Origin of the sequence: Bacillus sp. AR4-2 (genome assembly GCF_008274865.1) — a bacterium.
Lineage (GTDB): Bacteria > Bacillota > Bacilli > Bacillales > Bacillaceae_G > Bacillus_A > Bacillus_A cereus.
Genome location: NZ_CP031062.1, coordinates 3783562 through 3841064 on the forward strand (window position 1 = coordinate 3783562; position 57503 = coordinate 3841064).

Genomic DNA, 57503 nt, shown 5'->3' on the forward strand with positions numbered 1-57503 from the left:
TTTGTGTGTCTAACACTTCTTCATATAATGGACATTGCGGCATTGTAAGATGGTCCATTTGCACCTTAATAAGTCTTAAAATCTTCTCTGCATCCGCTTGTAGAAGGGCTAGTGCCTTTTCCTGATGATTTGCTACTGTCTCAGACGCCAAATTGATTCCCTCCGTTTCCGTCCTACTCTCCTCTATCCTATCTATTAATATTAGCGATAGTTTTAATAAATTGCAATAGAAACATTTTTTGTGACAACAGTGTCTAATACTATTATACTGAAAAGTGGGAGTATAACACAAATGGGGGAACAACAATGAGCGAAATTTTATTTATTAACGGAAAAGTACGTTTTCCAATCACTATTGATCCAACTGTTTGGATCTTTGATGATCGAAAAGTAGATTTGACAACTTACTTTGATGAAACTAGAGAAAACACGTCTGAACTAGAAACTTATTTAAAAAACACTTCAGAACATTGGGATCGCGAAATTCGTGATGGTGCCGCTTTTCCTCCAATACAACAAAGTGTGAAGAAATATAAAAAAGAACAGCTGATTACTGGAACATTTGGTATACCATTTCATCCATTCCTTGCTAACGCTGAAATTTTAGAGGACGCTACGCAAGTTGAAATTGAAACGGTAGATCATACAATGACACTTCCATTAGAAACTGTCAAAAATGCTATACTAGGCTTTTCAAAAGAAGGAAAACCATTAAAAGAAGACGGGCCTGTTCATCTCTATTTCAATGATGGATCTAATCAACAAAATCCAATCCGTCACATCCGTAAATTTACAATTATTTAAAGAAAAGGAGTGAGCTTAAGCTCACTCCTTTTTACAATAAATCTGCTGCTAGTTGAGCTAAATTAGATCGCTCTCCTTTAACAAACTTCACATGACCACTAATACGCTGTTCTTTAAACTTCTCTACAACATACGTTAAGCCATTATTATATTCATCTAAATATGGGTGATCAATTTGCTGAGGATCTCCCATCAATACAATCTTACTCTTTTCCCCTACCCTAGTTAATATCGTTTTCACTTCATGCTTTGTTAAATTTTGTGCTTCGTCAATGATAATGAACTGATCTGGAATACTTCTCCCGCGTATATAAGTAAGGGCTTCTACTTCAATCGAACCCATTCCAGCTAGAATAGCATCTAACTCTCCTGGCTTTTTCGTATTAAATAAATACTCTAGGTTATCAAAAATTGGCTGCATCCATGGTCTTAATTTTTCTTCTTTTTCTCCTGGTAAATAACCGATATCTTTTCCGACTGGAACAATTGGTCTTGCCACAAGTAATTTTTTATATAACCCTAAGTCTTCTGTTTGCATAAGTCCCGAAGCTAACGCAAGTAACGTTTTTCCTGTGCCGGCTTTCCCCGTTAACGTTACAAGCGGAATATCTTCACGAAGCAACAATTCTAATCCCATAATTTGCTGCACGTTTCGTGGTCGTATCCCCCACACTTGTTCATTGTGAAAAATAAGTTTCTTTACCTTCTTCCCTAAGTGATCCACAATGCCAAGCGCAGAACTAGAGCCCCCTAATGCATCTTTCATTACTACAAATTGATTTGGGTAAAAAGGATGATTCGCAATTTCAGATAGAGGCAATTCACCTTTCTCATAAAAATAATCCAATTGTTCTTTTGATATATATCCTTCTAAAAAACCAGAATATATATTTTCTACTTCAATTACGCGATCACTTAAATAATCTTCAGCCTTCAAACCAATTGCATCAGCTTTTACCCTTACGAGTACATCTTTACTTACTAAAATAACAGACTTCCCATCCTCTTTTTCCTGTTCTTCTAAAGATAGATTTTTTGCTACAGCTAAAATTCGATTATCATTTGTTTTTTCTACAAAAATATCTTGTAGTTGCACAAATGAACGATGGTTCAATTCAATACGAAATGTTCCGCCGTTTTCTAGCGGGATACTTTCATGCAGCTTTCCTATTTCACGAAATTTATCTATTAACTTAGATACATAACGAGCGTTTCTTCCTACTTCATCCATATAACGTTTTTTCGAATCAACCTCTTCTAATACAACTGCTGGAATCACTACTTCATTGGTTTCAAATGAAAAAATAGATAAAGGATCCTGCAAAAGTACATTCGTATCTAACACATAAATTTTATCCAACCTGTTACCCCCTGACTCCACTTTTAAATTTGTAGAACAAGGGTTTCATCCATACAATATGGACGAACCATTGTTATAATTATATGTACCGTGTAAACGAGGTAGAATCGAAAATCATAGTCATTAAACCTTTTATTTATTCTTTATTCATTTCTATTCAATATATTACTTTTTATTATAATTATTAACGTTAAATCACAATAACCGACTACAAAAGTGAATAAACGAATTTCTTATTTAGCATCTTTATAATTCTCTTATCCCTACTAAGACTTCGTTATCCAGCTTTTTCGCTGCCCGAAGATCATATGTTTTTTCATATGTTGGTTCAATTGCAAGTTTCGCTCCATAAAACATAACATCACGCACTTCTTGCACCTTTACTTCTATTACAGTTAATTTTAGAGAAATACCTTCCATTCTATCTGTCAAAATTTCACCTGCACCACTTATAGAAAATACGGATTCATTCGCCATTATAGTCAATACCACACCTGTATTATGACGTATATTTTCCACAATACGTGAACGTTGATCTACTGCAAATCGAATACTAGTTTTACTCACTGCATACACCCAAGAAATAGCACTTACGTTAGGAACTTGTTTTTCGAAATCTGTCGTTGCTATCATAACAATACACTCTTTACGCAACGTTTGTACTAAATCCTCTGTTAAGGTAGGCTCTACTACATTCGCCATATTTTCACCTCCAAATATACTTGGTATATCCTTATCATAACTTATTTTTCGAATTGCGAAAATATTATTTTTTCCCACTATTATTCAAAAACATTATACTTCCATGATATACTTATACTGATAGAATTCGTATTGAGGTGACGAAATGAGAGTCAAATGTATGATTTGTGATAAAAAAGATATGTTAGATGATGAAAATCCTATGGCAAAAAAACTGCGTAATCGCCCTATTCATACATATATGTGCATGGAATGTTCGGAACGAATTGCAGAGCGTACAATGGAACGTCATGCAAGTGGTAATTTCCGATTATATCGTGATAAAAAAATCGAAGATGATTGGTAAAATGTAAATAAGTCCTTACTCATATAGATAAGGACTTATTTATATTTTTCTGGTTCACGATTCATCTGATCCAAAAAACAATCAATGGCTTCTAACGGAAACCTTGCAGATTTCCGTTCTCCATTTATTTCATATGTAATTAAATACATTTCCTCGTTCTTTTCGACTTCCACATTTCTTAATTTATGTTCTTCATATACCATATTTTGAAATAACAAATATGTTTCTTTTGCAGCACTATCATCTGGACGTGCTTCCGCAACTGTTTTAATTGTTAACCAATTATATAGTGCATCTTGTACTGAACGCATGAAAACTCCCCTTTCTTATCCTGCTTTTTGTTGTTTCGCTTGACGCAAACGCAGTCTATAAATTCCAAGTACAATTGCCGCTACAACAAGTCCTTCTCCAACAGGTAAAAACACAGCAAAAAAGGTTAATACTGTGCATCCAATTGCTAATGATATGTATATCACAATATTTTTTAGTACAGACAACTTTCTAGCAAACCCTAAATTATAAACGAGAGCACTTAATATAATAATCGTCCCATAAAGTAACCACATTCCTAACTCTGGATTTTCATCTACCTTACACAATTTTGCAAAAAAAGACATCCTTTCTAACACACTCTTCCCCCCTAGCAGTAAAATGCAATTTTCTTTATACACTTAATACAAGAGTAACTCGCAAAAAAAATACTGTCCACAAAAAAGAGTAAATATTCTAAAAAAATAAACAAAATAAAAAAACAACGCCCTTTATAAAGGGCGTTGTTTTTTTATTTTTACGCTTCAACAGATTTCTTTTTCTTAGCAGCTCTTTCGCGCTCACTCTTATCAAGAATCTTTTTACGTAGACGAATTGATTCTGGAGTTACTTCACAGAACTCGTCATCGTTTAAGTACTCTAATGATTCTTCTAAAGTCATTAGGCGTGGTTTCTTCATTGTTGAAGTTTGATCTTTCGTCGCAGAACGAATGTTAGTTTGTTGTTTCATTTTCACAACGTTAACTGTTAAGTCGTTCTCACGAGTGTGTTCTCCGACAATCATACCAGCATATACTTCTGTACCTGGTTCAACGAAGATTACACCACGGTCTTCAACTTGCATAATACCGTATTGTGATGCTTTTCCTGTTTCAAGTGAAACTAGAACACCTTGGCGACGTCCACCAACTTGTCCAGCGTGTACTGGTTGGTAGCAATCGAATGTATGGTTTAAAATACCGTAACCACGAGTTAATGTTAAGAATTCTGTTGTGTAACCAATTAAACCACGTGCTGGAACCATGAAAGTAAGGCGAACTTGACCGTTTCCGTTATTCACCATATCTAACATTTCACCTTTACGTGCACCCATAGATTCCATAATAGAACCAGTGTATTCTTCAGGTACATCGATTTGTACGCGCTCTACAGGCTCACATCTTACGCCATCAACTTCTTTAATGATTACTTCTGGCTTAGATACTTGTAATTCATAACCTTCACGACGCATGTTTTCAATTAAGATAGATAAATGTAGTTCCCCACGTCCAGATACGATCCACGCATCAGGAGAATCTGTATTATCTACACGTAAACTTACATCTGTTTCTAATTGTGAACGAAGACGCTCTTCAATTTTACGAGATGTAATGTATTTACCTTCACGACCTGCAAATGGGCTGTTATTTACAAGGAACGTCATTTGTAGTGTTGGCTCATCAATACGTAATAATGGTAACGCATCTTGATGTTCAACTGGACATACTGTTTCACCTACGTTAATGTCTTCCATACCAGAAACGGCTACTAAGTCCCCTGCTTTTGCTTCTTCAATTTCTTGACGTTTTAATCCCATGTAACCGAATAATTTCGTTACGCGGAATTGCTTCACGCTTCCGTCTACTTTCATTAAAGCAACTTGTTGTCCAACCTTCATTGTACCGCGGAATACGCGACCAACTCCAATACGTCCAACGTAGTCGTTGTAATCAAGAAGTGCTACTTGGAATTGAAGTGGCTCTTCGCTGTTATCAATTGGTGCTGGAATATGTTCGATAATTGTATCGAATAATGATTTCATATTCTCTTCTTGATTTGCTGGATTTGAATCTAAGCTTGCTGTTCCGTTCATTGCTGATGCAAATACAACTGGGAACTCTAATTGATCTTCGTTTGCACCAAGCTCAATGAATAAGTCGATTACTTCATCAACTACTTCATCTGGACGAGCGAAGTCACGGTCAATTTTGTTTACAACTACGATTGGAGTTAAGTTTTGCTCAAGAGCTTTCTTTAAAACAAATCGTGTTTGTGGCATACAACCTTCATATGCATCAACAACAAGTAAAACACCATCAACCATTTTCATGATACGTTCTACTTCTCCACCGAAGTCAGCGTGACCAGGTGTATCTAAAATGTTAATTCTTTTATCTTCATAGTGAATCGCTGTATTTTTCGCTAAAATTGTAATACCGCGTTCTCTTTCTAGATCATTTGAATCCATTGCGCGTTCTTCAACGTGTTCGTTCGCACGGAAAGTCCCCGCTTGACGTAATAACTGGTCAACAAGTGTTGTTTTACCATGGTCAACGTGGGCAATAATTGCTATATTACGTAAATCTTGTCGTTTTTTCAACATGTCCAACTCCTAATGTCTTTTTAATCCTTCTCTATTATAAGAGCGAAGGGGATACAATAGCAATTAAAATAAAAGCAAGAATGAAAATATAGTTGTATTCTTACTTTTGTGAAAGTAAAATGAGATTGGAGGGTGAAGAAATGGAACACATTCAATATCGCTTTTTATTAACTGCAATTATCGGTGTTATTTTCTTAATCGGTATCGGCATTATGATTGCTGAAAATAGTCCAATCGGTATTATTATTTGCATTATCGGCACATTTGTTACAGTTGGATACGGTTTTGTAACAAAAAGAAAAATGCGCAAATCACAATAACGCTAAAAAGTAAGAAGCTTATACACAGCCTCTTACTTTTTTTGTTGCTCTCATATAAACGATAACACTTCTTCATACACTCCTGGTTTTGCAACTAACACACTGCTCTTCTCTATGATAGAAAGTGGCGCTCCAGAGAATGTCGTCACCTTACCTCCAACTTCTTCTACAATTATCTGCCCTCCGCCAAAATCCCATGGTGATAATCTCGGCGTTACATATGCATCTATTCTTCCTGTTGCAACGTATACCATCTCTAACGCTGCACAGCCATATGACCTTGTGCCCCTTGCTTTCTTAACAAGTGCCATCATACTTTCCATATTAAGCAATGGATTATCTGTAAGCCATATCGCATTTAAAGCTACAATACCTTGCTCTACAGTTCCTTTTTCCAATGGAGGAATTGATATATCATTACAAAAAGCTCCAGATCCCTTGACTGCATGATATAGTTCATCATGCACTGGATCATATATAAGTCCAATCTTTCCGATACCGTTCTCATAAATCCCAATTGAAATCGCAAAATTTCTTTTTTGATGAACAAAGTTCATCGTGCCGTCAATTGGATCAATTAACCAAACAACCCCGTCAGAAGACGTTATCTCGTCTCCATAACCCTCTTCTCCTAAAATATTATGATTCGGGAATGTTTCTTTAATTTTCCCAATTAAAAACTGTTCTATCTCTCGGTCCATATTTGTAACTAAGTCAGCTGCATTTGATTTTGTTTCTATAATAAGTGCTTTTTTCATTGATGCCATTAAATGCTCTCCTGCATCCCGAATCCACCGTTTGGCGTGTGCATCGATGTCTTTCCATACTTCTTGCATGTTTAAACACTCCGATCTATACTGTTCACAGAAAAAACGAACCCTTTATAAGGTTCGCACCAACTAATTTTTTATACATATACTATTATTACGCTTCTAAACGAATCATTTCAAGTCTTAACACTTCTAACTTTTGTACACACTCTTCTTTTTTCTGGTTATCATCTTCCATCATCGCATCATATAAAGTTGCTAATTCATAATCTAGCTCCAAACGTAGCACCGGTATTCTCTTTTCAGCATCTGTTCTCTTTAACGCATTAATCACCTGTCTCATATTATTTGCCTCCTCCCAATATTCGTCTGCCCTCGGACTAGAATTAATTCAATTTTCTGATTTTTTGTTTTATACTATACTATGTTGGATAAATCATCTATGCAACAAAATTATATTTTTTTATTTAAATTTTTTTGTGCTGTTTTTTTTATGAATAGTACAAGCTATGCTAAAATAAAAGCAAAATAGGAGTTGGAGGAACAATCATGACAATACAAACATTCAAGTCAACTGATTTTGATGTCTTTACAGTTGATGGTCTCGAAGAACGAATGAGTGCAATTAAAACGAACATTCATCCTAAGCTAGAAGCTTTAGGGGAACAATTTGCAGAATACTTATCCAAACAAACTGATGAGAACTTTTTTTATCATGTTGCAAAACACGCACGCCGCAAAGTCAATCCACCAAACGATACTTGGGTTGCTTTTTCAACAAATAAACGAGGATATAAAATGCTACCGCATTTCCAAATCGGCTTATGGGGTACTCATGCCTTCATATACTTTGGTTTAATCTATGAGTGTCCACAAAAAGTTGAGACGGCTCATGCCTTCTTAGAACATTTAAATGATTTAAAAACAAATATTCCAAATGACTTCGTTTGGTCCATTGACCATACTAAACCAAGTGTGAAATTACATAAAACACTTGAAACCGAAGACTTACAAAAGATGATTGAACGATTAGCTACTGTAAAAAAAGCAGAATTATTAGTTGGTATTCATATATCACCAGAGGAGTTTTCAGCAATGACCAACGAACAATTCCTTGCTAAGATTGAATCTACGATGCAATCACTCCTTCCTTTATATGCACTTTGTAATCGATAGTAGAAAACGGACAATTTATATTGTCCGTTTTTAGTTGTTATCACATTATATCACTTCAGTTTTTATTTTTCAAAATATTTTTTACATTTTTACAAGCTTTTGTTCTTCGACTTCTTTTGCCCTTTGAATAGCACGATATATAGAGTATCCACTTACTTCTTGAAATTCTTTATCAATTTTCTTTTCTTCTGCTTTCGATGGAACAATCTCTTTAAAACGACGATATAAACCCATTAACTCTTCTCTTATAATTCCTTTTTCATAAGCTTTCTCAATCGCTTCATAAAACTTCACCATTGTAACCATTTCCTCATTTGACCAATCATAATCTAACGGATATTGATATTCCATTTCGCACCTCATTTATCATTTCTTCTTGTTTCATTATGCTATCTTAAAGAGAATATTTTATTCTTCATTATAGCCACTCTGCATTATACACTATTTATTCATTTTAATGGAATTGTCTTCCTCTATTCATTAGTTGAGGCTAACTATTAAACATACTCACCTTAAAAAGATTTTTTTCTATACATCTATAATTATTGGTGATATAATGCTTTTGTTTTATAGAAAATAAAGTGAAGCTACCATCTCAAAAACGATTTTTTGAATGGCAGAAAAACAAGCCTTATTCTAAAAAGGGCTACACTTTTTTAGAGCAGGATTATATAAAACAAATTACACTAAATATTATGAAGAAGAAGGGGTGTATAGATTGTCCCAATACGAAACACCATTGTTTACCGCTTTAGTTGAGCACAGTAAGCGAAATCCAATTCAATTCCATATTCCTGGTCATAAAAAAGGACAGGGCATGGATCCTACATTTCGCGAATTTATTGGGCATAATGCATTAGCAATTGATTTAATTAATATTGCGCCACTCGATGATTTACATCATCCAAAAGGTATGATTAAAGAAGCACAAGATTTAGCAGCAGCCGCATTCGGTGCAGATCATACTTTCTTTTCTATTCAAGGTACAAGTGGCGCTATTATGACAATGGTGATGAGCGTTTGCGGTCCTGGTGACAAAATCCTAGTACCACGAAACGTGCATAAATCAGTAATGTCAGCTATTATTTTCTCAGGTGCAAAACCGATTTTCATGCATCCTGAAATCGATCCGAAGCTCGGTATTTCTCATGGAATCACAATTCAATCTGTCAAAAAAGCACTTGAAGAGCACTCAGATGCAAAGGGCTTACTTGTTATTAACCCAACGTACTTTGGGTTTGCTGCAGACTTAGAACAGATTGTACAATTAGCACATTCTTATGACATCCCTGTACTAGTCGACGAAGCTCATGGTGTTCATATTCATTTTCACGATGAATTACCTATGTCAGCGATGCAAGCTGGTGCGGATATGGCAGCAACAAGTGTTCACAAATTAGGAGGCTCTTTAACTCAAAGTTCTATTCTTAATGTGAAAGAAGGCTTAGTGAATGTAAAGCATGTCCAATCTATTATTAGCATGCTTACAACTACATCAACTTCTTACATCTTGTTAGCATCCCTTGATGTTGCGAGAAAACGTCTTGCTACAGAAGGAACAGCACTCATAGAACAAACAATACAATTAGCTGAGCATGTTCGTGATGCTATAAATTCTATTGAGCATCTTTACTGTCCTGGAAAAGAAATGTTAGGTACAGATGCTACCTTTAACTATGATCCTACAAAGATAATTGTATCTGTAAAAGATTTAGGTATTACCGGCCACCAAGCTGAAGTATGGCTTAGAGAGCAATATAACATTGAAGTAGAACTCTCAGATCTATACAACATACTATGTCTTATCACTTTGGGAGATACAGAAAGTGATACAAATACACTTATTGCAGCATTACAAGATTTAGCAGCAACATTTAGAAATAGGGCAGATAAAGGTGTTCAAGTACAAGTAGAGATTCCAGAAATTCCAGTGCTAGCACTTTCTCCTCGAGATGCTTTTTATTCGGAAACAGAAGTCATTCCATTTGAAAATGCAGCGGGTCGTATTATAGCTGATTTTGTTATGGTTTATCCGCCAGGGATTCCAATCTTTACTCCGGGGGAAATTATTACACAAGAAAACTTAGAGTATATTCGTAAAAACTTAGAAGCAGGTTTACCTGTACAAGGTCCTGAAGATATGACATTACAAACATTACGTGTTATTAAAGAGTACAAGCCTATCAGTTGATAGGCTTTTTTTCACCTTTTTTCCTTTTCTTCATACGATACTTAAGAATGTAACGTATAGGTGGGGATACTATTATGATTGTAATAGGCCGTTCTATTGTACATCCTTATATTACAAATGAATATGAGCCATTTGCAGCAGAGAAACAACAAATTTTATCAATAATGGCAGGAAATCAAGAAGTTTATTCCTTCCGAACAGCTGATGAACTCAGCTTTGATCTCAATTTACGAGTTAATATTATTATCTCTGCACTAGAGCTTTTTCAAAGTGGATTTCAGTTTCGTACATTTCAACAATCCTTTTGCAACCCCCAGTATTGGAAAAGAACGTCTCTTGGGGGATTCGAGCTTCTTCCAAACATACCACCTTCTATTGCCATACAGGATATTTTCAAAAACGGAAAACTATATGGAACTGAATGCGCAACCGCTATGATCATTATTTTTTATAAAGCTTTACTATCATTGTATGAGGAAGAAACTTTCAATCGTCTATTTGCAAACCTTTTACTTTATACATGGGACTACGACCAAGATCTAAGGCTTATAACAAAAAACGGTGGCGATCTTGTTCCAGGTGACCTCGTTTACTTTAAAAACCCACAAGTAAATCCAGCTACGATTGAATGGCAAGGAGAAAATACAATCTATTTAGGAAATTTCTTTTTTTACGGGCATGGCGTAGGTGTAAAAACAAAAGAAGAAATTATTTATTCATTAAATGAACGACGAGTCCCTTACGCTTTTATTTCAGCTTTCTTGACCGATACTATTACCCGTATCGATAGTCGTATAATGAGCCAATACGCTTCTTCTAGTACACCACAGACCTCCATAAGCTTTATTCCGATTAGGGATGATGCAATCGTTGCAACAGTTGGTCATACAACTACAATTTATTAAAAAAGCGCCTACACATGTAGGCGCTTTTTCTTATTATTAAGCTTTTGTATGTTCTTTATGGTCACATTCGCAATGAGATCCACATTTCCCGTATAGTACTGTTGATTTTTCATCTTCAAAATGTCCAATTGTTCCTTCACATACTTGGCATACGATTGTTCCCATTTTCATTTCCCCCTGAGTTTCAATAGTAATCTATCTATTTATTTATCATTAAGCTTTCGCATTATCTTTTCTAGCACAGTCACAATTTGTTCCGCATTTTCCGTAAAGTACCGTCGTTTTCTCATCTTCAAAATGTCCGATTGTTCCTTCACATACTTGGCATACGATTGTTCCCATTTTTCATTTCCCCCTAAGTTTATGGTCCTAAAAACTTTTAGCTGTCCATTTCCTATCAATTATTGGGCTTTTGTATGCTCTGTGTGATCACATCCGCAAGATCCACATTTCCCGTAAAGTACCGTTACTTTCTCATCTTCGAAGTGTGCAATTGTACCTTCACAATCTTGACATACGATTGTTCCCATTTTTCATTTCCCCCTAAGTTTATAATCCCAAAAACTTTTTGTAACCGCTTAACTTTCTGTCTTTATTTTAATATGTTATACTTTTTACGTCAATAGGTTTTTAGTATAACACATTAAATATTTTAAATTTAAATTAGTATGCGATATTCAAATAAAAAACAGCCATATTTATAAGTACGACTGTTTCACATTAATTATTCTTCATATTCCGCATGTAAAGAAGTTGACGGAACTAGAAATTTGAAAAACTGAGCTAACTCCTTTGCTTCCTCTTCTGATCCTAATTTAAAAATCTCCTGTATATATTGAACATTCTCTACATCATCTCGTCCGAGTAAAGTAGACCTTCCTGTTTGCATACAAACAATGAGCGGCTTTCCAAAAAACATATTTGTATAAATAACACCAAAATCATAACGTGTATCATGTGTCATAAACCCTAAAAATCGTACCTTCACACTTTCATGCTCATCATACAATTTTTCAAACATTGGTTTCCACCTTTCTACATCACGTTTCATTAATAGTATATTAAACAAAACATGTAATACTCCTTTTAATTGTCAAAAAATTCAGTAGGATGTAGAATGATAGTATTCTACTAAGTTAGGGGGAACTTATATGCAACACGCCTTTATTACGCTTGTACCGAAATCCAACCAACAATCAGTTTCAATAGATGATATAAAACAACTTTTTCATTATTATAAAACAGTTACTTCTAAAACTGGTGCCCAAATTAATTACACGTATACAAATACCGCTTTTCCTTATGAAATTTTAGATACATCTACAACAACATTAAAACTTCAATCCAATCACGACCGGTATGACTCAATTTATATTGGTGTTGGTATAGAAAATGAACAATCTTTCATCCAAGTTTCTTTACCACCTAATGCAACATTTGGTGACAAAGGGAAAGCAAATGAATTTTGCCGTTTTTTAGCGAAGAAATTAGAAGGAGAGTTACAATTATTTAATGGAAGAACAATGTATTTTTATAAACGCTAATTTAAAAAATAGATAATATGATTAAAAATAATATACAATTCGAACATGTAAGAAATAAAGCTTGCTTTCTTACGTGCAATACAAAATATGCTATTACATAGGCTAAATATAGAAATACGAAAAAAAGAATAACTTTATAATGAAACTTATCACCATTCGATAATGTTAATACAGTGGAAAAGCCACTCCATAGTAGTAAATGATAAAATATAACATGTAATATTTTCATGGAACCTTCTCCTTTGACATGCTCTATTTTATTAATATATGGGGTTACGTTTGAATCAATTACATATTATAGGATGATATATATTACCTTTGAAGTAAGTTAAGCCGGAATCATTTGTTAAAGTATTATACATTCATTCGACAAGTACGTTTAAAGACCTTGCAAGTCATTTGATGAAAATAAAAATAGCCCCTCTCTTACAATAAGAGAAGGGCTATTTACATTACTTAAATTATTTTACAATGTGAATTGGCATTCCAAGAGCAACTTCAGCTGCTTCCATTGTGATTTCACCTAATGTTGGGTGAGCATGGATTGTTTGAGCGATATCTTCAGCTGTCATTCCAGCTTCGATAGCTAAACCAATCTCAGAGATAATATCAGAAGCACCTGCACCTGCAACTTGAGCACCTACAAGAAGACCATCTTCTTTACGTGTTACAAGTTGTAAGAAACCGTCAGTGCTGTTTAATGATAATGCACGACCGTTAGCAGCGAATGGGAACTTAGATACAGTTACAGTCATTCCAGCTTCTTCAGCTTGTTTTTTAGTGTAACCAACAGATGCTAATTCTGGATCAGTGAAGCATACTGCAGGAATTCCGATGTAATCGATAGCTGATGCATGGCCACTAATTGCTTCTACAGCTACTTTACCTTCGTAAGAAGCTTTGTGAGCTAATGGTGGTCCAGGAACGATATCACCGATTGCATAGATGTTTGGTACATTTGTACGACATTGCTCATCGATTTCGATGATGCCGCGGTCAGTCATTTTAACTCCAACTTGCTCAAGACCGATTTCTTGAGTGTTTGGACGACGACCTACAGTTACTAATACGTAATCTGCTTCTACAGTTTGGATTTCACCTTTAACCTCAAAGCTAACTTTTACGCCAGTTTCTGTCTCTTCAACGCCTTTAGCCATAGCTTTTGTATGGATATTTACGTTACCTTTTTTCTGTAGAGCGCGTTTAACAACAGAGCTCATAGCTTTTTCGAAACCAGCTAAGATTTCGTCGCCAGCTTCTACTACAGTAACTTCTGTACCGAAGTTAGCATATGCAGTACCTAATTCCATACCGATGTAACCGCCGCCGATTACAACAAGTTTTTTAGGAATTTCAGGTAAGCTTAAAGCACCTGTAGAGTTGATAACACGTTTAGAGTATTTGAATCCTGGAATTTCGATTGGTGTAGAACCAGTTGCAAGAACAGCATTTTTAAACGTATAAGTTTGAGCTGCATCTTCAGTCATAACGCGTAATGTATTAGCATCTACGAAGTAAGCTTCACCGCGAATGATTTCAACTTTGTTACCTTTAAGAAGGCCTTCAACACCGCCAGTTAATTTCTTAACTACGCCGTTTTTCCATTCTTGAACTTTTGTAAAGTCAACTTTTACGTTTTCTGCAGTAATACCCATGTCATCAGAATGCATTGCATTCTCATAACGATGACCTGCATTGATTAACGCTTTTGAAGGAATACATCCAACGTTTAAGCATACGCCACCAAGGTTAGCTTTTTCAATGATTGCTACCTTTTGACCTAATTGTGCTGCACGAATTGCCGCAACGTATCCACCAGGACCTGCACCAACAACGACTGTATCTAATTCAATTGGGAAATCTCCTACTACCATTGTTATTACGCCTCCATTACTAATAATTGTGGGTCATTCAATAGACGTTTAATTTGGTTTAACGCTTTTTGAGCAGTTGCACCGTCAATTAAACGATGGTCAAAGCTTAGAGATAATGCTAATACTGGAGCTGCAACGATCTCACCGTTTTTCACAACTGGTTTTTCAGCGATACGGCCGATACCAAGGATTGCTACTTCTGGGTGGTTGATAACTGGAGTGAACCATTGTCCACCTGCAGAACCAATGTTTGTAATTGTGCAAGAAGCACCTTTCATTTCAGCTGGAGCTAGACGACCTTCACGTGCTTTACCAGCAAGATCATTGATCTCGTTAGAGATTGTGAAGATAGACTTACGATCTGTATCTTTAACAACTGGTACTAATAGACCTTTGTCTGTATCAGCTGCGATACCGATATTGAAGTAATGTTTATGAACTACTTCTTGAGATGCATCGTCTAAAGAAGTGTTTAACATTGGGTATTCACGTAATGCAGATGTTAAAGCTTTAACAACGTACGGAAGGTAAGTTAATTTAATACCTTTGTCAGCTGCTACTGCTTTGAACTTCTTACGGTGAGCAACAAGTTCTGTTACATCTACTTCGTCCATTAATGTTACGTGAGGAGCTGTGTGTTTAGAGTTAACCATTGCTTTCGCAATCGCTTTACGGATACCACTCATTTTCTCACGAGTTTCTGGATATTCACCAGCTGGGATTGGTTGTGCTTTTGGTGCTTCTTCTTTCGCTGCTGCTGGAGTAGCTTCTACTGCTGCTGGAGCCTCAGTTGCTGCTACAGTTTGTCCACCATTTGCAAATGCATCGATGTCAGCTTTTACGATACGGCCATTCTTACCAGTACCAGCTACTTTATGAATGTCTACACCTTTTTCACGAGCGTATTTACGAACAGATGGCATAGCGATTACGCGCTCATTTACTACTTCTGCAGTTGCTGCTGGAGTAGCTTCCGCTGCTGGAGCTTCTACTGCTGCTTCTTCAGCTTTTGGAGCTTCATCATGATCGTCACCTTTAAATTTAAGGTTTTCGTATCCAGGAGCATCAAATTTAATTAATGTATCTCCTACGATTGCAACTGTTCCTTCTTCTACAAGTACTTCAAGTACTTTACCTTTAACAGGAGAAGGGATTTCTACTACTGCTTTATCATTTTGTACTTCAAGAAGTACATCGTCTTCGTTTACTTCATCGCCTGGTTTAATAAACCATTTTACGATTTCACCTTCGTGGATACCTTCACCGATATCTGGTAGTTTAAATTCAAATGCCACGGAATTCAGCCCCCTGATTCATTTCATTATTATGGAATATGTACAAAAGAAACCAGCATGTGCTGATTTCTTTTGCACATGAAAAGCTAAAAATTAGAAGTTCATTACTTTGTTTACAGCTTCAACAATATCTTTGTGGTTTGGTAACCATACGCTCTCTGCTTGAGAGAATGGGAATACTGTATCAGCAGCTGCAACACGTACAACTGGAGCTTCTAAGTTTAAGATTGCACGGTCGTTAATTTCCGCTACAACGTTAGCTGCAATACCAGCTTGTTTTTGAGCTTCTTGAACTACAACTACGCGACCTGTTTTTTCAACAGAAGCGATGATTGTTTCGATATCTAATGGTTGAACTGTACGTAAGTCAACAACCTCTAAAGAGATACCTTCTTTTTCAAGTTCTTCAGCAGCTTTTAATGCAGCGTGAACCATAGCACCGTAAGCGATAACAGATACATCTGTACCTTCACGTTTGATATCAGCTTTACCTAAATCAATTGTGTAATCACCTTCTGGTACCTCTTGACGGAATGAACGGTACAATTTCATATGCTCTAAGTAGATAACTGGATCGTTGTCACGAATCGCAGAGATTAAAAGACCTTTAGCATCGTATGGAGTAGATGGAATAACAACTTTTAGACCAGGTTGTTGAGCCACTAATCCTTCTAAGCTATCAGCATGAAGTTCAGGAGTATGAACACCACCACCGAATGGAGAACGAACTGTTACTGGAGCAGTCCAACGTCCACCAGAACGGTAACGCATACGAGCTAATTGACCAGAAATTGAATCCATTACTTCATAAACGAAACCGAAGAATTGGATTTCTGGAACTGGACGGAATCCTTCAAGTGCAAGACCAACTGCAAGTCCACCAATACCAGACTCTGCAAGTGGAGTATCCATTACACGATCTTCACCAAATTCAGCTTGTAAACCTTCAGTAGCACGGAATACACCGCCGTTTACACCAACGTCTTCACCAAATACAAGTACGTTAGGGTCATTTTTCATTTCAACGCGTAAAGCATCAGTGATTGCTTGAATCATTGTCATTTGAGCCATGGCTTACTTCGACTCCTTTTCTTTGTAGATTTCATATTGTTCAGCTAAGTTGTAAGGCATTTTTTCGTACATGATTTCCATTAAATCAGTTACTTTTTGTTTTGGAGCTTGGTCAGCCTTAGCAATTGCTTGTTTGATATCTTCTTTTGCTTCTTCGATTACTGTCTCTTCAACTTCTTGAGACCATAGGCCTTTAGCTTCTAAGAACTTACGGAAGCGTACGATTGGGTCTTTTTGTTCCCATTCGTTTTCGATATCTTTTGTACGGTAACGAGTTGGGTCATCACCAGCCATTGTATGTGGACCGTAACGGAATGTTAAAGTCTCGATTAAAGTAGGGCCTTCGCCATTTACTGCGCGCTCACGAGCGAAAGCAGTTGCTGCGTATACAGCTAATGGATCCATACCGTCTACTTGAATTCCGTAAATACCTGCTGCTACTGCTTTTTGTGCTACAGTTTTAGCTGCAGATTGCTTTTCTACTGGAGTAGAGATTGCATAACGGTTGTTTTGAACAACGAAGATTGCTGGAGCTTTGAATGCACCTGCAAAGTTCATACCTTCGTAGAAGTCACCTTGTGAAGCACCACCGTCACCAGTGTAAGTAATTGCAACAGATTTTTTACCACGTAGTTTCATACCTAACGCAACACCAGCAGTTTGGATGATTTGCGCACCGATAATGATCTGTGGAGCTAATGCATTTACATTCTCAGGCATTTGGTTACCCATGAAGTGTCCACGAGAGAATAAGAATGCTTGGTATAATGGTAATCCGTGCCATACTAATTGTGGTACATCACGGTATCCTGGTAAGATGAAGTCTTCTGCTTCAAGTGCGAAATGACTTGCTAATTGAGAAGCTTCTTGTCCAGCTGTAGGTGCGTAGAAACCTAAACGTCCTTGACGGTTTAAAGAAATAGAACGTTGATCTAATACGCGAGTATACACCATACGACGCATTAATTCTTTTAATTGATCATCAGATAATTCAGGCATAGCTGCTTCATTCACAACTTCACCGTTTTCATTTAAAATTTGTAATGTTTCAAATTGAGCTGCGATAGCTTTCATTTGCTCATCAACATTAAATAGGGTCTTTTTTGTTTTAGTACCCATTCCGTTCACCTCTTCCTCTCTTGAACCATATTCTGAAACGCTTTCACTGGCTATTTTCCAGTTTAAAAAGCGCAACGATGTAAACCAACATGTTTGTATGTCGGTTGAGAATAATTTTGTGTACCTAACAATCTGTACTAATGTTTTTTCAGAAACATATTAATACAATCTTGATCACGTTTTTTAGTTTACAACTATTCTAATTACGATGTCAATTACTTTGAATACGTTTTTTTATAAATAATATGCAGGTTTCTACTACACAAACGTGTTTTTATTTTTTACATCTGTATTAGTAAGCATTGACCTACTGTTATATTATTCCCTTTTTCACTTATTTTTTCTCTTAGAATAATATGTAAACGATTTAATTCTCTTTAGTTTTTCTCTCTTCGTAACAAAAATATACAAACTACTCTTCCTTTTTTAGGTAAATACCTATACATTTCTACCCTCTCTTCCATACATTATAGTAACCGCAGTATTAGCGGGAAATGATAAAGGAGGTCATCTCATGTACGGATACTCATATTGCTATCCAACTTGTTCATATCCTTCCTACGGTTATGGCGGTTCTTGTGGCGGGTCTGGACGCGGCTTCGCCTTAATCGTTGTGTTGTTTATTCTTTTAATTATCGTTGGTGCTGCTTGCATTCGCTAATTGTAAAACGAAACAACTATGGAAAGAAAAAGACGGCTTTGCCGTCTTTTTCTTTTTATCACATACATAACTACTCTATAATAGAACGATTTCCAAAATGCCTTCCCTTTCTTGCCGATGACTTTTTCCATCTCCTTTGGTAGACTAAAGAGGAAAGGAGAGATTACATATGCTTACAATGAAAGATGTTATTCGCGAAGGAGATCCTATTTTGCGCAACGTTGCAGAAGAGGTGTCCTTACCGGCAAGCGAAGAAGATACAACTACCTTAAAAGAAATGATTGAATTCGTAATAAATAGCCAAGATCCTGAAATGGCTGAAAAATATAGTTTACGCCCTGGAATCGGATTAGCGGCTCCGCAAATCGGTGTTTCAAAAAAAATGATTGCAGTTCATGTAACCGATGCGGATGGTACATTATATAGCCATGCATTATTCAATCCAAAAATCATTAGCCATTCTGTTGAACGTACATATTTACAGGGTGGTGAAGGCTGTCTATCTGTAGACCGCGAAGTACCTGGTTATGTTCCTCGTTATACAAGAATTACAGTAAAAGCAACTTCTATTAACGGAGAAGAAGTAAAATTACGTTTAAAAGGTTTACCAGCAATCGTATTCCAACACGAGATTGATCATTTAAATGGCGTTATGTTCTATGACCATATCAATAAAGAAAATCCTTTTGCCGCTCCTGATGATTCCAAACCTCTAGAGCGATAATAATAAAAAGGCGGAAGTTAATCTTCCGCCTTTTTATTATGAAATGGGTTCCATATTCACTTATAGCAATCCAGCCCACTTTAGTCCATGATATATACCGTCTTCATTAACATCCTTTGTCACATGATTTGCAAGTTTTTTCAAGTCTTCATGGCCATTTCCCATCACAATACCTGTGCCAACGGCTTCGATCATTTCTAAATCATTTAAGCCATCTCCAAATGCATACACTTGATCACGATTAAAACCTAACTTTTCAATGTATTTCTCAATTCCTTTTGCCTTAGAACCACCATTCGGAATGATATCCATTGAATATGCATGCCAACGAATAAAATGGAAATCTGGATAATGATTAATAAACTTTTCCTCTTCATTTACTTCACAAAAAAGTAGTGTTTGATAAATATTACGTTCCTCATAAAAATTAGGCTCATATGCTGGATGCTCAAAGTTTAAGCTTCCAAAGCCTTCTTTCACATAATCATGATATTCCACTGATGCTCTCATATCTTGATGGTCAAGATATACAAGTGGATATCCTTCTTGTTTTGCAAACTGAGTAAACTTATGTAAAGCATCTGGATGTAACGGATTATTAAATATTACCTCATCTTCAAAGACAACATATTGTCCATTAAAACTAACATAATTATGTATATCAAGTTCCTTACGAATATCTTCGAACATAAATGGCGCGCGCCCTGTCGCAATTGCTACATGTACACCTTTTTCTTGTAACTGTTTTACTGCATCTCGTGTAGATTGCGGAATTTTTTTATCATGATCTAATAATGTTCCATCAATATCAAAAAAGACAATTTTATCATTCATTTGTCAAAATCCTTTCTGAGACTCTATATTCCTATTTTGAATATCACTTTTCAAATTCTAAAAAAAAGTATAACATATTAAACATCTGTGAAGAAAGCGTTCCCTTTCTGACCTTATTTGTAAACTTTGCATATATATATTAGTAAAACATGTAGATACTTGTTCGGATGAATTTTCTTTTCCATTCTTCCTCATACTATACCTATAACTAACGGCTACTGATCGTTACTATAGAATAACTTTCACTGTATGGGAAAGGACAAGATTCACCATTCACTTTTGTCCTATCTCTTATATCAGAGATAGAGTTTTCACTAGTAATAGGCATGTTTAAAATAAGGAAAGGAAGGAGTAATCATGCTGAAGAAGCTGAAGAAAAAGCTCAAGCGTTATTTAAATGGTCTAGTCCGTAAAAAGACAGTCGCTTAAATTGTGCCCATTTCGGGCTTTTTCTTCATTCTCATTCGAAAAAACATGAAAATCGTGACTGTTTGCTTTATAATAAGTAACAGATAATGCAAAACATAGACAAGGAGAGGTTTTCCAAATGATTTTTAAAGTATTTTATCAAGAAAAATTAACTGAGGTTCCAGTACGTGAAAATACAAAAGTTTTATATTTAGAGGCTACGTCTGAAAAGGATGTTCGTACAAAATTAAATAAGTTCGCATATAATATCGAGTTTGTTCAGTCTGTTACTGGCGCTCATCTTGAATATGAAAAAGAAAACGCTGATTTAACATTAGCGGAAATCGTATAGCGATATGAAATTTCTAAAAAACGACCAAGTTGCTGTATTTGCTCTCGGTGGGCTTGGTGAAATCGGTAAAAATACATACGCTGTTCAATTTCAAGATGAAATTATTATAATTGATGCTGGAATTAAATTTCCAGAGGACGAACTTCTCGGAATCGATTATGTAATACCAGACTACACTTATTTTGTGCGAAACGAAGATAAAATTAAAGGGTTATTCATTACACATGGTCACGAAGATCATATCGGCGGAATCCCTTACCTATTACGTCAAGTGAACATTCCAATTTACGGCGGAAAATTAGCAATTGCACTCATCAAAAACAAATTAGAAGAACACGGCTTACTTCGTAAAGCAAAACTTTACGAGATTCAAGAAGATGACGTTATTAAATTCAAAAAAACGTCTGTATCCTTCTTCCGTACAACTCACAGTATTCCAGATTCGTACGGCGTTGTTGTGAAAACACCTCAAGGTCAAGTTGTTCATACAGGTGACTTCAAATTTGACTTCACACCAGTTGGTGAACCAGCTGATTTAACAAAAATGGCTGAAATCGGTAAAGATGGCGTACTATGTCTATTATCTGATAGTACGAACAGTGAAGTTCCAAACTTTACTATGTCTGAGCGTCGCGTTGGTGATAGCATTCAAGACATTTTCCGTAAAGTAGAAGGACGGATTATATTCGCAACCTTTGCATCAAATATTCACCGCTTACAACAAGTTGTTGAAGCTGCTGTTGAAAACAACCGTAAAGTAGCTGTGTTTGGTCGAAGTATGGAAGCAGCGATTGAAATTGGACAAAACCTTGGTTATATTCGTTGCCCGAAAGATACATTCATAGATGCATCTCAACTAAACCGCTTACCAGCTAATAAAGTTGTTATTTTATGTACAGGTAGTCAAGGTGAACCGATGGCAGCACTTTCACGTATTGCAAACGGTACACACCGCCAAATTCAAATTATTCCTGGAGATACAGTTGTTTTCTCTTCTTCACCAATTCCAGGAAATACAATTAGCGTAAGTCGTACAATTAACATGTTGTACCGCGCTGGCGCTGATGTAATTCATGGGAAACTTTCAAATATCCATACAAGTGGACACGGTGGACAAGAAGAACAAAAATTAATGTTACGTCTAATTAAACCGAAGTACTTCATGCCAATTCATGGTGAATATCGTATGCAGCGTATGCACATGAACATAGCAAATGATTGTGGCATCCCTGAAGAAAATTGCTTCATTATGGATAATGGCGATGTTCTTGCTTTACGTTCGGATGAAGCTAGCGTAGCTGGAAAAATCCCATCTGGTTCGGTCTACATTGATGGAAACGGTATTGGAGATATTGGCAATATCGTATTACGCGATCGTCGTATCCTTTCTGAAGAAGGACTTGTAATTGTAGTTGTAAGCATTGATATGAAAGAATTTAAAGTTGCAGCAGGACCTGATATCATCTCACGCGGTTTCGTTTACATGCGTGAAAGTAGCGATTTAATCAATGATGCACAAACATTAATTACAACTCATTTAGAAAAAGTAATGGAGCGTAAAACAACACAATGGTCTGAAATTAAAAATGAAATTACAGACACATTAGCTCCATTCCTATATGAGAAAACGAAACGCCGTCCAATGATTTTACCAATCATTATGGAAATATAAAAAAAAGGACAATGCCATGAAGGCATTGTCCTTTTCTTTTCTCTTATCTTAAAAAGTGTTTAAATCGATCCACTTCATCGTCATGACCAATGACAATTAATATATCTCCTGCTTGAATATTCTCCGTAGCTCGAGGGGATACGATAACTTCTTTGCCTCGTTTAATTGCTACAATATTCAATCCAAACTTCGCACGAATATCTAATTCAATTAAAGAGTGCCCATCAATTTTTTTATTCGCAATAATCTCTACAATACTATGCTCATCTGAAAGCTCAAGGTAGTCTAGCACATTGCTTGATGCAATATTATTAGCAATCCTTTTTCCCATATCACGTTCTGGATGCACAATATGATCTGCACCTATTTTACTTAACACTTTTTCATGATAATCATTTTGAGCTTTTACAGTAATATTTTTTACACCCAACTCTTTCAAAATCAAAGTCGTTAAAATACTTGAATTTAAATTATCTCCAATAGCAACGACTACGTGATCAAAATTTCGAATACCAAGGCTTTTTAATACCATCTCATCTGTTGAATCTGCAATTACAGCATGCGAAGCTATATTTGCAAATTCATTAATTTTATCCTCATCTGAATCGATTGCCATTACTTCCATTCCTAATTGAGCTAGTTCTCGGCAAATACTTCCACCAAAGCGACCAAGTCCAATGACAGCAAATTCTTTTTCTTTCTCACCCACGGGAATTCCTCCAATAACTTCAAGTACTATTTATTTTCAGTGTAACACACTTTATATGCGTCACAAAAACTATGATTAGCTCTTATTTTTGTTTTTGTATATAAAAATATTGTTGCAAGTAAAAAGCGATACCAACAAGTAGCATAGCAAATACAAATATATTTCCAAAAGAACTAAATGTTTCAAAAACGAATAATAATGTTTCTTGACCAAAAAAGGCAAATAGAAGCTGTGTGAATGCAAATAACAACGCCCATATGTAATGATGTTGATGGAATAAATAATGCGTTGCACCTAAAAAAGCAATAAACGAAAAGATAAAGATCCACCAATTTTCTAAAAATAGTTGCCAATTAGAAAATTGATATCCATTTACTAATATCGCAATAAGCGCGATAACTACCATCGTCGGCACACTCCAAAATAATGCCCGTCCTCTAAAGAAACGAGTGCCTTTAACATCTCCTTTTTCATGTGCAATATACGTTAGTACTACTGTGCTTATATACAAAACAGAAAGAATTGTTAAAACGATAATAAGCCAAAAATGTAATTGATAATATTCATGCTCTATATTTGTCACGATTGCAGCTAACATGCACGGAATTAACATTCCCGTCCAACCATCTACTTTTCTTTCATTCCAAAAGACCGTATTACCAATCCTTATTCCTAACAACATAAAAATAATGATACCCAATACAAATAACGTAGTTTTATTCCCTACTAAACTCGTTGAAAAAGCAATTAATCCAATAAATAAAAAGAGCACAAACCCATTCATAATTTCTAGTACAGGTGATAAATATCTCTTCACCCATTTGTATGTTTCGTCATATTCATTATTATCTACTAGACGATAGGCATAAAAACTTATCCCAAAATAAACCGCCGCAATAATAACATACGCATATAAGACGAAACATAAAATCGCACTGCTAATTTGCACGTAATTCCCCACCCTTTTTTCTATGTTTCACATTGATTTTACACACTTTTCATACTAAAAGTAAACATATATAAGTTAGTCAAATAATTAATAATGAGCAGTGGCTAAACCCCCTGCTCATTATTAAAACAGTACAATTAACTTTAATTCTTCCATTTGTATATAAATGTCTAAAATCAATCTATACGAGCGTTACTTACACCTCAGAACAAAAAGTTTTTTGGAACCTTCAAGAAAGTGGAAGTTTTATTTTCTATTCCCTTTCCACTTTACATATTGGCTTAAAAATGTAATTGCCTTTTCAATCACTTCTTCGTCTGGTTTTAATTTTGCATGATGTAAACCATATTCTGAATTTACTCCAAGCCAAAACATAAATCCAGGGATTTCTCGAAGCATATAACCAAAATCTTCACCCGTCATTGCCTCAGTACATGTAATAACATTCATATCAGTTTGTTTATGTACAAATTCCATAAACTCTCTCGTTAACTCTTCATGGTTATATACTTGATGATACATTGCTCCGTAATCTATAATCGCCTCACACTGGAAAGAAGCTTCGATACCTGCAACAATTGACTCAATTCTGCTTTTCACACGCTTCATTGATTCCACTGATAATGTTCGAATCGTTCCTTCTAAACGAGATTTTTCTGCAATAATATTTTGAACCGTACCACCAGTAATTTTCCCGATTGTAATTACTGCACTATCAAGAGGATTTACATTGCGACTAATAACGGATTGAAGCTGTGTAACAAGATGACTCGCTGCAACAATCATGTCATTTGCAGTATGCGGATAGGCAGCATGGCCACCTTTCCCTTTTAAATCAATATATAATTCTGAAGTATTGGCAAATAACAGTCCTTCTTTCGTTGCAATTGTCCCCACAGCGTATTCTGGTGCAATATGAAGACCAAGAATTATATTCGGTTTCCATTCTTTTAACTCTTCACTTTCTAACATAGGAAGAGCACCGCCTGGTCCTTCTTCTGCTGGCTGGAATAGAAATACAAGGTCATCATCTATTCTTTCGCTCACAGCTTTCGTTAGAAGGCCTAAACCGATTGTTGTATGTACATCATGGCCACATGCATGCATCATTCCTTCATGAATAGAAGCAAACTCGTATCCAGTTTCCTCTGTAATTGGTAAACCGTCTATATCTGCACGATAACCTATTATTTTTTCGGGATTTTTTCCATTTACTTTAACGATTACACCCGTTTTCCATGTCTTCACTTCCACAAATTCATGAGAAAGTGTTCCTATATAATCTAAAATATACTGTTGTGTTTTCCATTCCTTAAATCCGATTTCTGGAATTCTATGTAGATCTCTACGAATTTGGACAAATTTGCTTACTGTCATTTTTGCACCTCTATCTATAAAAAGCGTAAGAGCCCATTTACGCTCTTACGCTTTTTTTACTTTTTATTTCTCTGGGTTTAATTGACGAAGCTCTTGTTTAATTTCTGTTTTTGCTTTTGTCTTCTCATCAATTTCTTTGATTACACGTGCTGGAGTACCTGCAACAACTGTGTATGGAGGTACATCTTCTGTTACAACAGCTCCCGCTGCTACAACTGCACCTTTACCTACTGTAACACCCTCTAAAACAACTACATTTGCACCGATTACTACATCATCTTCAACGATAACTGGTTTTGCAGAAGGTGGCTCAATAACACCTGCAAGTACAGCACCTGCACCTACGTGACAGTTTTTACCGACTGTTGCACGTCCACCAAGTACTGCGTTCATGTCGATCATAGAACCTTCACCAATTACAGCACCAATGTTAATTGTTGCATTCATCATAATTACAGCGTTGTCACCAATTTCAACATGGTCACGAATAATAGCACCTGGCTCGATGCGAGCTTTAATACCTTTTAAATCAAGCATTGGGATTGCAGAATTACGACGATCGTTTTCTACAACGTAGTCAACGATGTGCTTATTATTCTCATCAAGAATTGTCTTAATTTCAGACCATTCTCCGAATAATACACCTGATTTTTTATTCACAAATGCTTGTACTGTTTCAGGGAATGTTACTTCTTTTAAATCCCCTTTTATGTATACCTTTACAGGAGTTTTCTTTTCACTTTTTTGAATAAACGAAATAATTTCGTTAGCGTCCATCATTTTCATTCTTGTTGCCTCCTAAATCCATTTATAATGTTACTCTACCAAACGAAAGAGCGAGTAGCAAGATAATAATCTTATTTTTCCCTTTGAATTTCTTCTATAATTTCTAAAAATGCTTGTACTTGCTTCAACTGCCTTGCCGAGTCACTTGTTAACAACCATGTTTCTCTCGTCAGTTGAACAGGTGTTTTATACATATTTTCCTGTACTTCCTTTAAAACAGTAGAAGGTAAAAGGGCATAACCTATACCATTTAAAACAAGTTGTTTACATGTTTCAATTTGGTCAACTACAATCGTTCGCTTAGGCGGATTAGAAAATAAACCATACCACCAATTTTGTATTTGTCCATAATAAGTCGAGTCACTTTTAAATTGAATGAACGGCCTATTTGTTTCTTTTAACATCGAAATATCTTTTATTTCTTTATCAACTAAATACAGTTCATCTTCAAATAATTGTTGCTTCTGACCTTTATATTCTTGTGTTCCCCTCAGTATAGCAACATGCACGTCTCCTTCATAAAACTGCTTTTGCACTTCACTACTCCATCCAGTAAACAGCGATATCTTTACAGAAGGATATTTATGCACAAACTTTTTCAAAACAGGAGGGAGCCAATATTGACCAATAACTGATGCAACAGCTATTTTTAACGTTCCATGAGTTTCCGTTCTGAAAACAGCCAGCTCACTTTTTATATCTTCTTCCCTTTGCAACATTTCTTTGGCATAATTTGCAACTTTTTCCCCTTCAGGTGTAATTGTCAATCCTTTTTGTGAGCGAATAAAAAACTTCATTCCCCATTGTTTCTCCATAGATTGTAATCGTTGACTCAGCGCAGGTTGGGAAACAAATAAACGTTCCGCCGCTTTTCTCATATTTGATTCCTGAGCTAACACAACCATCATTTGAAAATCATCAATTTGCAACTTTCTCCCTCTTTCCTTAGCTTCCATACACCTTATTTCAATAAGCTTTTCATCCTTAATTTATCCGAATGCTTTCATTCAGAAAATACAATTGTCCAGCGCAAACTTTCCTTATGTTTTATGTCTTTTTAAATATAATACATACACAAGTGATATGCACGAAAAAAAGTGACTTCTTCGTTTCTATGAAGTCACTTTTTTCACTTTATCGATTATGTTGCCTTACTTTCTTATTCAACAATTTTAAAATAGCCCGACGTGTTAAAATCCCCTCAAAATAGCCTTCTTCATTAACAGCGCAAATAAAAGGATGATCAATTGTCATTTCTAAAGCTTTTGCAAATGAATCGTCTAATTTAAGAACAGGTATATCTTCTTTCATCACCTGCTCTACTTTCATATCATCGAGCCTTTCAAACTCAATACGTTCTAATCCTAACATACCATCTAATATCATGGCAGTACTAATCAAACCATGTAGTTTATACATTGGATCTAAGACAGGTATCGCTGAATATCCAGATTTTACAAGAACAAGTAAAGCATGTTCTAAACTATTTCCAATTTGGACATGAGCTACTTTTTCCGATGAAATCATTAAATCCTTCACAAGAATTTGTTGAAATTCGTCTTTCGGAATACTAATCATATTACATCCCCCATTTTCCCTTTTTCCTGCTTATGTTCACAACTCTATTCACATTTTATGACAGCGTTTTCATATTATTATTTTGTCCTAAATTTATTTCAATAAAAATACAATCACACAGCTATTTTAGCATACCGCACAAAAAAAAGACTACCATTCCGGTAGCGCTTAATACCCTTTATTTTTTAATCTGTAAAATAACCTTGTGATTTTTTTATATTGCATCACATCTGTCTGTTTCAAACCATTCTCAATATCTGTAAGTTCCACAGCTAAAATTTCACTTGCGTAATTTTGCTGAAATAAAATATCTAGTAGTAAACTTTCTTCTTCCTTCGTTAAAACAACTTCCCTTTGCATATACCCCTCTCCTTACACTCGCATCGTTACTCTTATTATATAAAAAATTCAACCTATTTAATAGATGTAATATTCAGTTTTTATTAAAAGATTTGTAACAATCGTACACATACAAAAAAATCATTTCGTATATCGATTTGCATAGCTAAACGCCGCATAAGCATCCGGCTTAATTTTTGCAGTTAATCCCATCGCTCGAATTTTTTCTGTCATATCTAAAATAAATTCTTTTGTTAAGCCATCATTCCCAATGTCTAAATGAATTTCCATTATGAATCCAGCCCCATCTTGAGCATAAGGATGCAATAACTCCCATATTGTTTGTATATGAGTAGGCGTAAATAGACATGCGATTTCTTGACTAAACTGCGTTTCTAAATATATTTTCTCACGTAAGGTCGCTGGCTTATCTTTTACTGATCTATGGTGTAAACAACCCCAGGCACCTTTTCCAACACGATGAATATGGATTGCTGTAATAAACCTCGTATCCTTTTGATGCGCTTGCGAGTCTGTCCCAATGGATAATCGATACAAATTTCGCGGATCCTTTTCAATGAAACTACAAATACGGTTAAAGACCATATCAAAATTTAAATGTCTCTCTGAAACATTGTAAAATTTATGTGCACCGTCCACAGAGTCACGTCCTTTCAATTAGACAGACTTTTCGTATTCTCATTGTATGGGACAAAAACTAAAATTATAACTTCCTATCCTTTATTCGTTTCAATATTTCGAATTACAAAGTGACAAACTTGGCACGTATAAATTACATTTTGATTAGATTGAGCCGTTAATACATGAATAATCTCAGCAGAACTTTGACAATTAGGACAAATCACAACTGGTAAACGTTCCATACGATAACCTCCTAGTTATATTTCTCCCGCTATTTGCAAAACCCAGCGATAGTGAGAAGTTTAGCTTCACATATTCACCCGGTTGACGGGACTAATTATCCACATGGATAAGCAAACTTGCACGGATTAAATTTTCATTTTAATACCATTGTAGGAAAAATAAAAAACTTCTATACATTATGCTAGAAAGTAATAGAACTAAAAAAGGTACTGCCATGTGGCAGTACCTTTTTTATATGTATCAAGAAATGATATCGTAAATCTCAATTGCAACCATGTCGATATTATCGAATTGATATACTTGAGGTTTTTCACCTTGTTGATACACTTCTAACTCATACATTTCACTTTTATCGAAAAATTTCACGCTACATTTGCGCTCACCGTTCACTTCAAAATAGCGTTGTGCTACTTCACCGCTTTCAGCTTGTTCTTGTAGACTAACAAGTCGAGTTAAAATTCCTTGGAGTAGAGACATGAAATCTCTCCTTTCTCTGATCTTCCTACCAATAGGTTTTACAGCTATACTCATTCTATCCGTCATAACAGAAAAAATGTTCCACACTCTAGGATAAAGGTTATTGGCCAGAAACTCAACTAAAAATTTGTCGAAATGCGAAGGAAAAAACAGAAAGAACATATTTCTCCTTCATTATTGCGGTTTTTATACTGGAAGAATATAATAAAAAACAGAAAAAAGGAGGAATTACAATGAAAAAAATTGAGGTTTATACACAACCCGATTGTCCGCCATGTGTTATTGTAAAAGAATTTTTGAAGCATAATAACGTTGCATATGAAGAATTTGACGTAAAAAAAGACGCTGCTGCTCGCAATCGTCTTTTATACGACTATGATTCTTATTCAACTCCAACAGTCGTAATTGATGGCGAAGTAGTTGCAGGTTTTCAAATTGAAAAGTTACAACTACTACTCAATATAGAATAGGAATAGGTAAATACCTATTCCTATTCTTATCCCGCTATTTGTAGGTAGTAAAACTCCCACCCACTGATTAAAAGTTTCACTTTATAATTGTTGCAACCTTTTTATTTCAGTTAAAAGTTCCTGACTTTCATGATATCCTGCTAACTTCCATTTATCTTGATCCCTTTTCAATGTTACAATTTGATATTGTCCACTTTTTGTCCGCTCATATACATATAAATTTTTATGTTCTTCATCATACGACATTTTCGTTTCTGAATTAAAAGAAAACGGTGCTTCTTTTGCCGGAAGTAAATATTCACCACTTTGTTTATCACTTCTGCTATTTTCATCTGTAAATACTTGAAGGAAATTATCTGTAAAATACGGTGATAACGTCTCTATCATCTTATTCATCGGCAAATGCTTCCCACGAATTGAAAACTGGGTTTCATAGCCTTTTTGTATCGTTGTAAATACTTCTTTCCGATCGACTTCCACTTCCTCTTTTCCTAAAGCAGTCGTAACACTATAACCAACTAGAAAGGCAACACATACAAATAGAACAAGCCATATTCCATATTTCCTCATTTTTTCACCTTCCTTTTAAAAGAACTTGTCTTTGTAGTATTCATTGTAACAATGATTATGCAAAGAAAGGACAGATTTCGTTCGTAAAATCTTTACAACGATAGACAGCATTTTCATCACCATTTTCACTATTACCAATTTATGATAAAAACAAACAAAAAATGCACGAATCTCTTCGTGCATTAAAATAAAACATCTTCTTCATATAAATATTCATAAGATAAATCTATAAATAAAAAGTTGTCATCATCAATCGGGAAAGAAAATGTTCGTACCATTTCTCCCGTTTCAATATCTGCATATAAATCTGAAAGCCTCGCCTTATTCTCAAAACGCATTTTCATTATATTCTCGAGAAAATACGGGCGCCAGCTCCAGTTCTTCATATAATAATCCGGCATCACAATCCATTCTCCATCTTTTTTCATAACATTTCCTGATTGTTGGAAACCATCTTCATTACAAATAAATATACGAAAACTACACTGTGATACACTTTGACTAAATTGTAATAACCAATCATTTATATCTTCATTCTTTTTTTGTTTTGATAAAACATCGCCAATGCGATCGCGTAACATCTCTGTTAAATTATAAATTTTTTGTAACTTCTTCTTTTCATGCTGAATAAACTGATGACATTCATTACCTAGTCGCTCTTTCAAAACATTCGTTTCAATAAAATCAGGTAAACATTCTTTTAAATAATTACCTTGATAATATCTTCCGCCGTTCTTCCAAGCATATTGCAGTTGATAAAAAGCATCTATTTCTTCATATAATAAAGTTGCACCAATTCTTCTAGCAAGTAATGATAAAGAATATAAAATATCTTGATAAGATTGTAAAAGTGCTGTTTGCCTTAAGTTCGTTAAATCTACTTTTAAAATATCAGGTGCTAACACGCTAATACGCTCTAAATTACTTGTACCCGTTCCGACTTTATTAATCGAAATTTGAATACCATATGTACGATAATACATAAGCAAATGATTAAATTGCTCTATATCTTCTTTACATTCATGCTCTGTAATCTCTAAAACAATTTGTTTTAAATTTAAACCTTGTTCTTCATACCTCAATAAAAGTTGAAGCAAGCTTTCATCATCATCATTCATTAATACATTAGCATTCCGATGTATAAATAATAATAATTTTTGATCGCTTTCTAAATAACGATTTAAAGCTTTTTCTACTATAATATTATCCGCTTCCAGTTGAAATTCACTTGGAATCGAATCATCGTGAAAGAAAGAAGCTAAACTTTGTATGCCCTCTTCTGTTTGAATACGTCCTACTACTTCATATCCAATTACAGTATGCTCATCAGCACTAAAAATAGCTTGATAATAAGGAAGGACTTTATCCAAGTTACTCATTACATCTAATGCATCTATCAACGTGCTTCCCTCCCTTTACTTTTCAAAAATTATAACATGATATTTACGGAAAAATAATAAAAAATCCCTTCAGTTTTCCTGAAGGGATTAGAGGGGTAAAATGCTAAGGGGAATTAGCAATTCTACTATGAAGAAAAAAGAGGTCTTAAATATAACGTATATATGACCTCTTGTAAACACTTTTCTTTCATATGTCACAATTCCGTCACATTTAACCGTAAAAAAATGAATCAAACATTCATTTTTTTATCCCTTTTAAAATGGATATTGATGTAAATGTTGTCCTCCATCCATTGTCATGCAAGTTCCATTTATGTACGCAGCTTCATCTGAGCATAAATAATAAGCTAGACCAGCGATTTCTTCTGGCGTACCCAGCCTTCCAAGCGGAACACTTTGTATCGTACGCTTAGCCATTTCTTCTGAAATCCATAATTTATCAGCACCGCCCGTACGTTCAATTGGTCCTGGAGCGATAGCGTTAACTCGTATTCCATATTTACGTCCCCACTCAACAGCGAGCGTCTTCGTCATCGCTAATACTCCTGCCTTCGCTGCAGCCGAATGAATAACTCCTGGACCTGCATCCCATGCATATGTTGCTACCATATTAATGATATTCCCTTTTATACCTTTTTCAATCCAATATTTTCCGACAGCATGGCTACAGTAAAATGTACCGTTTAATACAATATTAATGACCGAATTCCAGCCATTCACGGATAAATCTTCTGCTGGACAAATAAAGTTTCCAGCTGCATTATTTATTAAAACATCAATTCGACCAAACTTCTCATCAATCTGTTCAATCATTTTCTGAATGTCATCCGTATTTCTTACATCCATTTGTACAGGTAATACTTGCCCTGGAAATTGTTCAATTTCCAACTTTGTTTCCTCTAGTTTTTCTTTTGTACGTCCTGTAATAACAACTCGTGCCCCTTCTTTTGCAAAGCGAGTCGCCATTCCTTTTCCCATTCCACTCGATCCACCTGTTATAATAACTACCTTTTCTTTCACATACATCCCCTCCAAAAAATGAATACACATTCATTTTATCACTTTATTTAATAGAAATCTTTATATTTTTAAACTTTTCTGATATTTTAATGTAAAGAACTTTCTTTTTATTCATTTTTTTCGTAATCTATACTAATTTTTTATTATGTAAAATATATTTTTAAATAAACTGAAAGGAGATTTGAGTAGCCTGTAAATGGAATAAAAACATTGAGGTATACTCATATTTTTATGACGCACATTACAAGAAGAAATTTTTTGAAAATTGGTATGCGTACTTGTCTCTATTCATTTATAACCAGTGGCATCGGATACTACTATGCTAAATATATAGAACCCCATTTCATTTCTTTTACACAGCACACATTAAAATCACAACTCATCCCAAAAAGTTTTCATGGTATGAAAATTCTTCAATTCAGCGATTTACATCTCGGATACTATTTCTCGCTTCAACATTTATCTCAAGTTGTTTCTAAAATTAATGCTGTAAATCCAGATATTGTCCTTTTTACCGGAGATCTCATTGATAATTATCAAACGTATACTGACACTCCTTTTGTCGCATCCATTTTAAAAAATATACAAGCCCCCTTCGGTAAATTCGCTATTTATGGTAACCATGATCACGGTGGATATGGAACTGAATACTATGAGCACATCATGCGTGAATCAGGATTTGAACTATTGCTAAATAGTGAAAAAAGAATTCGTCTAATGGATAATAGTGAAATTTCTATTTTCGGTCTCGATGATATACTACTAGGCAAACCAAAAATAGAGAAAACATTACAACATGCACGGCAAAATACTTATAACATCGTTCTTGTTCACGAGCCAGATATCGCGCCGCAAATTTCCAAATATCCAATCAACTTGCAACTTTCTGGTCATAGCCATGGCGGACAAGTACAAATTCCTTTTTTAGGTGCTATTATTACACCATCACTCGCCAAAGACTATATTGAAGGCTTCTATACGATGCAGGATTTAACTCTCTATGTCAATCGAGGTCTTGGAAGAACACGTGTCCCATTTCGTTTCATGTCAAAACCTGAAATCACAATTTTCACACTCCAACATTCGTAATAATTCGCCTATTTTCTTACATATCCTTTCTTGTACGCGCTCATCCATGTTTCGTTTACCATATGATAAAAGTGAGTCCAATAAAGGAGGTATGTTCATGTATCCATATTATCAACCAATTCCAGTCCGTTCAGCACCTATTGGTCCAGTAGGCGACTCACGCTTCTTCCCGTTTTTTGGCGTTCCCTTTCTAGCTGGAATTGCTGGTGGATTGCTCGGCGGAGCATTAGCTTTCGGCCCTCGACCATTTTATCCACCTTATCCACCACCTTTCCCGCCGCCAGCACCTTATCCTTGTTACGGTGGACCATGTCAGCAACCATACTATTACTAGGTTAAAGTAACGATTCTTTCAAATATTATTCTCTCAACGAGCCATCTCATTACACGCTTATAATAAAACTATTGTTTCTACTCATCCTTCCATTTTTGGAGCATATGAGTAGAAAAAAGTAAAAACCTCTTATGGACATAAGAGGTTTTTACTTTTTTTCATTATTCAGCGTCTGTATTTTGATACGCCATCTTAAACAACTTCACTTGGCTATCAATTTCTTCTGTACTACCATTAATAACATAATAGTAATCACCATCTTTATTTTGTTCACGTGTTTTCACATTATCAGCTAATGTAAGCTGTAAAATCGCCTTAATTCGTGCCTTCATTTCAATATCTAATATCGGGAAAGATATTTCCACTCGCTTCTCCATATTTCGCGTCATCAAATCAGCTGAAGATAAATATATTTTCTCCTCCCCATTATGATGGAAATAATAAATACGGCTATGTTCTAAATATCTTCCAACAACACTAACTACACGAATATTTTCACTTACATTTGGAATACCAGGTCGTAGGCAACATGTTCCTCGAACAATGAGCTCTACCTTTACTCCAGCTTGTGATGCTTCGTACATTTTTTTTATTAACGGTTTATCTGTTAATGAATTCATCTTAGCGATAATATATCCATTTCCATATTGCCTATGATAACGGATTTCTTCATCTATTAAATCCATAAATTGCTCTCTTATATCAAATGGAGCAACCGATAAATGATGAAAATGTGGCTTTGTTGTATAACCACTTAAATAATTAAAGAAATTGGTTGCATCGACCCCAAAATCTTTTCTTGATGTAATATATCCAAAATCAGTATATAACTTCGCTGTTGCATCATTATAGTTCCCAGTTCCCAGATGTACGAACCTTTCGATTTTTCCGTTTTTTCTCCTTACAACTAGCGTAATTTTACTATGTGTTTTCAAGTGACTGACACCGTAAATAACATGACAGCCTGCCTGTTCCAATTCTTTAGCCCAGTGAACATTGTTTTCTTCATCAAACCTTGCCTTTAATTCAACTAATACCGTCACTTGTTTTCCCTTTTCAGCCGCTATCTTTAACGCCTGAATAATCGGTGAATCACCACTTACACGATATAACGTTTGTTTAATCGCAAGTACATTCGGATCGTCTGCCGCATCACGGACAAAATCAACTACCGGCTGAAATGATTCAAAAGGATGATGTAATAAAATATCATGCTCAATTGCTTTTTCAAATACATCTTCTTCATCACCTAAATCTTGAGGCGGTTGCGGAATAAGAGCTGGATATACAAGATGTTCATATAAAGGAGCTAGTTTTTTATATAAAGAAAACAAACATGTCAAATCTAATGGGCCATCCATTATATATACATCTTCATCTTTTACTTCCAGAACCTCATATAATAACGCTAATACTCTTTCATCAATGTGTTCTTTCCCAACTTCTAAACGTACAGCAGCCCCCCACTTACGCTTTTTTAATTCTTTTTCAATTACCTTTAATAAATCTCTCGCACCTTCTTCATGAATCGTTAAATCTGCATTGCGTGTAATACGGAAACGAGTAACAGATGATACTGTATATCCCGTAAATAATTTATGAGTAAAGCTACTAATTACGTCTTCTAATAAAATAAATTTATGCTTTTGCCCTTCGCTCGGTAAAATTATGAAGCGCTCAAGTAATGAAGGAACTTGTACAATCCCTAACTTCGTCCTGTTTTCTTCTTCCGCTTGCTTCTCATCATATAAAAGAGTAGCCAAATTCAAACTTTTGTTTAATAACATTGGAAATGGGCGATATGCATCAATAGCTACAGGAGTTAACACCGGAAAAATTTGCTCGTCAAAATACTCTTCTATAAATTCTCGCTGCTCTTTCGTCAAATCATTGAATGTTAAACGTTCAATTCCCTCTAACTCAAGCGCTGGTAATACATAATTTTTAAATGTATCATATTGTACTGTCATTAGTGCATGGGCTTTTATCGCAATTTTATTTAATTGCTTTTTCGGTGTTAAGCCAGCTTTATTTTCTGGTTGATTAAATCCAGCACTCACTTGATCCTTTAATCCCGCTACACGTACCATAAAAAATTCATCTAAATTCGAACTAAAAATACTAATAAATTTCAATCTTTCCAAAAGTGGATTATTTGCATCTTGCGCTTCTTGTAAGACACGTTCATTAAATGCTAACCAACTTAACTCTCGATTATTGTAATAAGCTGTATCATTTAAATTTACTGCATTCCCCTTCAATAATTCCATTCTCTTCACACTTCCCCTTGAAACTTTTTTACTATAATTTAGTTAATTTCATTTTATCAAATTACAATATTACAAAGTGTAAATTTTTCGTAAAGACATCCGTACAACCTAATGTTTTAGTTCAAATAATAAATTAATATTCGTTTTTAATACTCTTTCTAACTGTTTTTTTTGTTTTTCAGCTTGTACTTTTTCTGCTAATGCCGATTGTTCACATAAAACTTTAAACGTTAATCCCTCTTCGCTTTCTGTTATAGATATGGTATCAATAAGCGATCGTTGCCTTACATTTAAAGTAGCTGAAAATTGTAAAACAGCTCCTAACAGGCGGATTTTTTTTTGTTCGCTTTTATCAAACCAACCTTCAAATGGAGATAAATGTTGTTTAAATAACATTTTTGATTTATACGATGCAATAAGCGCTAGCCTTACTCGATCTTTATGCATCATGCCATCAATTGTCTTATTCGCTAATAAATAAAACGTATGTAAACGGCTCGCTTCTTCGTCTATATATTTGCCTATATTAAATACTTTCGCAGCTTGATGGAACACTTCCCAGTCTTTTACTGTCATAGAAATAAGCCCTATTTCCTCAAGTTGTTTGCAAATTAATCTTCCATGTTTAATAAGTTGAATAACAAATTCCATGTCCATTTCGTATTCATGTGATAGTAAATGCAAACTTTCTTCAACTACGTTCGGATAATATGAAATCCCCAAATCTTTTGTCAACTCTTCATAGAAAACACCTTCTCTTAACCCTTTTCTACTTAATACAAATGCCGGTGCCTCTATAACATTAACAAGTGTATGAAATACTTCAACCGCTGGAATAATCGTATCTGCTCGATCTTTTGCTAATCCTTCCAATTTCTGAAGTTCTATGAACGACAATTTTTCCAATTCCTCTTTTACACTTTCAATATCTTCTTCTTTCATCTTGTATAAATGTAATCCTGCTATAGGATAACATATTAAATTTTGATGGATTTTTACTAAGTTCCTAGCACTACCACCAATTGCAATAAGAGGCAATTTCTTATTGATTAACCATGGTAACGTTCGAAATTGAAACTCTAAATACTGTTGCATTCCCTCTAACTCATCTTTAGTAGGAATATCACCTTTAATAAATTGTTGCTTTAAAGAAAGTGCCCCAAAAGGAAAACTATGGTACTCTAAAATCTCTCTATTTCTAAAGTATGTAACTTCCGTACTTCCCCCACCAATATCTACCGTTATTCCTTCTGAAAACGATGTAGAATTCATAACCGCCAAGTATCCGTAACGCGCTTCCTCATACTCTGATAATACTCTAAGAGTAAAGTCCGTTTGTCCTTCAACAAGCTTTTTAATTTCCTCTTGATTCTCCGACTGTCTAATTGTTGCTGTTGCAACACAAAGTACATGATGCAACTGATGGAATCTTGTACTTTCTTGAAATTGAAATAATGTCTGTAATAATACTTCTATTCCCTCTTCATTCAATACACCATCAATTAAGTAATTCCTTAACCTAGCAACAACTTTCGTATTTTCAATCTCTTTATAAAAACCTCCATTTTGCTTTTCATAAATAACTAAACGCATTGTATTAGATCCAATATCTATAATGGCATACTGTTGTTTTAATATTTCTTTCAAACTTCTCACTCTTTCATTATCAAATTTCAAAAACATATTCTATTACTATTATACAAAATAGTTGTTTTTTGTAACAATATTGCTTTAATATTGAAAATATATACAATCACTTTTTGCGTATAATAAATACCTATTTTATTTATGGTATAATAATGAAAAATTGAAAGGAGATTCAATATGAAACCTTCACAACCACAATCTCAATTACAAAACCAACATTCTATTAATCGACTAGCTCAATCTATTTTCGTTGTGAATCGTCATGCTAAAGCAGCTACTAATCCTAAATATTTATACTGGTTAAAAAAGACAGCTTTAGAACGTTTGATTGCTGAAAAAAAAGCAATTAAAGAAGGATTGCATTTTTCTAGAAACCCACGTTTTAGCCAACAACAATCTGATGTCCTTATACGTTTAGGCGATTATTTTTTCCACATCCCTCCTACGAAAGAAGATTTTCGAATTCTACCGCATCTTGGTCATCTTGAATCCTCCTATCGAAATCCGAAAACAACCTTATCTTTAACAGTAGCAAAAAAAACACTTCAAGATTATATTGGTCCTGAAGCATTAAAACAAGAAAAAAAATTAAGTGAGCCTGTTCCATGGTATAGTCGTACTTATACAAAAAAATAAAACAGTTTGGCCAAGTGTAGGCCAAACTGTTTTATTTTTTCTCTTCTTTAATTTTAATATTTGCTTGTTTATAAAAAGCTACTTTTTCTGTATTATAAGACTTTGTAAATTCATTAAATTTATCTTTTTCTGACTCAATATCCTTATAAGATTGATTTACTACTTTTACTTTTTCACTAATATCTTTTAATTTAGTACCTTTATCTTGTAACATTGTATATAACTCTTTTTCTTGTTTTAAAGATTTGTTATAGCTGTCATACATTTTATTAAATGAATCGTGGCGTTTCTCATACGTGCTTTTCACTTTATCAGCTTGATCTTTCAATTTCTTATCTTCAATTTTCTTCACATACTTATCAGCTGACTTCACTTCTTCTTGCGCTTTATTTAAAACTTCTTTTTCTTTTGTAAGCACTTTTTCTCGTTCAGTTGTATTTTTCACTGCTTGATTCAGTTTTTCTTTAACAGTTTGATTATTATCTTTTCCTTCTTGAACAATCTGGTTATATAATTCTTGTCCTTCTTTCTCTAAAGTCTCAAGTTTTTTTGCATCTTCAAACATTGTTTTTTCTTGTTTAGCAGCGTTTTCAAACGCTACATATAATTCTTCTTCTGGTTTCGGGCCGAAACAACCGGCTAATAAAATCATTGATAATGTAGTTACAATTGCTAATTTACTATATTTCAACATCTCTTCCTCCTACTTATAAACGACCATCGTGTAATATAAAAAAGTTATAAAATATGTAATTGTTCTATACACTCGCATCTTTTTTACGAAGATCATTAATATTGTTTGTACAAATTATTACTTGATATTACATTATTCTTTTTGAATTATTTAGCAATTCCATATCCATCTTTAAGTATACTACTTCGTGTTTTTTAAGGCCTGTTCACACTATGTATTACTTTAATATCCACGGAATTTCACCTCAGTCTTAATAAGACTATAATAGTTCACCTGATAAAAGGTGATCGCTCCGCTCTCACGTCTATCATTCCCTTTCTAGCTTTCTATCAATTAATCTCTTTGTTCATTTTACACAGTACAATCGATATCTCGCAACAACTTACAAATATTCTTTTCATTTCCTAAAAAGGAAAAGTGTAGAGCTTGCTTTCCTCTACACTTTTAAAATAAAACACACTGTGCAAATTGCATTGGCACTACCATCATAATTATATGCTTATTTCATATATTTTTAAAGACTTTTATTACAAACGCGGCGTTTTTTTGTAATAAAAGTCAAAAAAATGTTACAAATAAAACATCTTCCTATCATATATCTTCAAATCAAAGCTTCACTCATTTTCCTGCAAATTTCTATACTGGTACAATTGATTTTGCGACTTTCTCAACAGTTCTTCAAACGTTTTTCCTTCTACTGGATAGCTAGCTGCTCCAAATAAAAGAGTGACACTGAGTAAATCACCTTCTATTTCACTTTCAATATTTTTCATTAATCGTTTTGTTATTGTTGATGTTTCATGACCATTATCAATTGCTACAATAACGTACTTATTTTCATCCCACTTTGTAACAACATCACCCTTCCGAATTGTCTTTACAATGGTACTCTCTAATTTTTGTACTAACACTCCCAACTTTTTTTCTTGCAACGTGTCTTTTAATCCTTCCCATTCTTTTACAGAAAGAATGTACACTGTAATATTACGAGAATCTCTTTCAGATAAAGCAGCTACTTTCCCAAAAAAATCAACAACAAAATCATTGCTTGCCATTCCTCCTACTTCCATACCCATACGCTCGTTCGCTCTTTTATCGTACCAATGTCCAAAATAATAACCTAGTATCATTTGCAATATATAAATAATAAAGACGGTATAAAATGATCGTGAATCCAGTTTTGCAATTACATCCTGAAGTGCAATCCATTCTGTAACTGCCACAGTATTGCCAAGCAATAATCCACTAATTTTCCCTTTATGTTTCATACTTTTCCCCCTTTTATACCAATATATGTTTCTATATTAATAATGTTTTTCTACAAAATAAAAAATGTACATATGCAATGTACATTTCTGCTTAAGCTTGTATACCTTTTCTACTCTATTTCATATATATAATATATAACTTTTATAGAAAGGAGTAATCTATATGCTACAAAAAGAGAATCTATCAGATGCTATGCGTTTACTAGCTGGTTTTCTATTATCATTAAAATTATTATTTACCTCTTTCGGGATACACTTTATTACAAACGATCAAATCGACGCTATTGTTAATGTTGTTTCATTTTTATTTATTCTATACTTTGGCTACAAAAATAACTATGTAGGAAAAAAAGGAATGGAGCAAAAGAAAATACTCAAAAAACACAACCTTCACTAAAAAAGGAACCTTTTGTACAGGTTCCTTTTTATCATTGACGCACAACAACTTCATTTGTTTGCAGTGGGCCATATGATATCTCTTTATCTTGAAATGTATATGTAGCCTGAAAGAATGTTTGTTTAAGAGCTTTATCTTTATTAGCTTTTATTTTACAACGTAGTTCCACCTTCTCATTCGGTAACAAATCATCAATTCGCCATCTAACAAGCTGGAATAAAAACTCACTTATCCCCTTATCAACTTTTAAAGAATTAGGAATATAAGCAAAGTAATCTCGAATCATATGACTTACAACAACTCTCGAAATCATTTCTACCCCTTTATTTTCCACTTCAATTCGCATAATAAGTATGTCGTTTACATCGTAGGTCAATTCATACGAAAACTGTTCTGTATACATACTACCAATTTGTAATGTAACGGCTACTTGAGGAAATTCGTTTTCCTTTTTCGATCCGTCAATCCACAATACTGGTTGTAGCGGTATTGAATACTTTCCTGTATCCGAAATTCGTCCCCATATTTTCATAATATATATTCACCTCATTTCAGATGTAACATACACACAATGAATTCCCCAAATTACTAAAGCTTGCTACAAGCAATGTTTAATATTTCTCTTCCTTTTATCCTATTCGACAATATGAAGAAAAAACCATTTTTCATCTATTAACAGAAGGTGTTCTTTATGAAATTTTTTTACAATTTACTTCATTCCCTTCATAGCAATATTCAGTATGGCTCACTCGTTCTCTACTCATACGAAAGAATATTTTGACGTAAGAAAAAGTTTGCCTTATAGTCAAATTTGACTATAATATTCTTTATGGCATATCAGTGCACTTATGGAAAAGAAATTAAAATCAACTATACATTAAAATTTTTTATCCACTGCACTCAAAACTTAATATAGTTTACTTATTTCTAAAGGAGGGTTATATTTGGAAACTCAACCATTAAAAAAAGAAGCCAACAAGACAAAATTTGTTGTTGCTGGTTTACTGCTTGGTATATTAATGGCCGCAATGGATAATACAATCGTTGCAACCGCAATGGCAACAATCGTTGGAGACCTAGGAGGATTTGATAAGTTTGTTTGGGTCACATCAGCTTATATGGTAGCAACAATGGCAGGGATGCCTATCTTCGGGAAACTTTCTGATATGTACGGGCGGAAACGTTTTTATATTGGGGGCCTCATTCTTTTCTTATTCGGTTCTGCTCTTTGCGGAACAGCTTCAAGTATTGAGCAATTAAGTATTTATAGAGCTATTCAAGGGATCGGTGGTGGTGCCCTTATGCCTATCGCCTTCACAATTATGTACGATATCTTCCCACCAGAAAAACGCGGGAAGATGACAGGACTATTCGGTGCTGTTTTCGGGACATCTAGTGTATTCGGTCCTTTATTAGGTGCTTATATTACAGACTATATAAGTTGGCATTGGGTCTTCTATATTAATATTCCATTAGGACTTATCTCCTTTTTCTTCATTACTAAATACTACAGTGAGTCTCTAGAATTTAGAAAACAAAAAATTGATTGGGCTGGTGCTATTACACTTGTCATAAGTATCGTTTGCTTAATGTTCGCATTAGAACTTGGTGGTAAGGAATATGCCTGGAATTCTACTGTAATTATTGGCTTATTTACAACAGTAGTTATTACGCTTATTATTTTCTTCTTTGTAGAACGAAAAGCAACCGAGCCTATTATTTCGTTCCATCTATTTAAAAAACCTTTATTCGCAGCTAGTCAAGGAGTTGCCTTTTTCTATGGTGCCGCTTTTATTATCTGTACAGTTTATATTCCAATCTTCATTCAAGGCGTTCTTGGAGGTTCCGCCTCTAATGCTGGATTAATTTTAACACCAATGATGGTTGGTTCTGTAATTGGAAGTCAAACAGGAGGACAATTAGCTTCTCGAACAAGCTATCGTAACATTATGATGGTATCTGGTGTCTTCTTCGTTCTTGGTATTTATTTATTAAGTACTTTAACAATGGACACACCTCGTTTACTCGTAACACTATTTATGATTCTCGCTGGGCTTGGTGTTGGCTTCTCATTCTCAGTATTAAGTATGTCTTCTATTCACAAGTTGGAAATGCGGGACCGTGGTTCGGCGACATCAACAAACTCATTCTTCCGATCACTCGGTATGACCCTTGGTGTAACGATTTTCGGTACAATTCAAAATCATATTTTTACAGATAAACTAAACTCTGTATTCCCCCCTGAACTAGCAAAATTAGCTCCAAAAGGCGGAGACACAAGTTTCTTATTATCACCAGGCGCTACCGCAAAAATTCCTGCTGAAATATTAGCGGGTATTAAAGAAGCTCTCGCTACATCTATTGCGAATACATTCTTCTGGGCACTCATCCCGGCTGTACTAAGTATTATTTGTATTTTACTTATGGGAAATGAACGCCTCTTTACAGGCCCTAAAAAGAAAGAAAAACAAAAGCAAGTTAGTTAATATAAAAAAGAAGCGGCATATTCCTTTATGAAAAAGGATATGCCGTTTATAATTATGTATAAAGTGAAACTTTAATCAGTGGGGGGATGTTCATCCCCCACTGATTATTAGCCCACACCAATCGGGCTTTTACGGGCAGTTAATCCCCACCTAACTTCTTTGCTTCCGCTGAATTTTTGGGTGGGGATCTTACTGGATAAAGTTTTTATATACAGGAGTTGAGACAGCATGAGCATGAAATTAGTCATTCTCGGCTTGCTACTCGAAGGAGATAAACATCCATATGAAGTGCAGCATATTATGAAAGAACGACAAATGGATTGTTACATTAAATATGCTAAAGGATCACTTTATTACGCCTTCGAGCAATTAGAAAAGCAAGGGGCAATTCATATTACAAATGTAATTAGAGACACAAATCGACCTGACAAAACGATTTTTCATATAACAGAAGAAGGCAAAAAACTATTCCACACTTTACTATTAAAACAATTCGAAGCCAAAAACCAAATATATAAACCTATTTATTCAGCCTTATCTTTCGCTCACTTTAGCAATGATCACGAATTAGTTCCTATTTTAGAAAAAAAGAAAAACGATACTCTTCAATATTTACATACTATGCAAACGATATATGATTGTAATAAAGGAAAGGTTCCACGTGCACAACTATATATTTTGCAAAGTGTAATTGAGCATATTACAGTTGAATTACAATGGCTAAACACCCTCCTTAAAGATGCTATAGCAGGCCGACTTTCAGAAGTTGCTATAGATGAAGATTGAGCTATGAAAGAAGACATCCCTACTTCTTTCATAGCTCAATTTCTCTTTTCATACTGTAATATTATTAGTTACTCCAGAACACTAAAGTCAGAATACTAAGAAATAAAAACTTTAGAATTTTCTTATTTTAAAACAGTAGACAAAATTCCAAAAATTATGTTAAAATTTGTTTCAATATCATATCGCTTGTTAAATTCCTTTCAAAAGGAAAATAGGTACACGAAAGTTTTGTTTCGTGTTTAAAAGGGAAGCTTGGTGAAACTCCAACACGGTCCCGCCACTGTAAATGCTGAGATTTCTTTTTGGTGCCACTGTGAAAACGGGAAGGTAAAAGAAATTATATGAAGCATAAGTCAGGAGACCTGCCTGTTTTAACAACACTGATAGATTCACGGATGATGATGAGGTGTTAAAACAAAAAGGAAGGCTTATTTTCTATGTCTTTGTACTTTTTGTTATAGGTATTTCCTAGTAAACGGAAATGCTTACTTTCAATTAGGGAGGAATTTAAAATGGCAATTCAAACAAGTAACTTAGGTTATCCACGTATCGGACTACAACGAGAGTGGAAAAAAACATTGGAAGCTTTTTGGTCCAATAAAATCGATGAAGAACAATTTTTAACAACAATGAAAGAAATTCGCCTTCAACACGTAAAAGTACAGCAAGAAAAAGGGATTGAACTCATTCCAATTGGCGACTTTACATATTATGATCACGTTTTGGATACTGCCTATATGCTAGGATTTATTCCATCACGTTTTTCTGAGTTTACATCTTACCTTGATGTATATTTCGCAATGGCGCGTGGCTCTAAAGATCACGTAGCTTCCGAAATGACAAAATGGTTTAACACAAACTATCACTATATCGTTCCTGAATATGAAGAGGGATTACAAATCTCTTTAAAAGATAATCGTCCACTTCGCTTATACGAAGAGGCAAAACAAGAATTAGGAGTAGATGGAAAGCCTGTTATTTTAGGACCATATACTTTCTTAAAATTAGCTAAAGGCTATACACAAGAACAATTTCCTACCATTTTAAAACAGTTAGTTGCACCTTACGTACAACTGCTTTCAGAACTACATGCAGCTGGTGCACCAGCCATTCAAGTTGATGAACCGATTTTCGCTTCTTTAACTAAAAAAGAAGTTCAACAAGCAAAAGAAATTTATGAAGCTATTCGTAAAGAGGTTCCAAATGCGACTCTTCTTTTACAAACATATTTTGATAGCGTAGAAGAAAACTATGAAGAAATTATTACATTCCCGGTATCCGGTATTGGATTAGATTTCATTCATGGTAAAGAAGGTAATCTAAATGCTATTTCAAAATATGGATTCCCAGCTGATAAAACTTTAGCTGTCGGTTGTATAGATGGCCGTAACATTTGGAGAGCTGACCTTGATGAAGTTCTTGAATTATTTACAACGTTACAAAAACAAGTTCAAACGAAAGATATCATCGTTCAGCCTTCTTGTAGCTTATTGCATACACCAATCGATAAAACAGAAGAAACTCACTTATCGACTGAGCTGTTTGATGCGTTAGCATTTGCAAATCAAAAATTAGAAGAGTTAGTTCTTATTCATTCCGCTCTCACTCAAGGTACAGAAAGCATTAGTAATGAGCTGGAAACATATCGAAACGTACATCATACAATTCGTTCATCTGCTGCACGTAACCGAGAAGATGTCAAAGCAGCACGAACAGCACTAAAAGAAGAAGATTTTTCACGTCCTCTTCCATTTGAAAAACGATACGAATTACAACAAGTTGCTCTAGAGTTACCGCTATTACCAACAACGACTATTGGTAGCTTCCCGCAAACAACTGAAGTTCGTCAAACGCGAAAAGAATGGCGTAACGGTGTTATTTCAAATGAACAATATGAACAATTTATTGAAAAAGAGACAGAAAAATGGATTCGTTACCAAGAAGAAATTGGGCTTGATGTCCTTGTACATGGTGAATTTGAAAGAACTGACATGGTCGAATATTTTGGTGAGCGTCTTGCTGGTTTCTCATTCACTAAAAACGGTTGGGTACAATCATACGGTTCCCGCTGCGTAAAACCACCTGTTATTTATGGTGATGTAGCCTTTATTAACGGCATGACTATTAAGGAAACAGTTTATGCGCAAAGCTTAACAGAGAAAGTTGTAAAAGGAATGTTAACCGGACCTGTTACAATTTTAAATTGGTCCTTCGTTCGAAATGATATTCCAAGAAAAGAAGTTTCGTATCAAATTGCACTAGCTCTTCGTCACGAAATTGAACTACTTGAATCTTCCGGAATTAGAGTAATCCAAGTCGATGAGCCCGCACTTCGTGAAGGAATGCCACTAAAAGAAAAAGATTGGGATGCTTATATTACATGGGCAGTACAATCCTTCCTTTTAGCAACTTCTTCTGTAGCAAATGAAACACAAATTCATACTCATATGTGTTACAGTAACTTCGAAGATATTGTTGACGCGATTCGCGCATTAGATGCAGATGTAATTTCTATCGAAACATCAAGAAGTCACGGAGAATTTATTGATACATTAAAACATACAACATATGAAAAAGGCATCGGCCTAGGTGTATATGATATTCATAGCCCACGTGTACCGAGTAAAGATGAAATGTATAAAATCGTAGAACAATCTTTAGAAGTATGTGATCCTAAATATTTCTGGATTAATCCTGATTGTGGTTTAAAAACGAGAAGAACAGAAGAAGTTATTCCAGCTTTAGAACATATGGTGCAAGCAGCGAAAGATGCTCGTTCCCTTTTAAAAACAAACGCATAACAAAAATGGGTTATCCTTTTCTCAGGATAACCCATTTTTTATTCTTTACTTTCAAAAAAGAATTCATATTGTATTTTATATAATTCATCATCCGTTGGCTCTTCAAGAGGAATTGCTTGTAATACAACTGTATACTCACCATTTGGAATAGGTATTTGAAATTTATTAGAAAGAATACTCGTTATAACGATACTTTCATTTTCAACTGTAAAAGGAACCGTAATCGTTCTAACTACTTCTTCTTTTTCAATATGTTTCCCTGGGGTCACTTTCACTTCACAAGTATAATCAGAAAGTGCTTCAAAAATAACAGTTCCATCTGCCTTAGCATAACCTCTTTCAAAATCTTCATCAGTCCAATCTACATAAGGCTGCTCACCGTCATAGTTCATCAACATTAATTGCGAATAAGAAATCGTTAACTCCATAGTTCCCCTTCTCCTTCATTATGAAATATACAACTACTACTTCACTTCAAATTTTACTCGCGTACCATCTGGGTATTTATCTAACTTATTCCCTACCCAAGAGCCTGCTCCACGGTTATCCGCCGGACTTATATATTCAATATGTGCTCCTTTTCCGCCTTCCTTGCACATCGCCATTGGCCATTCATCACGATCATACCCTTTTTTTGATGGATATGGTGCTAACGACAATTTCCTTCTATCTGCAGCACCACCACGATCGATTGTACAAACTTCTGAATGCCCTTCTTTTATAGCATCCGTAATATGTTTTCCTGTCTCTGGATAACGTTCTTTCGGAAATTCTAACACTTGATCATACGTATTCGTTTTCTTTACACTTGTTTCCTCTGGCACAAGTACTTCATAAACTGCTACTAAAATAGACAGAATTGCGATAATTGAAATGATAATACCTTTTAATTGCTTCATGTATACCTCCATGTTTCTACCAGTTTCTTTTCCTCCGTTATTATAACAAACTTCTCCTGTATATGTTTTCAGACATTATTTTAGTTATTCCTTGCCATTCCGCCAAAAATTTTCATTTTTTCACTAATGCTGTAGAAAACTAATAGCCTTCCGACATTCTTTTTCAAAGGAAGTCCTCATAAAAGATTGAAATGATATATACGATACTTTTTGGGGAGGAAATATGATGGAAGCTACCTATAAAACGAAAGATGTCACGAATAAAACAGGCATCCCAAAACATATAGTTCGCAAATATAGTCAACTGTTAGAGGAACATGGTTATATGATTTCCAAAACAGCTGATGCTCGTATTTATAAACTTGATGATTTAAAATTATTGAAATCTATACACGAAAGAGCTGCTACATTACAAGAAGATATTTCAGAAACGATACCGATTATTTTAAAAGAAAAAGAGGCCCCACCTGTACCAGTTATACAAGATAAGCAAGAGATACAAACGAAAGAAAAAGAAGATGGGCGTAACTTTGAGGAGTTCATGTTAAAACTTGAAATGCTAGCTCAATTAAATGAGGCAATTATTCATCAAAATTCTACTTTAATTACACAAAATCGTTTAAAGGATGAGAAACTAGACGAATTGATGCAACAAGTTTATGTAAAAGAAGGCTCTCAAGAAAAAATGCTTCAAGAGTTAGTCGATCACGCCGCTCAAACAGATGCACTGCAAAAAGAAAAGATGGACTTATTAATGAATCATATGTATAAACGAGAATCCAAACAGGAAGAAAAAATGAATAAACTTGTTAGTCAAATTTATAATAAAGACAGTAACCGTGATGCACAGCTTATGCAAGTTATTCGAGAAATTCAAGAAACAAAAAGAATGGTTGCTGCCTCAAAAGAGCAAAGCTTCTTTCAATCATTTAAAAGTTTATTTAGCCGAGCAAAACAAGAAAAAACAAATGAATAAACAATATAAAATAAAAAGTTACCTTTCATCGGTAACTTTTATTCCTTATTTTGTACAGCTGGTAATATAATAATTGCTTCAGTGCCTTTTCCACTTTCACTCTTATATTCCAATGTACCATTATGCGCTTGTAAAATACTAAATGTTACCATAAGTCCTAATCCTGTCCCTTTTTCTTTTAAAGAATAATATGGTTGCCCAAGCCTTGCTAACTGTTCTTTCGTCATACCAACACCACTATCTTTAACTCTTATTATGATTGTTTCATCTTTTTGAATAGCTGTTACTTTTAAATATCCTTTATTTCCTTGAATTGCTTCAATACCATTTTTAACAACATTCATAATGGCTTGCTTCAATTTTGTCTTATCACCAATCGTATAAAGACTTTCTGAAATTTCAACTTGTAAATATACACCTTGCATCGCTGCAAATGACGACATAAGAGTGGTCATTTCTATTAATTGGGCTGATAAACAAATGTGTTCTTTTTTCTCAATTTGTGGCCTTGCTAAATTTAAGTAATCTGAAATAATTTGTTCCGCCCGATCCAATTCAGCTAATACGAGACGCATATAATCCTTATTCTTCACATCTTCCGTACTTTCTAGCAATTGGATAAATCCACGAACAACAGTTAGTGGATTTCGAACTTCATGTGCCACACTTGCTGCTAACTCACTTACAATATTAAGCTTTTCTGATTTTTGCATCTCTGTACGTAGCAATGCATTTTCATTTAAATATTCAGTTAAATACACCTGGAATACCATTGTCATGACCATGATAAGCGAGGCAAATATAAATCCGCTATATATTTGCGAAATATACGGTGTAAATCCTGTTTCCAAAAGAACATTAATCATGCCTAATACTAAAGAAACAAGCACATAAAATGATGAAATCATAAATGCTAAAATTAATTTCTTATCCCTTGAAAAAAGAGACCATTTCTTTGATAAAAATAGCGGAACTATCAATAAAAATATTACTTCTAAAACTGGAAGAAAGCTCATTCCCTTTAGTAACCATTCGTATGCAACAAAAATAACCGCTGGGATTAAACCAACAATCCCACCATATAAAAAACCACTGACAATTGGAATGGGATGAAAGTTATACCCACACACATTGCCAAAACAAATAGAGTATGTCATGGAGAGAACGAGCGTAACGCTAGATAAAAACATAATAAAGTAACGATTTGGCTTCGGAGGCATTTCTTGATAGCGATTTAAACGAATCGCTTCATATAAAAATAGTGGCAAAATTATGATGGCAATTTGAATCAATAAATCACGGATAAGCTCCATAACCTCTCATCCCCTATATGTATTTTGATATGATTATATCATTTTATAGGTGTATTTGTTTTAAAATTTTGATTTTTCTTAACATATTTGTTAATTCTTTGTTAACAACTCATAATAATTGTTACAGATTTTCGAAATGATTGTAAACCCTGTACCAAATTTCCTTCGTGCAGTATACAATGAATACGGATTACAAAGAAAATATAAAAATACTTTTTTAGACGGACAACTATAGCAAAATACAGCATATAATCCATACTATCTATGTTTACAAATAAGTGATCATTACTTTAGTAGGAGGAAGATAAATATGGCGGGTACTACGCTTGTTTTAAAAGAAGAAAATTTGGTTGTTCTAGAAAATGTTGAAAAATCAGTATATGAAGAGTTACAGCATAAAGCGGGAGAAGAAAACTGCACATGTGCTGTGAACGAATCAGTTGTTCACCTTGGCAAGGTATCCTCTGTACTCTGGAATGAAGATGAAATAGATTGGGAATACGGATATTAAAAAGTCGCTTATAGCGGCTTTTTTTCTCTTTTCTCTCTCTTTCTAAATAACATATACAAAGCGTAATCATAGAAAATATGATAAAATGAACTTAATTTTCAAACGGAAGAAAGGGAGATACAATGGAACAATTCATTAACCCTAGAGTGAAGGATATCCAAATTTCTGGAATCCGTCAATTCTCTAACATGATTCAAAACTATGATAATTTGATTTCTTTAACAATTGGACAACCCGATTTCCCTACACCTTCTCTCGTGAAAGAAGCGGCAAAACGGGCTATTACAGAAAACTATACAAGCTATACACATAACGCTGGTTTATTAGAATTACGTAAGGCAGCTTGTAACTTCGTAAAAGATAACTACGATTTACATTACTCACCTGAAAACGAAACCATCGTTACAATCGGTGCTAGCGAAGCAATTGATGTTGCATTCCGAACGATTTTAGAGCCAGGAACAGAAGTAATTTTACCTGCTCCTATTTATCCAGGTTACGAACCCATTATTCGATTATGCGGTGCAACGCCTATTTTTGTAGATGTTCGTGAAACTGGATTTCGTTTAACAGCTGAAGCGCTTAAAAATGCTATTACAGAAAAAACAAGATGTATCGTACTACCGTATCCTTCTAATCCAACTGGTGTAACTTTATCCACAGAAGAATTAAAAGATATTGTAGATGTTTTAAAAGATAAAAATATTTTCGTCCTTTCAGATGAAATTTATAGTGAGCTTGTATATGAACAAAAGCATACATCTATCGCACATTTCCCAGAAATGCGTGAAAAGACAATTGTCATTAACGGTTTATCTAAATCACATTCTATGACTGGCTGGCGTGTTGGACTTTTATTTGCACCAAGCTATTTAGCAGGACACATATTAAAAGTTCATCAATACAATGTAACGTGTGCTACTTCAATCGCTCAATACGCTGCAATTGAAGCATTAACAGCAGCTAAAGACGCACCAAAAATGATGCGCCACCAATATAAAAAACGCCGTGATTACGTATATAATAGACTCACTCAAATGGAATTAACAGTTGAAAAGCCAACAGGTGCATTTTACTTATTCCCATATGTTGGTCATTTGACATCTTCATCATTTGATTTTGCACTTGATCTTGTCAAAGAAGCGGGACTAGCTGTAGTTCCTGGAACAGCATTCTCTGAATACGGTGAAGGCTACCTTCGCTTGTCCTATGCGTATAGTATCGAAACTTTAAAAGAAGGCTGCGACCGATTAGAAGCCTTTCTAATGAAAAAAGCTAAGAGTTAAACTCTTAGCTTTTTTATGCATAATGATCACAAGTTTGACGTTTTAGTAATTTATGAGGAATAATGATACACTTTGCAGTGGATTCTGCATTCTCTACTTTATCAACTAAAGCTTTTGCTGCCTCATATCCTAGCTGATAAATATTCACATCAACTGTCGAAAGTGGAGGGCTCGCAATTTCTGATAATAAAGCATTATTAAAGCTTACAATAGAAACATCTTTCGGTACAACGAATCCTTTTTTAGAAAGAGCACTTAACACACCAAGTCCAATTAAGTCATCGGTTGCCATAATTGCCGTTGGCGGTTGCTGCAGTCCCATTAATTCCTCAACAGCTTGTTGACCACTTTCCCTCGAAAAATCAAAATGTAAAATATATTCTTTTGGTAATACAATGTCTGCTAATTTCAAGGCATCACTCATACCAGCTAAACGATCTCTCGTTACAAGTAAATCTGATCCACCACCAATGAACGCGATTTGCTTATGCCCTAATGAAATTAAATATTCTGCCACTTCTCTTGCAGCTGTATAATTGTCATTATCTACATATGTAATTTCATCTTTTCGATCATATGGTTTTCCTATTAAAACAAACGGGAAATTTTGTTCATGTAAATATTGAATAATCCGATCATTCTCCCTTGAATATAAAAGAATAATGCCACCAATTTGGCGTCCCTGTACCATCTTTACGACACCATTAAAAATTTCCTCTTCCGTTTCACCTGTCGACATGTAAAGCGCATAACCTTCTACGTGTGCAAATGAACTAATCCCTCTTATAACTTCTGGGAAAAATGGATTTTGAAAAGCTTTACTTGCAGAACTTGGCATAACAAGACCAAGTGTTTTCGTCGTTTGGTTCGCAAGATTTCTCGCATTTAAATTGGGATGATACCCTAATTCACTCATCACTTTCCTAACACGGCGCTTTGTCTTTTCACTTATACTTGGATTATCAGCAATTACACGAGAAACTGTTGATGGTGCCACATTCGCTTGCTTCGCCACATCTTTAATTGTAACTGTCATAAAAATCCCCCTCCTCTCATTTCTCTGCCATTTTTCATATATTTTATCTCGCACTCATTGCAAGTCATAAACTTTCATTTCTTATATCTTGCAAAACTAATCCTATTCTCCCTCTTCATGTATTGTAAGGGATATAGCTATTTTTTCCTATACTATAATATACTATTTATTTCACTTCTTTTCACATGTGATGTCAAATCTCTTTTCATCTCCCTATAAACTTATTTATAGGGAGATGAAAAGAAAAATGGGACGTAATGTCCCATTTTTCATCCTTTTGTACCTCCAGCTGTTAAACCAGAAATAAAGTATTTTTGTAGTGATAGGAATAAAATTGAAATTGGGATCGCAATTAACACAGAACCCGCTGCAAACGTTGTAAATTCATTACCGAATTTCTTCGCAACCATTTCATATAATCCAACTGCTAAAGTATAATTTTCTGGTGTTCGCAAAATAATACTCGCTAAAATGAAATCTGTAAATGGACCAATGAAAGTAAATAACGCTACAACCGCTACGATTGGCTTTGCAAGTGGCATAATGATTTGCCAAAAAATACGAAAATGCCCTGCTCCATCCATTCGAGCTGATTCATCTAGTTCTTTCGGAATCGTATCAAAATACCCTTTCATAAGCCATGTATTCATCGGAATAGCCCCGCCTACATAAATCAAAATTAATGCAAGGTGTGTATCAATTAATCCTGTTAATTGAGCTAATACGTATAAAGCAATTAACGCTGCAAAGTTTGGAATCATTTGCAGAATTAAAAATGTTAATAAACCATTTTTTCTTCCAACAAAACGATATCTCGAAAATGCATAAGCAGTAAAGCTAATTGCTAACACTGAGAAAATCATCGTTAAAACACTTACTTTTAATGTGTTTTTATACCATAGTAAGTAATTACTATTCTCTAGATCTAATAACTTACGATAATGATCTAACGTTGCATTTTGTGGAATAATACTTGATCCAGATAAACTATCACCCGGATTAAACGATGAGCCAATAATCCATAATAACGGATAGAAAATGATGGCACACATTACGAAAATAACTAAATAACTTAATGAGAGACGTAACATCTTCTGTCTTTTAATATTCATTTACATCATATCCTCTTCTTGGAATGATTTTGTTCTCTTAAATTGCCATAACGCAACTGTAATAACAATTAACGATAATATCATTGTAAGAGCTGCTGCTTTTCCGTACTGCGCTGAAGTCATCGTTAACTTATAAATCCATGAAATTAAAATATCCGTTCCACCTGCGTCTTGTCCAGCTACAGCAGGACCTCCACCATTAAATAGATAGATGATACTAAAGTTATTAAAGTTAAACGTATATTGCGTAATTAATATTGGCGCTGTTGCATATAACACAAGTGGCAATGTAATTTTGCGGAACTGTTGCCAAGCAGTTGCTCCATCTACTGTAGCCGCTTCATATAATTCTCCCGGAATCGATTGCAGTATACCTGTTGTCATCGCAAAGATAAACGGGAACCCAAGCCACGTTTGAATCATAATTAAAGCAATCTTCGCCCAAAATGGATCTGTCATCCAAGCAATCTTTTCAATTCCGAATAAAGCTAATACTTGATTGTTAATCGCTCCGAATGTTTCATTAAACATACCAGAGAAAACAAGAATAGATACAAATGCTGGAACCGCCCACGGTAAAATGAAGATTGTTCGAATAATCGCCTTTCCTTTAATACCGGGCTGATTTACGATAATCGCTAAGAAAATACCAAGTGCAACTTGTAATGTTGTTGCAACGAATGTCCAAATGACAGTCCAAGAGAATACACTTACAAATGTCTCTCTCCACATCGGTAAAGTGAAAATATCAATAAAGTTTTTAAAGCCCACCCAATCTACTAATTTAGCTGGAGGAGAATGATATAAATCATAGTTTGTAAATCCAATTAAAATTACGAAGATGATTGGAAATACGACAACAAAGATAAGTAGTAGAAAACCTGGTGAAACCATTAAATAAGGAAAACCTTGATCTAACAAATTACGATATTGCTCTTTTACAGAATTTAACGGTGTTCCGCTATCACGTTTCTTTCCATTTTGGTATGCATCATATAAGTTAAATGCATATATGCCTAGCCCAAAAGCGATAACGATAAGGGCCAAGATTCCTTCTACTAATAGAAAGACAGAATGGTCACGTGGAACTTCTGTACCAAGCGTTACAATACCCCATAATCCCATATTTAATAAATCAGCAAAGGCTACAATAAAAGAACCTGTTAATACTAGAAAAATAAGACCTTTTACAAATTGTTTATTATACATTTGGCCCACGCCTGGAATGATTGATAACATGGTTGCCATTTTCCTATGCTTTGAATGGTTTAACCCATTTGCTGGTTCCATAGATGTTTGCATGTTCCTTCCCCCTTTTTTCTTCCTACATGGAAGGGAGAGAATTCGTGCCTCTCATATTAGAGGCACGAATTTCACCTTATTTTTTCTTGTTATGATTTGCCTCAATATTACCTTTAATTTGTTTCACTGCACTATCAAGCGCCGCTTTTGGTGCCTCTTTATCTGTAACAACTAATTGAAGCGCATCTCCAGCTGGTTTCCAAACTTCTTGCATTTCTGGAATGTTTGGCATTGGAATTCCATTTTCAGATTGCGTTGCAACTGCTTTTGCAGCTTCGTTATCTTTAATAATTGGATCTTCCATTACTGATTTTACTGGAGGAATTTCTTTTGTTTTCTCAAATCGAATTTTTGCGTTTTCTTCATTTGTTACCCACTCAGTGAATTTTGTAGCTAAATCATTTTGTTTAGAGAAACTTGTTACATGCCATCCTTTAACCCCAACAAACGTTTTCATTGGTTGACCATTTGGTAATTTCGGCATTGGAGCAACGCCATAATCAATCCCGTTCTTTTCCATTGCTTGGAACGCCCATGGGCCATTCATGATAGAAGCTGCTTTTCCTTCATTGAATAGTCCATCAGCAGCAGGCCCACCTGATTCACCGATAATACCTTTTGGGAATAATTTTTCCTTGTACCATTTTTGAAGATATTCAGCACCTTGTACTGCTCCGCTATTATTTAATCCAACATCACTTGCATTTGGCTTTCCATCTTTTTCACCAAATACATAACCGCCCATACCTGCCATGAATGCATTAGCAAAGTAGAAGTTATCTCCTAATGCTAAAAATCCGTACTTGCCATCTTTCGTAAATTCTTTTGAGAAGTTAAACAGCTCGTCCATCGTTTCTGGCGCTTTTGGCATTAGTTTTTTATTGTAAATAAAGACTGGTGTCTCAATTGCTTTTGGTAAACCATATAATTTTCCATTATATGTCTGTGCTTCTATTGATGAATTAGTAAATTTACTCTTTACAGCATCATCTGCTTTCACTTCAGAAAGTAAACCTTCTGTTACTGCATTTCCGATTTGATCGTGTGGCAATGTTACAACATCTGGTCCAGTCCCCGCTGGCCCATCAAGGCGTAACTTCTTCACTTGATCTGTCATTTGCATTTCAACAACTTTTACTTTTACTTTATATTTTTCCTCAAAGCTTTTCACTGCTGGTTCTAAACCAACACCTTTTTTATCATCTTCCCAAACAAGAAGATCATAGTCTTTTTTCGCTTTACTTTCCTCTTTTTTCCCTGAATCTTTCGGCCCACATGCAGATAACATACCAATAGATAATGCTGAAACCGTTAATAATGATAATGCTTTCTTCATCCCA

At 34.8% G+C, this 57503-nt stretch carries 66 protein-coding genes and 1 riboswitch (1 of these 67 running past the window's edge); of the genes, 22 read left to right on the top strand and 44 right to left on the bottom strand.

The features are described 5' to 3' along the window. On the bottom strand, window positions 1-151 hold the 5' portion of the coding sequence (locus DN399_RS19355; RefSeq protein ID WP_000135694.1) for an Fpa/YlaN family protein. Its footprint begins 137 nt before the window's first position; 151 of the gene's 288 nt are visible here — the first part of the coding sequence; it begins with the start codon at window positions 149-151; its stop codon lies beyond the left edge, outside the window. 155 nt (window positions 152-306) lie between these two features. Between DN399_RS19355 and DN399_RS19360 the strand changes: the two genes are divergently transcribed. Next, window positions 307-804, top strand: coding sequence for a molybdopterin-binding protein (locus DN399_RS19360; RefSeq protein ID WP_149149898.1), 498 nt, complete (start codon window positions 307-309; stop codon window positions 802-804). A gap of 31 nt (window positions 805-835) precedes the next feature. On the opposite strand, the gene DN399_RS19365 is transcribed toward DN399_RS19360, so the two are convergent. After that, window positions 836-2164 carry a PhoH family protein gene (locus DN399_RS19365; protein ID WP_000358083.1) on the bottom strand — a complete coding sequence of 443 codons (1329 nt, stop codon included), beginning with the start codon at window positions 2162-2164 and terminating at the stop codon, window positions 836-838. Between the two features lie 246 nt (window positions 2165-2410). Beyond that, window positions 2411-2866: a pyridoxamine 5'-phosphate oxidase family protein gene (locus tag DN399_RS19370; RefSeq protein WP_000024596.1), complete on the bottom strand. Its 456-nt coding sequence runs from the start codon at window positions 2864-2866 to the stop codon at window positions 2411-2413. A 145-nt stretch (window positions 2867-3011) separates the two neighbouring features. Between DN399_RS19370 and DN399_RS19375 the strand changes: the two genes are divergently transcribed. After that, entirely contained in the window at window positions 3012-3212 is a 201-nt protein-coding gene (locus DN399_RS19375; protein ID WP_002082250.1) for a YlaI family protein, read from the top strand. Window positions 3213-3247: 35 nt separating this feature from the next. On the opposite strand, the gene DN399_RS19380 is transcribed toward DN399_RS19375, so the two are convergent. The 3 genes from DN399_RS19380 to typA all read right to left on the bottom strand — a co-directional run bounded on the left by DN399_RS19380 (window position 3248) and on the right by typA (window position 5844). Next, a complete protein-coding gene (locus DN399_RS19380; RefSeq protein ID WP_001258151.1) occupies window positions 3248-3523 on the bottom strand; it encodes a hypothetical protein in 276 nt (91 codons plus the stop codon). 15 nt (window positions 3524-3538) lie between these two features. Continuing rightward, window positions 3539-3841 (bottom strand): YlaH-like family protein, encoded by a 303-nt coding sequence (locus DN399_RS19385; protein WP_000893662.1) that lies wholly within the window; start codon window positions 3839-3841, stop codon window positions 3539-3541. A gap of 158 nt (window positions 3842-3999) precedes the next feature. Then, window positions 4000-5844, bottom strand: a complete 1845-nt coding sequence (gene typA / locus DN399_RS19390) for a translational GTPase TypA (RefSeq protein WP_000914762.1) — start codon at window positions 5842-5844, stop codon at window positions 4000-4002. Window positions 5845-5984: 140 nt separating this feature from the next. On the opposite strand from typA, the gene DN399_RS19395 reads away from it, so the two are divergent. Further along, entirely contained in the window at window positions 5985-6164 is a 180-nt protein-coding gene (locus DN399_RS19395; RefSeq protein ID WP_000400127.1) for a DUF5325 family protein, read from the top strand. Between the two features lie 50 nt (window positions 6165-6214). On the opposite strand, the gene DN399_RS19400 is transcribed toward DN399_RS19395, so the two are convergent. Together DN399_RS19400 and DN399_RS19405 are read right to left on the bottom strand one after the other, a co-directional pair. Continuing rightward, window positions 6215-7000, bottom strand: coding sequence for an inositol monophosphatase family protein (locus DN399_RS19400; RefSeq protein ID WP_001158701.1), 786 nt, complete (start codon window positions 6998-7000; stop codon window positions 6215-6217). Between the two features lie 88 nt (window positions 7001-7088). Next, window positions 7089-7277 carry a hypothetical protein gene (locus tag DN399_RS19405; protein ID WP_001250165.1) on the bottom strand — a complete coding sequence of 63 codons (189 nt, stop codon included), beginning with the start codon at window positions 7275-7277 and terminating at the stop codon, window positions 7089-7091. Window positions 7278-7483: 206 nt separating this feature from the next. Here DN399_RS19405 and DN399_RS19410 point away from each other — a divergent pair, with 206 nt between their 5' ends. Continuing rightward, window positions 7484-8110 (top strand): YktB family protein, encoded by a 627-nt coding sequence (locus tag DN399_RS19410; RefSeq protein WP_000155317.1) that lies wholly within the window; start codon window positions 7484-7486, stop codon window positions 8108-8110. Between the two features lie 81 nt (window positions 8111-8191). On the opposite strand, the gene DN399_RS19415 is transcribed toward DN399_RS19410, so the two are convergent. Then, window positions 8192-8461 (bottom strand): UPF0223 family protein, encoded by a 270-nt coding sequence (locus tag DN399_RS19415; protein WP_000456562.1) that lies wholly within the window; start codon window positions 8459-8461, stop codon window positions 8192-8194. A gap of 367 nt (window positions 8462-8828) precedes the next feature. On the opposite strand from DN399_RS19415, the gene speA reads away from it, so the two are divergent. Further along, window positions 8829-10301 (top strand): arginine decarboxylase, encoded by a 1473-nt coding sequence (speA, locus tag DN399_RS19420; RefSeq protein ID WP_000084899.1) that lies wholly within the window; start codon window positions 8829-8831, stop codon window positions 10299-10301. A 74-nt stretch (window positions 10302-10375) separates the two neighbouring features. After that, a complete protein-coding gene (locus tag DN399_RS19425) occupies window positions 10376-11206 on the top strand; it encodes a protein-glutamine gamma-glutamyltransferase (protein WP_000635337.1) in 831 nt (276 codons plus the stop codon). 36 nt (window positions 11207-11242) lie between these two features. Here DN399_RS19425 and DN399_RS19430 read toward each other — a convergent pair whose 3' ends face one another. The 4 genes from DN399_RS19430 to DN399_RS19445 form a co-directional block, all read right to left on the bottom strand. Beyond that, a complete protein-coding gene (locus DN399_RS19430) occupies window positions 11243-11371 on the bottom strand; it encodes a GapA-binding peptide SR1P (protein WP_000536796.1) in 129 nt (42 codons plus the stop codon). Window positions 11372-11419: 48 nt separating this feature from the next. Continuing rightward, complete coding sequence (locus DN399_RS19435; protein WP_000536803.1) at window positions 11420-11548, bottom strand: GapA-binding peptide SR1P; 129 nt, start codon at window positions 11546-11548, stop codon at window positions 11420-11422. Window positions 11549-11607: 59 nt separating this feature from the next. After that, entirely contained in the window at window positions 11608-11736 is a 129-nt protein-coding gene (locus DN399_RS19440; protein ID WP_000536778.1) for a GapA-binding peptide SR1P, read from the bottom strand. 194 nt (window positions 11737-11930) lie between these two features. Continuing rightward, window positions 11931-12227 (bottom strand): DUF3055 domain-containing protein, encoded by a 297-nt coding sequence (locus tag DN399_RS19445; protein ID WP_000462038.1) that lies wholly within the window; start codon window positions 12225-12227, stop codon window positions 11931-11933. A gap of 130 nt (window positions 12228-12357) precedes the next feature. Between DN399_RS19445 and DN399_RS19450 the strand changes: the two genes are divergently transcribed. Then, window positions 12358-12750: a DUF1885 family protein gene (locus DN399_RS19450; RefSeq protein ID WP_001163299.1), complete on the top strand. Its 393-nt coding sequence runs from the start codon at window positions 12358-12360 to the stop codon at window positions 12748-12750. A gap of 1 nt (window position 12751) precedes the next feature. Here the strand turns inward: DN399_RS19450 and DN399_RS19455 are convergent, their stop codons facing one another. The 5 genes from DN399_RS19455 to pdhA all read right to left on the bottom strand — a co-directional run bounded on the left by DN399_RS19455 (window position 12752) and on the right by pdhA (window position 18109). Beyond that, window positions 12752-12979: a hypothetical protein gene (locus DN399_RS19455; protein WP_000697469.1), complete on the bottom strand. Its 228-nt coding sequence runs from the start codon at window positions 12977-12979 to the stop codon at window positions 12752-12754. A 232-nt stretch (window positions 12980-13211) separates the two neighbouring features. Further along, a complete protein-coding gene (gene lpdA, locus DN399_RS19460; RefSeq protein WP_000260104.1) occupies window positions 13212-14624 on the bottom strand; it encodes a dihydrolipoyl dehydrogenase in 1413 nt (470 codons plus the stop codon). Window positions 14625-14629: 5 nt separating this feature from the next. Then, on the bottom strand, window positions 14630-15919 hold the full coding sequence (gene pdhC / locus DN399_RS19465; protein WP_000863419.1) for a pyruvate dehydrogenase complex dihydrolipoyllysine-residue acetyltransferase: 1290 nt from the start codon (window positions 15917-15919) through the stop codon (window positions 14630-14632). A gap of 93 nt (window positions 15920-16012) precedes the next feature. Then, window positions 16013-16990: a pyruvate dehydrogenase complex E1 component subunit beta gene (pdhB, locus tag DN399_RS19470; RefSeq protein ID WP_000068168.1), complete on the bottom strand. Its 978-nt coding sequence runs from the start codon at window positions 16988-16990 to the stop codon at window positions 16013-16015. Window positions 16991-16993: 3 nt separating this feature from the next. Continuing rightward, the gene (gene pdhA / locus DN399_RS19475) at window positions 16994-18109 is read right to left on the bottom strand and encodes a pyruvate dehydrogenase E1 component subunit alpha (RefSeq protein ID WP_000536895.1); all 1116 of its coding nucleotides are present in this window, start codon (window positions 18107-18109) and stop codon (window positions 16994-16996) included. A gap of 514 nt (window positions 18110-18623) precedes the next feature. Here pdhA and DN399_RS19480 point away from each other — a divergent pair. Together DN399_RS19480 and def are read left to right on the top strand one after the other, a co-directional pair. Continuing rightward, window positions 18624-18770 carry a YjcZ family sporulation protein gene (locus tag DN399_RS19480; RefSeq protein WP_000274562.1) on the top strand — a complete coding sequence of 49 codons (147 nt, stop codon included), beginning with the start codon at window positions 18624-18626 and terminating at the stop codon, window positions 18768-18770. 169 nt (window positions 18771-18939) lie between these two features. Next, window positions 18940-19494, top strand: coding sequence for a peptide deformylase (gene def / locus DN399_RS19485; RefSeq protein ID WP_000957048.1), 555 nt, complete (start codon window positions 18940-18942; stop codon window positions 19492-19494). A gap of 60 nt (window positions 19495-19554) precedes the next feature. Here def and DN399_RS19490 read toward each other — a convergent pair whose 3' ends face one another. Beyond that, window positions 19555-20328: a Cof-type HAD-IIB family hydrolase gene (locus DN399_RS19490; protein WP_000998268.1), complete on the bottom strand. Its 774-nt coding sequence runs from the start codon at window positions 20326-20328 to the stop codon at window positions 19555-19557. A gap of 547 nt (window positions 20329-20875) precedes the next feature. On the opposite strand from DN399_RS19490, the gene DN399_RS19500 reads away from it, so the two are divergent. Together DN399_RS19500 and rnjA are read left to right on the top strand one after the other, a co-directional pair. After that, window positions 20876-21088: a DNA-dependent RNA polymerase subunit epsilon gene (locus tag DN399_RS19500; protein WP_000576435.1), complete on the top strand. Its 213-nt coding sequence runs from the start codon at window positions 20876-20878 to the stop codon at window positions 21086-21088. Window positions 21089-21092: 4 nt separating this feature from the next. Further along, complete coding sequence (rnjA, locus tag DN399_RS19505; RefSeq protein ID WP_000670377.1) at window positions 21093-22760, top strand: ribonuclease J1; 1668 nt, start codon at window positions 21093-21095, stop codon at window positions 22758-22760. 43 nt (window positions 22761-22803) lie between these two features. Here rnjA and DN399_RS19510 read toward each other — a convergent pair whose 3' ends face one another. The 10 genes from DN399_RS19510 to DN399_RS19550 form a co-directional block, all read right to left on the bottom strand. After that, on the bottom strand, window positions 22804-23469 hold the full coding sequence (locus DN399_RS19510; protein ID WP_000504032.1) for a potassium channel family protein: 666 nt from the start codon (window positions 23467-23469) through the stop codon (window positions 22804-22806). 82 nt (window positions 23470-23551) lie between these two features. Then, entirely contained in the window at window positions 23552-24418 is an 867-nt protein-coding gene (locus DN399_RS19515; protein ID WP_001167324.1) for a cytochrome c oxidase assembly protein, read from the bottom strand. 246 nt (window positions 24419-24664) lie between these two features. Continuing rightward, entirely contained in the window at window positions 24665-25795 is a 1131-nt protein-coding gene (locus tag DN399_RS19520; RefSeq protein ID WP_000218672.1) for an N-acetyldiaminopimelate deacetylase, read from the bottom strand. A gap of 63 nt (window positions 25796-25858) precedes the next feature. Beyond that, window positions 25859-26581 carry a 2,3,4,5-tetrahydropyridine-2,6-dicarboxylate N-acetyltransferase gene (dapD, locus tag DN399_RS19525; protein WP_000783241.1) on the bottom strand — a complete coding sequence of 241 codons (723 nt, stop codon included), beginning with the start codon at window positions 26579-26581 and terminating at the stop codon, window positions 25859-25861. A gap of 71 nt (window positions 26582-26652) precedes the next feature. Beyond that, the gene (locus DN399_RS19530) at window positions 26653-27537 is read right to left on the bottom strand and encodes a transcriptional regulator CcpC (RefSeq protein ID WP_001987174.1); all 885 of its coding nucleotides are present in this window, start codon (window positions 27535-27537) and stop codon (window positions 26653-26655) included. 178 nt (window positions 27538-27715) lie between these two features. Beyond that, window positions 27716-28159 carry a cyclic-di-AMP-binding protein CbpB gene (cbpB, locus tag DN399_RS19535; protein ID WP_000623579.1) on the bottom strand — a complete coding sequence of 148 codons (444 nt, stop codon included), beginning with the start codon at window positions 28157-28159 and terminating at the stop codon, window positions 27716-27718. Window positions 28160-28327: 168 nt separating this feature from the next. Beyond that, window positions 28328-28519: an antirepressor AbbA gene (gene abbA / locus DN399_RS19540; RefSeq protein ID WP_001188692.1), complete on the bottom strand. Its 192-nt coding sequence runs from the start codon at window positions 28517-28519 to the stop codon at window positions 28328-28330. 120 nt (window positions 28520-28639) lie between these two features. Next, complete coding sequence (locus tag DN399_RS19545) at window positions 28640-29158, bottom strand: ribonuclease H-like YkuK family protein (protein ID WP_000348489.1); 519 nt, start codon at window positions 29156-29158, stop codon at window positions 28640-28642. A gap of 74 nt (window positions 29159-29232) precedes the next feature. Beyond that, the gene (locus DN399_RS28150) at window positions 29233-29382 is read right to left on the bottom strand and encodes a hypothetical protein (RefSeq protein WP_000440540.1); all 150 of its coding nucleotides are present in this window, start codon (window positions 29380-29382) and stop codon (window positions 29233-29235) included. A gap of 241 nt (window positions 29383-29623) precedes the next feature. Further along, entirely contained in the window at window positions 29624-29860 is a 237-nt protein-coding gene (locus DN399_RS19550) for a YkuJ family protein (protein ID WP_000055151.1), read from the bottom strand. Window positions 29861-30093: 233 nt separating this feature from the next. On the opposite strand from DN399_RS19550, the gene DN399_RS19555 reads away from it, so the two are divergent. Beyond that, entirely contained in the window at window positions 30094-30330 is a 237-nt protein-coding gene (locus DN399_RS19555) for a glutaredoxin family protein (RefSeq protein ID WP_006928192.1), read from the top strand. A gap of 81 nt (window positions 30331-30411) precedes the next feature. Here DN399_RS19555 and DN399_RS19560 read toward each other — a convergent pair whose 3' ends face one another. From DN399_RS19560 to fadH, 3 genes are all read right to left on the bottom strand, one after another. After that, on the bottom strand, window positions 30412-30900 hold the full coding sequence (locus tag DN399_RS19560) for a DUF3993 domain-containing protein (protein ID WP_001233802.1): 489 nt from the start codon (window positions 30898-30900) through the stop codon (window positions 30412-30414). Between the two features lie 182 nt (window positions 30901-31082). After that, window positions 31083-32300, bottom strand: coding sequence for an EAL domain-containing protein (locus tag DN399_RS19565; RefSeq protein ID WP_000564306.1), 1218 nt, complete (start codon window positions 32298-32300; stop codon window positions 31083-31085). Between the two features lie 255 nt (window positions 32301-32555). Further along, window positions 32556-33320, bottom strand: coding sequence for a 2,4-dienoyl-CoA reductase (gene fadH, locus DN399_RS19570; protein ID WP_000660913.1), 765 nt, complete (start codon window positions 33318-33320; stop codon window positions 32556-32558). Between the two features lie 231 nt (window positions 33321-33551). Here fadH and DN399_RS19575 point away from each other — a divergent pair, with 231 nt between their 5' ends. Both DN399_RS19575 and DN399_RS19580 read left to right on the top strand, forming a co-directional pair. Then, the gene (locus tag DN399_RS19575) at window positions 33552-34409 is read left to right on the top strand and encodes a metallophosphoesterase (RefSeq protein ID WP_002024756.1); all 858 of its coding nucleotides are present in this window, start codon (window positions 33552-33554) and stop codon (window positions 34407-34409) included. Window positions 34410-34506: 97 nt separating this feature from the next. Further along, window positions 34507-34743 (top strand): hypothetical protein, encoded by a 237-nt coding sequence (locus DN399_RS19580; RefSeq protein ID WP_000283738.1) that lies wholly within the window; start codon window positions 34507-34509, stop codon window positions 34741-34743. Between the two features lie 161 nt (window positions 34744-34904). Here the strand turns inward: DN399_RS19580 and DN399_RS19585 are convergent, their stop codons facing one another. Together DN399_RS19585 and ppx are read right to left on the bottom strand one after the other, a co-directional pair. Then, window positions 34905-37013, bottom strand: coding sequence for a polyphosphate kinase (locus DN399_RS19585; protein WP_000421680.1), 2109 nt, complete (start codon window positions 37011-37013; stop codon window positions 34905-34907). Between the two features lie 108 nt (window positions 37014-37121). Continuing rightward, window positions 37122-38696, bottom strand: coding sequence for an exopolyphosphatase (gene ppx / locus DN399_RS19590; RefSeq protein ID WP_002024754.1), 1575 nt, complete (start codon window positions 38694-38696; stop codon window positions 37122-37124). Window positions 38697-38837: 141 nt separating this feature from the next. Here ppx and DN399_RS19595 point away from each other — a divergent pair, with 141 nt between their 5' ends. Further along, complete coding sequence (locus DN399_RS19595) at window positions 38838-39296, top strand: YkyB family protein (protein WP_000804864.1); 459 nt, start codon at window positions 38838-38840, stop codon at window positions 39294-39296. 31 nt (window positions 39297-39327) lie between these two features. On the opposite strand, the gene DN399_RS19600 is transcribed toward DN399_RS19595, so the two are convergent. Continuing rightward, window positions 39328-39990 carry a YkyA family protein gene (locus tag DN399_RS19600; protein ID WP_000922498.1) on the bottom strand — a complete coding sequence of 221 codons (663 nt, stop codon included), beginning with the start codon at window positions 39988-39990 and terminating at the stop codon, window positions 39328-39330. A 614-nt stretch (window positions 39991-40604) separates the two neighbouring features. Next, complete coding sequence (locus DN399_RS19605; protein ID WP_149149899.1) at window positions 40605-41258, bottom strand: diguanylate cyclase domain-containing protein; 654 nt, start codon at window positions 41256-41258, stop codon at window positions 40605-40607. A 163-nt stretch (window positions 41259-41421) separates the two neighbouring features. Here DN399_RS19605 and DN399_RS19610 point away from each other — a divergent pair, with 163 nt between their 5' ends. Beyond that, window positions 41422-41655: an SPP1 phage holin family protein gene (locus tag DN399_RS19610; protein ID WP_000939448.1), complete on the top strand. Its 234-nt coding sequence runs from the start codon at window positions 41422-41424 to the stop codon at window positions 41653-41655. A 31-nt stretch (window positions 41656-41686) separates the two neighbouring features. Here the strand turns inward: DN399_RS19610 and DN399_RS19615 are convergent, their stop codons facing one another. After that, complete coding sequence (locus tag DN399_RS19615) at window positions 41687-42187, bottom strand: hypothetical protein (protein WP_000708120.1); 501 nt, start codon at window positions 42185-42187, stop codon at window positions 41687-41689. A 412-nt stretch (window positions 42188-42599) separates the two neighbouring features. Here DN399_RS19615 and DN399_RS19620 point away from each other — a divergent pair, with 412 nt between their 5' ends. From DN399_RS19620 to metE, 3 genes are all read left to right on the top strand, one after another. Further along, window positions 42600-44141, top strand: a complete 1542-nt coding sequence (locus DN399_RS19620) for an MDR family MFS transporter (RefSeq protein WP_000449912.1) — start codon at window positions 42600-42602, stop codon at window positions 44139-44141. A 228-nt stretch (window positions 44142-44369) separates the two neighbouring features. Beyond that, a complete protein-coding gene (locus DN399_RS19625) occupies window positions 44370-44927 on the top strand; it encodes a PadR family transcriptional regulator (RefSeq protein WP_000062062.1) in 558 nt (185 codons plus the stop codon). 196 nt (window positions 44928-45123) lie between these two features. Beyond that, a riboswitch (cobalamin riboswitch) is annotated at window positions 45124-45311 on the top strand. A 128-nt stretch (window positions 45312-45439) separates the two neighbouring features. Then, a complete protein-coding gene (gene metE / locus DN399_RS19630) occupies window positions 45440-47728 on the top strand; it encodes a 5-methyltetrahydropteroyltriglutamate--homocysteine S-methyltransferase (RefSeq protein WP_001007608.1) in 2289 nt (762 codons plus the stop codon). 38 nt (window positions 47729-47766) lie between these two features. Here metE and comJ read toward each other — a convergent pair whose 3' ends face one another. Together comJ and nucA are read right to left on the bottom strand one after the other, a co-directional pair. Then, window positions 47767-48156, bottom strand: a complete 390-nt coding sequence (gene comJ / locus DN399_RS19635; RefSeq protein ID WP_000424030.1) for a competence protein ComJ — start codon at window positions 48154-48156, stop codon at window positions 47767-47769. Between the two features lie 36 nt (window positions 48157-48192). Then, window positions 48193-48627, bottom strand: a complete 435-nt coding sequence (gene nucA, locus DN399_RS19640) for a DNA-entry nuclease (RefSeq protein WP_000811494.1) — start codon at window positions 48625-48627, stop codon at window positions 48193-48195. Between the two features lie 226 nt (window positions 48628-48853). On the opposite strand from nucA, the gene DN399_RS19645 reads away from it, so the two are divergent. Further along, the gene (locus DN399_RS19645; RefSeq protein WP_000388471.1) at window positions 48854-49603 is read left to right on the top strand and encodes a DUF3967 domain-containing protein; all 750 of its coding nucleotides are present in this window, start codon (window positions 48854-48856) and stop codon (window positions 49601-49603) included. A 38-nt stretch (window positions 49604-49641) separates the two neighbouring features. Here DN399_RS19645 and kinB read toward each other — a convergent pair whose 3' ends face one another. Continuing rightward, complete coding sequence (gene kinB, locus DN399_RS19650) at window positions 49642-50916, bottom strand: sporulation sensor histidine kinase KinB (RefSeq protein ID WP_000420369.1); 1275 nt, start codon at window positions 50914-50916, stop codon at window positions 49642-49644. Window positions 50917-51226: 310 nt separating this feature from the next. Here kinB and DN399_RS19655 point away from each other — a divergent pair, with 310 nt between their 5' ends. Together DN399_RS19655 and DN399_RS19660 are read left to right on the top strand one after the other, a co-directional pair. Further along, on the top strand, window positions 51227-51427 hold the full coding sequence (locus tag DN399_RS19655) for a hypothetical protein (protein WP_000929280.1): 201 nt from the start codon (window positions 51227-51229) through the stop codon (window positions 51425-51427). A gap of 122 nt (window positions 51428-51549) precedes the next feature. Further along, complete coding sequence (locus DN399_RS19660) at window positions 51550-52713, top strand: aminotransferase A (protein ID WP_000434577.1); 1164 nt, start codon at window positions 51550-51552, stop codon at window positions 52711-52713. Window positions 52714-52726: 13 nt separating this feature from the next. Here DN399_RS19660 and malR read toward each other — a convergent pair whose 3' ends face one another. The 4 genes from malR to DN399_RS19680 all read right to left on the bottom strand — a co-directional run bounded on the left by malR (window position 52727) and on the right by DN399_RS19680 (window position 57499). Further along, entirely contained in the window at window positions 52727-53749 is a 1023-nt protein-coding gene (gene malR, locus DN399_RS19665; RefSeq protein WP_000219053.1) for a maltose operon transcriptional repressor MalR, read from the bottom strand. Between the two features lie 269 nt (window positions 53750-54018). Then, the gene (gene malD / locus DN399_RS19670; RefSeq protein ID WP_001022608.1) at window positions 54019-54861 is read right to left on the bottom strand and encodes a maltosaccharide ABC transporter permease MalD; all 843 of its coding nucleotides are present in this window, start codon (window positions 54859-54861) and stop codon (window positions 54019-54021) included. Then, complete coding sequence (malC, locus tag DN399_RS19675) at window positions 54862-56163, bottom strand: maltosaccharide ABC transporter permease MalC (protein ID WP_001194996.1); 1302 nt, start codon at window positions 56161-56163, stop codon at window positions 54862-54864. 76 nt (window positions 56164-56239) lie between these two features. Then, window positions 56240-57499 carry an extracellular solute-binding protein gene (locus tag DN399_RS19680; RefSeq protein ID WP_000709923.1) on the bottom strand — a complete coding sequence of 420 codons (1260 nt, stop codon included), beginning with the start codon at window positions 57497-57499 and terminating at the stop codon, window positions 56240-56242. Window positions 57500-57503: the final 4 nt, after the last annotated feature.

Bases quoted from the DNA above. Each gene is read 5' to 3' on its own strand.
- DN399_RS19445 (WP_000462038.1), bottom strand. From the start codon at position 12,227: ATGTTTGAAAAATTGTATGATGAGCATGAAAGTGTGAAGGTACGATTT.
- DN399_RS19450 (WP_001163299.1), top strand. From the start codon at position 12,358: ATGCAACACGCCTTTATTACGCTTGTACCGAAATCCAACCAACAATCA.
- DN399_RS19625 (WP_000062062.1), top strand. From the start codon at position 44,370: ATGAGCATGAAATTAGTCATTCTCGGCTTGCTACTCGAAGGAGATAAA.
- DN399_RS19405 (WP_001250165.1), bottom strand. From the start codon at position 7,277: ATGAGACAGGTGATTAATGCGTTAAAGAGAACAGATGCTGAAAAGAGA.
- pdhB (WP_000068168.1), bottom strand. From the start codon at position 16,990: ATGGCTCAAATGACAATGATTCAAGCAATCACTGATGCTTTACGCGTT.
- DN399_RS19615 (WP_000708120.1), bottom strand. From the start codon at position 42,187: ATGAAAATATGGGGACGAATTTCGGATACAGGAAAGTATTCAATACCG.
- DN399_RS19595 (WP_000804864.1), top strand. From the start codon at position 38,838: ATGAAACCTTCACAACCACAATCTCAATTACAAAACCAACATTCTATT.
- DN399_RS19500 (WP_000576435.1), top strand. From the start codon at position 20,876: ATGATTTTTAAAGTATTTTATCAAGAAAAATTAACTGAGGTTCCAGTA.
- DN399_RS19610 (WP_000939448.1), top strand. From the start codon at position 41,422: ATGCTACAAAAAGAGAATCTATCAGATGCTATGCGTTTACTAGCTGGT.
- DN399_RS19455 (WP_000697469.1), bottom strand. From the start codon at position 12,979: ATGAAAATATTACATGTTATATTTTATCATTTACTACTATGGAGTGGC.
- DN399_RS19605 (WP_149149899.1), bottom strand. From the start codon at position 41,258: ATGAAACATAAAGGGAAAATTAGTGGATTATTGCTTGGCAATACTGTG.
- cbpB (WP_000623579.1), bottom strand. From the start codon at position 28,159: ATGATTAGTATTCCGAAAGACGAATTTCAACAAATTCTTGTGAAGGAT.
- def (WP_000957048.1), top strand. From the start codon at position 18,940: ATGCTTACAATGAAAGATGTTATTCGCGAAGGAGATCCTATTTTGCGC.
- kinB (WP_000420369.1), bottom strand. From the start codon at position 50,916: ATGGAGCTTATCCGTGATTTATTGATTCAAATTGCCATCATAATTTTG.
- abbA (WP_001188692.1), bottom strand. From the start codon at position 28,519: ATGCAAAGGGAAGTTGTTTTAACGAAGGAAGAAGAAAGTTTACTACTA.
- DN399_RS19360 (WP_149149898.1), top strand. From the start codon at position 307: ATGAGCGAAATTTTATTTATTAACGGAAAAGTACGTTTTCCAATCACT.
- ppx (WP_002024754.1), bottom strand. From the start codon at position 38,696: ATGTTTTTGAAATTTGATAATGAAAGAGTGAGAAGTTTGAAAGAAATA.
- DN399_RS19680 (WP_000709923.1), bottom strand. From the start codon at position 57,499: ATGAAGAAAGCATTATCATTATTAACGGTTTCAGCATTATCTATTGGT.
- DN399_RS19655 (WP_000929280.1), top strand. From the start codon at position 51,227: ATGGCGGGTACTACGCTTGTTTTAAAAGAAGAAAATTTGGTTGTTCTA.
- DN399_RS19660 (WP_000434577.1), top strand. From the start codon at position 51,550: ATGGAACAATTCATTAACCCTAGAGTGAAGGATATCCAAATTTCTGGA.
- pdhA (WP_000536895.1), bottom strand. From the start codon at position 18,109: ATGGGTACTAAAACAAAAAAGACCCTATTTAATGTTGATGAGCAAATG.
- lpdA (WP_000260104.1), bottom strand. From the start codon at position 14,624: ATGGTAGTAGGAGATTTCCCAATTGAATTAGATACAGTCGTTGTTGGT.
- DN399_RS19440 (WP_000536778.1), bottom strand. From the start codon at position 11,736: ATGGGAACAATCGTATGTCAAGATTGTGAAGGTACAATTGCACACTTC.
- DN399_RS19550 (WP_000055151.1), bottom strand. From the start codon at position 29,860: ATGTCTCTACTCCAAGGAATTTTAACTCGACTTGTTAGTCTACAAGAA.
- metE (WP_001007608.1), top strand. From the start codon at position 45,440: ATGGCAATTCAAACAAGTAACTTAGGTTATCCACGTATCGGACTACAA.
- DN399_RS19430 (WP_000536796.1), bottom strand. From the start codon at position 11,371: ATGGGAACAATCGTATGCCAAGTATGTGAAGGAACAATTGGACATTTT.
- DN399_RS28150 (WP_000440540.1), bottom strand. From the start codon at position 29,382: ATGGAACGTTTACCAGTTGTGATTTGTCCTAATTGTCAAAGTTCTGCT.
- DN399_RS19490 (WP_000998268.1), bottom strand. From the start codon at position 20,328: ATGAATGATAAAATTGTCTTTTTTGATATTGATGGAACATTATTAGAT.
- DN399_RS19380 (WP_001258151.1), bottom strand. From the start codon at position 3,523: ATGCGTTCAGTACAAGATGCACTATATAATTGGTTAACAATTAAAACA.
- DN399_RS19600 (WP_000922498.1), bottom strand. From the start codon at position 39,990: ATGTTGAAATATAGTAAATTAGCAATTGTAACTACATTATCAATGATT.
- DN399_RS19520 (WP_000218672.1), bottom strand. From the start codon at position 25,795: ATGACAGTAAGCAAATTTGTCCAAATTCGTAGAGATCTACATAGAATT.
- typA (WP_000914762.1), bottom strand. From the start codon at position 5,844: ATGTTGAAAAAACGACAAGATTTACGTAATATAGCAATTATTGCCCAC.
- DN399_RS19530 (WP_001987174.1), bottom strand. From the start codon at position 27,537: ATGGAAGCTAAGGAAAGAGGGAGAAAGTTGCAAATTGATGATTTTCAA.
- DN399_RS19435 (WP_000536803.1), bottom strand. From the start codon at position 11,548: ATGGGAACAATCGTATGCCAAGTATGTGAAGGAACAATCGGACATTTT.
- dapD (WP_000783241.1), bottom strand. From the start codon at position 26,581: ATGAAAATGATGGACGCTAACGAAATTATTTCGTTTATTCAAAAAAGT.
- DN399_RS19400 (WP_001158701.1), bottom strand. From the start codon at position 7,000: ATGCAAGAAGTATGGAAAGACATCGATGCACACGCCAAACGGTGGATT.
- DN399_RS19370 (WP_000024596.1), bottom strand. From the start codon at position 2,866: ATGGCGAATGTAGTAGAGCCTACCTTAACAGAGGATTTAGTACAAACG.
- DN399_RS19575 (WP_002024756.1), top strand. From the start codon at position 33,552: ATGACGCACATTACAAGAAGAAATTTTTTGAAAATTGGTATGCGTACT.
- rnjA (WP_000670377.1), top strand. From the start codon at position 21,093: ATGAAATTTCTAAAAAACGACCAAGTTGCTGTATTTGCTCTCGGTGGG.
- DN399_RS19560 (WP_001233802.1), bottom strand. From the start codon at position 30,900: ATGAGGAAATATGGAATATGGCTTGTTCTATTTGTATGTGTTGCCTTT.
- DN399_RS19580 (WP_000283738.1), top strand. From the start codon at position 34,507: ATGTATCCATATTATCAACCAATTCCAGTCCGTTCAGCACCTATTGGT.
- nucA (WP_000811494.1), bottom strand. From the start codon at position 48,627: ATGAAGCAATTAAAAGGTATTATCATTTCAATTATCGCAATTCTGTCT.
- DN399_RS19645 (WP_000388471.1), top strand. From the start codon at position 48,854: ATGGAAGCTACCTATAAAACGAAAGATGTCACGAATAAAACAGGCATC.
- DN399_RS19415 (WP_000456562.1), bottom strand. From the start codon at position 8,461: ATGGAATATCAATATCCGTTAGATTATGATTGGTCAAATGAGGAAATG.
- DN399_RS19410 (WP_000155317.1), top strand. From the start codon at position 7,484: ATGACAATACAAACATTCAAGTCAACTGATTTTGATGTCTTTACAGTT.
- DN399_RS19555 (WP_006928192.1), top strand. From the start codon at position 30,094: ATGAAAAAAATTGAGGTTTATACACAACCCGATTGTCCGCCATGTGTT.
- DN399_RS19480 (WP_000274562.1), top strand. From the start codon at position 18,624: ATGTACGGATACTCATATTGCTATCCAACTTGTTCATATCCTTCCTAC.
- DN399_RS19585 (WP_000421680.1), bottom strand. From the start codon at position 37,013: ATGGAATTATTGAAGGGGAATGCAGTAAATTTAAATGATACAGCTTAT.
- DN399_RS19395 (WP_000400127.1), top strand. From the start codon at position 5,985: ATGGAACACATTCAATATCGCTTTTTATTAACTGCAATTATCGGTGTT.
- malD (WP_001022608.1), bottom strand. From the start codon at position 54,861: ATGAATATTAAAAGACAGAAGATGTTACGTCTCTCATTAAGTTATTTA.
- malR (WP_000219053.1), bottom strand. From the start codon at position 53,749: ATGACAGTTACAATTAAAGATGTGGCGAAGCAAGCGAATGTGGCACCA.
- comJ (WP_000424030.1), bottom strand. From the start codon at position 48,156: ATGGAGTTAACGATTTCTTATTCGCAATTAATGTTGATGAACTATGAC.
- DN399_RS19375 (WP_002082250.1), top strand. From the start codon at position 3,012: ATGAGAGTCAAATGTATGATTTGTGATAAAAAAGATATGTTAGATGAT.
- DN399_RS19425 (WP_000635337.1), top strand. From the start codon at position 10,376: ATGATTGTAATAGGCCGTTCTATTGTACATCCTTATATTACAAATGAA.
- malC (WP_001194996.1), bottom strand. From the start codon at position 56,163: ATGCAAACATCTATGGAACCAGCAAATGGGTTAAACCATTCAAAGCAT.